Origin of the sequence: Paracoccus wurundjeri, assembly GCF_030678915.1 — a bacterium.
Classification (GTDB): Bacteria; Pseudomonadota; Alphaproteobacteria; order Rhodobacterales; family Rhodobacteraceae; genus Paracoccus; species Paracoccus onubensis_A.
On sequence record NZ_JAUUTZ010000030.1, the window covers coordinates 1 to 53276 of the forward strand.

General features: G+C 59.4%; 54 protein-coding genes and 1 pseudogene. 21 read left to right on the plus strand and 34 right to left on the minus strand.

Annotation, left to right across the window (positions count from 1 at the left end; genetic code table 11):
* Positions 1-359: 359 nt before the first annotated feature.
* The 9 genes and pseudogenes from Q0601_RS21005 to Q0601_RS21040 all read right to left on the minus strand — a co-directional run bounded on the left by Q0601_RS21005 (position 360) and on the right by Q0601_RS21040 (position 9486).
* A complete protein-coding gene (locus Q0601_RS21005; protein WP_305291869.1) occupies positions 360-1079 on the minus strand; it encodes a hypothetical protein in 720 nt (239 codons plus the stop codon).
* 237 nt (positions 1080-1316) lie between these two features.
* Positions 1317-1631 (minus strand): annotated as a pseudogene (locus Q0601_RS21010) (ISL3 family transposase); the annotation flags it as partial.
* A 31-nt stretch (positions 1632-1662) separates the two neighbouring features.
* Entirely contained in the window at positions 1663-1839 is a 177-nt protein-coding gene (locus Q0601_RS24760; protein ID WP_370656159.1) for a helix-turn-helix domain-containing protein, read from the minus strand.
* 134 nt (positions 1840-1973) lie between these two features.
* Positions 1974-3566: a gamma-glutamyltransferase family protein gene (locus Q0601_RS21015; RefSeq protein WP_305291870.1), complete on the minus strand. Its 1593-nt coding sequence runs from the start codon at positions 3564-3566 to the stop codon at positions 1974-1976.
* A 128-nt stretch (positions 3567-3694) separates the two neighbouring features.
* Positions 3695-4111, minus strand: a complete 417-nt coding sequence (locus tag Q0601_RS21020; RefSeq protein WP_305291871.1) for a cupin domain-containing protein — start codon at positions 4109-4111, stop codon at positions 3695-3697.
* An 11-nt stretch (positions 4112-4122) separates the two neighbouring features.
* Positions 4123-5493, minus strand: coding sequence for an NAD-dependent succinate-semialdehyde dehydrogenase (locus Q0601_RS21025; RefSeq protein ID WP_305291872.1), 1371 nt, complete (start codon positions 5491-5493; stop codon positions 4123-4125).
* 23 nt (positions 5494-5516) lie between these two features.
* Positions 5517-6611: an isocitrate/isopropylmalate dehydrogenase family protein gene (locus tag Q0601_RS21030; protein ID WP_305291873.1), complete on the minus strand. Its 1095-nt coding sequence runs from the start codon at positions 6609-6611 to the stop codon at positions 5517-5519.
* Between the two features lie 125 nt (positions 6612-6736).
* A complete protein-coding gene (locus tag Q0601_RS21035) occupies positions 6737-8305 on the minus strand; it encodes an ABC transporter substrate-binding protein (protein ID WP_370656160.1) in 1569 nt (522 codons plus the stop codon).
* Complete coding sequence (locus Q0601_RS21040) at positions 8302-9486, minus strand: C45 family autoproteolytic acyltransferase/hydolase (RefSeq protein ID WP_305291874.1); 1185 nt, start codon at positions 9484-9486, stop codon at positions 8302-8304. Before Q0601_RS21040 ends, Q0601_RS21035 begins: the two co-directional genes overlap by 4 nt.
* Before the next feature lie 413 nt (positions 9487-9899).
* On the opposite strand from Q0601_RS21040, the gene Q0601_RS21045 reads away from it, so the two are divergent.
* Positions 9900-10715, plus strand: a complete 816-nt coding sequence (locus tag Q0601_RS21045) for a polysaccharide deacetylase family protein (RefSeq protein WP_305291875.1) — start codon at positions 9900-9902, stop codon at positions 10713-10715.
* Entirely contained in the window at positions 10712-11485 is a 774-nt protein-coding gene (locus Q0601_RS21050) for a polysaccharide deacetylase family protein (RefSeq protein ID WP_305291876.1), read from the plus strand. The genes Q0601_RS21045 and Q0601_RS21050 overlap by 4 nt, the downstream gene beginning before the upstream one ends.
* Positions 11486-11537: 52 nt before the next feature.
* On the opposite strand, the gene Q0601_RS21055 is transcribed toward Q0601_RS21050, so the two are convergent.
* The 5 genes from Q0601_RS21055 to Q0601_RS21075 are packed head-to-tail and all read right to left on the minus strand — an operon-like array spanning position 11538 to position 17470.
* Complete coding sequence (locus Q0601_RS21055) at positions 11538-13238, minus strand: ABC transporter ATP-binding protein (protein ID WP_305291877.1); 1701 nt, start codon at positions 13236-13238, stop codon at positions 11538-11540.
* Positions 13238-14059, minus strand: coding sequence for an ABC transporter permease (locus Q0601_RS21060; protein WP_305291878.1), 822 nt, complete (start codon positions 14057-14059; stop codon positions 13238-13240). Before Q0601_RS21060 ends, Q0601_RS21055 begins: the two co-directional genes overlap by 1 nt.
* The gene (locus Q0601_RS21065) at positions 14056-15000 is read right to left on the minus strand and encodes an ABC transporter permease (protein WP_305291879.1); all 945 of its coding nucleotides are present in this window, start codon (positions 14998-15000) and stop codon (positions 14056-14058) included. Before Q0601_RS21065 ends, Q0601_RS21060 begins: the two co-directional genes overlap by 4 nt.
* A 40-nt stretch (positions 15001-15040) precedes the next feature.
* Positions 15041-16582, minus strand: coding sequence for an ABC transporter substrate-binding protein (locus tag Q0601_RS21070; protein WP_305291880.1), 1542 nt, complete (start codon positions 16580-16582; stop codon positions 15041-15043).
* A gap of 33 nt (positions 16583-16615) precedes the next feature.
* The gene (locus Q0601_RS21075) at positions 16616-17470 is read right to left on the minus strand and encodes an alpha/beta hydrolase family protein (RefSeq protein WP_305291881.1); all 855 of its coding nucleotides are present in this window, start codon (positions 17468-17470) and stop codon (positions 16616-16618) included.
* A gap of 105 nt (positions 17471-17575) precedes the next feature.
* On the opposite strand from Q0601_RS21075, the gene Q0601_RS21080 reads away from it, so the two are divergent.
* Positions 17576-18190 carry a GntR family transcriptional regulator gene (locus Q0601_RS21080; RefSeq protein ID WP_305291882.1) on the plus strand — a complete coding sequence of 205 codons (615 nt, stop codon included), beginning with the start codon at positions 17576-17578 and terminating at the stop codon, positions 18188-18190.
* A 54-nt stretch (positions 18191-18244) separates the two neighbouring features.
* On the opposite strand, the gene Q0601_RS21085 is transcribed toward Q0601_RS21080, so the two are convergent.
* From Q0601_RS21085 to Q0601_RS21095, 3 genes are all read right to left on the minus strand, one after another.
* Entirely contained in the window at positions 18245-19279 is a 1035-nt protein-coding gene (locus Q0601_RS21085; RefSeq protein WP_305291883.1) for an amidohydrolase family protein, read from the minus strand.
* Positions 19276-20028 carry an SGNH/GDSL hydrolase family protein gene (locus Q0601_RS21090; protein ID WP_305291884.1) on the minus strand — a complete coding sequence of 251 codons (753 nt, stop codon included), beginning with the start codon at positions 20026-20028 and terminating at the stop codon, positions 19276-19278. Before Q0601_RS21090 ends, Q0601_RS21085 begins: the two co-directional genes overlap by 4 nt.
* A gap of 456 nt (positions 20029-20484) precedes the next feature.
* A complete protein-coding gene (locus Q0601_RS21095) occupies positions 20485-20928 on the minus strand; it encodes an Lrp/AsnC family transcriptional regulator (RefSeq protein WP_305291885.1) in 444 nt (147 codons plus the stop codon).
* Positions 20929-21106: 178 nt separating this feature from the next.
* On the opposite strand from Q0601_RS21095, the gene Q0601_RS21100 reads away from it, so the two are divergent.
* The 11 genes from Q0601_RS21100 (at position 21107) to trbF (ending at position 33299) form a co-directional block, all read left to right on the plus strand.
* Positions 21107-22192: an ornithine cyclodeaminase gene (locus tag Q0601_RS21100; protein WP_305291886.1), complete on the plus strand. Its 1086-nt coding sequence runs from the start codon at positions 21107-21109 to the stop codon at positions 22190-22192.
* A 27-nt stretch (positions 22193-22219) separates the two neighbouring features.
* Positions 22220-24838, plus strand: a complete 2619-nt coding sequence (acnA, locus tag Q0601_RS21105; protein ID WP_305291887.1) for an aconitate hydratase AcnA — start codon at positions 22220-22222, stop codon at positions 24836-24838.
* Between the two features lie 31 nt (positions 24839-24869).
* Complete coding sequence (locus Q0601_RS21110) at positions 24870-25757, plus strand: LysR family transcriptional regulator (RefSeq protein ID WP_305291888.1); 888 nt, start codon at positions 24870-24872, stop codon at positions 25755-25757.
* 240 nt (positions 25758-25997) lie between these two features.
* A complete protein-coding gene (trbB, locus tag Q0601_RS21115; RefSeq protein WP_441848436.1) occupies positions 25998-26948 on the plus strand; it encodes a P-type conjugative transfer ATPase TrbB in 951 nt (316 codons plus the stop codon).
* Positions 26945-27277, plus strand: coding sequence for a TrbC/VirB2 family type IV secretion system protein (locus Q0601_RS21120; RefSeq protein ID WP_305291890.1), 333 nt, complete (start codon positions 26945-26947; stop codon positions 27275-27277). Before trbB ends, Q0601_RS21120 begins: the two co-directional genes overlap by 4 nt.
* Positions 27274-27555 carry a VirB3 family type IV secretion system protein gene (locus Q0601_RS21125; RefSeq protein WP_305291921.1) on the plus strand — a complete coding sequence of 94 codons (282 nt, stop codon included), beginning with the start codon at positions 27274-27276 and terminating at the stop codon, positions 27553-27555. Before Q0601_RS21120 ends, Q0601_RS21125 begins: the two co-directional genes overlap by 4 nt.
* Before the next feature lie 10 nt (positions 27556-27565).
* A complete protein-coding gene (trbE, locus tag Q0601_RS21130; protein WP_305291891.1) occupies positions 27566-30136 on the plus strand; it encodes a conjugal transfer protein TrbE in 2571 nt (856 codons plus the stop codon).
* A 20-nt stretch (positions 30137-30156) separates the two neighbouring features.
* Positions 30157-30933 carry a P-type conjugative transfer protein TrbJ gene (gene trbJ, locus Q0601_RS21135; protein WP_305291922.1) on the plus strand — a complete coding sequence of 259 codons (777 nt, stop codon included), beginning with the start codon at positions 30157-30159 and terminating at the stop codon, positions 30931-30933.
* 21 nt (positions 30934-30954) lie between these two features.
* Positions 30955-31242: a putative entry exclusion protein TrbK-alt gene (gene trbK-alt, locus Q0601_RS21140; protein ID WP_305291892.1), complete on the plus strand. Its 288-nt coding sequence runs from the start codon at positions 30955-30957 to the stop codon at positions 31240-31242.
* A gap of 3 nt (positions 31243-31245) precedes the next feature.
* The gene (gene trbL, locus Q0601_RS21145; protein ID WP_305291893.1) at positions 31246-32613 is read left to right on the plus strand and encodes a P-type conjugative transfer protein TrbL; all 1368 of its coding nucleotides are present in this window, start codon (positions 31246-31248) and stop codon (positions 32611-32613) included.
* Positions 32610-33299, plus strand: a complete 690-nt coding sequence (gene trbF, locus Q0601_RS21150) for a conjugal transfer protein TrbF (protein ID WP_305291894.1) — start codon at positions 32610-32612, stop codon at positions 33297-33299. The genes trbL and trbF overlap by 4 nt, the downstream gene beginning before the upstream one ends.
* Positions 33300-33307: 8 nt before the next feature.
* Here the strand turns inward: trbF and Q0601_RS21155 are convergent, their stop codons facing one another.
* Entirely contained in the window at positions 33308-33673 is a 366-nt protein-coding gene (locus Q0601_RS21155) for a cupin domain-containing protein (RefSeq protein WP_305291895.1), read from the minus strand.
* Here Q0601_RS21155 and trbG point away from each other — a divergent pair.
* From trbG to Q0601_RS21170, 3 genes are read left to right on the plus strand one after another with little or no spacing between them, the layout of a single operon-like run.
* Complete coding sequence (gene trbG, locus Q0601_RS21160; protein ID WP_305291896.1) at positions 33662-34687, plus strand: P-type conjugative transfer protein TrbG; 1026 nt, start codon at positions 33662-33664, stop codon at positions 34685-34687. The two genes, Q0601_RS21155 and trbG, sit on opposite strands and share 12 nt — an antisense overlap.
* Positions 34684-35817: a TraB/TrbI/VirB10 family type IV secretion system protein gene (locus Q0601_RS21165; RefSeq protein ID WP_305291897.1), complete on the plus strand. Its 1134-nt coding sequence runs from the start codon at positions 34684-34686 to the stop codon at positions 35815-35817. Before trbG ends, Q0601_RS21165 begins: the two co-directional genes overlap by 4 nt.
* A 1-nt stretch (position 35818) precedes the next feature.
* On the plus strand, positions 35819-36061 hold the full coding sequence (locus Q0601_RS21170) for a DUF2274 domain-containing protein (RefSeq protein ID WP_305291898.1): 243 nt from the start codon (positions 35819-35821) through the stop codon (positions 36059-36061).
* 32 nt (positions 36062-36093) lie between these two features.
* Here the strand turns inward: Q0601_RS21170 and Q0601_RS21175 are convergent, their stop codons facing one another.
* The 14 genes from Q0601_RS21175 to Q0601_RS21240 form a co-directional block, all read right to left on the minus strand.
* On the minus strand, positions 36094-36525 hold the full coding sequence (locus Q0601_RS21175) for a CopG family transcriptional regulator (RefSeq protein ID WP_441848435.1): 432 nt from the start codon (positions 36523-36525) through the stop codon (positions 36094-36096).
* Complete coding sequence (locus tag Q0601_RS21180) at positions 36526-38544, minus strand: conjugal transfer protein TraG (RefSeq protein ID WP_305291899.1); 2019 nt, start codon at positions 38542-38544, stop codon at positions 36526-36528.
* Between the two features lie 272 nt (positions 38545-38816).
* Positions 38817-39254 (minus strand): PIN domain-containing protein, encoded by a 438-nt coding sequence (locus Q0601_RS21185; protein WP_305291900.1) that lies wholly within the window; start codon positions 39252-39254, stop codon positions 38817-38819.
* Positions 39255-39256: 2 nt separating this feature from the next.
* Positions 39257-39508: a type II toxin-antitoxin system Phd/YefM family antitoxin gene (locus Q0601_RS21190; RefSeq protein WP_305291901.1), complete on the minus strand. Its 252-nt coding sequence runs from the start codon at positions 39506-39508 to the stop codon at positions 39257-39259.
* A gap of 106 nt (positions 39509-39614) precedes the next feature.
* A complete protein-coding gene (locus tag Q0601_RS21195; protein WP_305291902.1) occupies positions 39615-41354 on the minus strand; it encodes a relaxase/mobilization nuclease domain-containing protein in 1740 nt (579 codons plus the stop codon).
* A 321-nt stretch (positions 41355-41675) separates the two neighbouring features.
* A complete protein-coding gene (locus Q0601_RS21200; RefSeq protein ID WP_305291903.1) occupies positions 41676-42440 on the minus strand; it encodes a lytic transglycosylase domain-containing protein in 765 nt (254 codons plus the stop codon).
* Between the two features lie 3 nt (positions 42441-42443).
* Positions 42444-42776 (minus strand): DUF736 domain-containing protein, encoded by a 333-nt coding sequence (locus Q0601_RS21205; protein ID WP_305291904.1) that lies wholly within the window; start codon positions 42774-42776, stop codon positions 42444-42446.
* Positions 42777-42809: 33 nt separating this feature from the next.
* On the minus strand, positions 42810-43367 hold the full coding sequence (locus Q0601_RS21210; protein WP_305291905.1) for a S26 family signal peptidase: 558 nt from the start codon (positions 43365-43367) through the stop codon (positions 42810-42812).
* On the minus strand, positions 43364-43897 hold the full coding sequence (locus Q0601_RS21215; protein ID WP_305291906.1) for a DUF2840 domain-containing protein: 534 nt from the start codon (positions 43895-43897) through the stop codon (positions 43364-43366). Before Q0601_RS21215 ends, Q0601_RS21210 begins: the two co-directional genes overlap by 4 nt.
* A 252-nt stretch (positions 43898-44149) precedes the next feature.
* The gene (locus tag Q0601_RS21220) at positions 44150-45007 is read right to left on the minus strand and encodes a replication initiator protein A (RefSeq protein WP_305291908.1); all 858 of its coding nucleotides are present in this window, start codon (positions 45005-45007) and stop codon (positions 44150-44152) included.
* A gap of 8 nt (positions 45008-45015) precedes the next feature.
* The gene (locus tag Q0601_RS21225) at positions 45016-45285 is read right to left on the minus strand and encodes a helix-turn-helix transcriptional regulator (protein WP_305291909.1); all 270 of its coding nucleotides are present in this window, start codon (positions 45283-45285) and stop codon (positions 45016-45018) included.
* 169 nt (positions 45286-45454) lie between these two features.
* Entirely contained in the window at positions 45455-45997 is a 543-nt protein-coding gene (locus tag Q0601_RS21230) for a DUF2285 domain-containing protein (RefSeq protein ID WP_441848437.1), read from the minus strand.
* A 1-nt stretch (position 45998) separates the two neighbouring features.
* Positions 45999-46265 carry a transcriptional regulator domain-containing protein gene (locus tag Q0601_RS21235; RefSeq protein ID WP_305291911.1) on the minus strand — a complete coding sequence of 89 codons (267 nt, stop codon included), beginning with the start codon at positions 46263-46265 and terminating at the stop codon, positions 45999-46001.
* Between the two features lie 144 nt (positions 46266-46409).
* Positions 46410-46673 (minus strand): DNA -binding domain-containing protein, encoded by a 264-nt coding sequence (locus Q0601_RS21240; RefSeq protein ID WP_305291912.1) that lies wholly within the window; start codon positions 46671-46673, stop codon positions 46410-46412.
* 446 nt (positions 46674-47119) lie between these two features.
* Here Q0601_RS21240 and Q0601_RS21245 point away from each other — a divergent pair, with 446 nt between their 5' ends.
* Complete coding sequence (locus Q0601_RS21245) at positions 47120-47377, plus strand: helix-turn-helix domain-containing protein (RefSeq protein WP_305291924.1); 258 nt, start codon at positions 47120-47122, stop codon at positions 47375-47377.
* Positions 47378-48347: 970 nt separating this feature from the next.
* The gene (locus tag Q0601_RS21250) at positions 48348-49124 is read left to right on the plus strand and encodes a Fic family protein (protein WP_305291913.1); all 777 of its coding nucleotides are present in this window, start codon (positions 48348-48350) and stop codon (positions 49122-49124) included.
* Between the two features lie 69 nt (positions 49125-49193).
* On the opposite strand, the gene Q0601_RS21255 is transcribed toward Q0601_RS21250, so the two are convergent.
* Entirely contained in the window at positions 49194-49598 is a 405-nt protein-coding gene (locus Q0601_RS21255) for a single-stranded DNA-binding protein (protein WP_305291914.1), read from the minus strand.
* 1032 nt (positions 49599-50630) lie between these two features.
* Here Q0601_RS21255 and Q0601_RS21260 point away from each other — a divergent pair.
* Both Q0601_RS21260 and Q0601_RS21265 read left to right on the plus strand, forming a co-directional pair.
* Entirely contained in the window at positions 50631-51572 is a 942-nt protein-coding gene (locus Q0601_RS21260) for a DNA-processing protein DprA (protein WP_305291916.1), read from the plus strand.
* Positions 51573-51585: 13 nt separating this feature from the next.
* A complete protein-coding gene (locus Q0601_RS21265) occupies positions 51586-52851 on the plus strand; it encodes a hypothetical protein (RefSeq protein WP_305291917.1) in 1266 nt (421 codons plus the stop codon).
* Positions 52852-53049: 198 nt separating this feature from the next.
* Here Q0601_RS21265 and Q0601_RS21270 read toward each other — a convergent pair.
* On the minus strand, positions 53050-53276 hold a 227-nt coding region (locus Q0601_RS21270; RefSeq protein ID WP_305291918.1), incomplete at its 5' end, for a transposase domain-containing protein.

Sequence of the window (53276 nt, forward strand, 5' to 3'; positions counted from 1 at the left end):
AGGACGACCAGTTCGTCGTCTTGTATTTCGTCGAGGTCCAATTGCTCATGCCCAAAGGTATCACGCTGGATTCACAAGATGAATCCCGTCAACCTTTTGCGCAACAAAGCCCCGCAACACGCGAAATGCACCCCTTTATTACCTGATCTGGGCTGGTCCGAACAAACTCGGACTGAAAGGCGCGGACTACATCCTGCGCCAAGGCGAGAGAGTTAAAAATCGCTGATCTGATCGGCAAGGGCTCAGTGTGTCGGGATTGTACACAAAACGGGCATCTGCCTTTTGTTCGTTCAACGACCGTCCCAGGGCCGTCATACGCAAGCAGCGTCGGGTCTTGGGACGCAGGGAAAAACATTTCATTAAACGGACATCGGGCGCAGCAACTCGTCGGTGTCCAGCTTAAGCGCGCTGCGCCAGAGCGGGGTTTTGAACACATGACGCATTTGTCTACCTGCGCCGTCTTCGCGGGTCTCGATCAGCAATCCCGCCCATTCGAGCGGTCGCAATACGCATGCTGAGAACGCGGCCATCTCTCGCCATCCCGCAGTGCGCCAATCCTGTGGCTCACCGTAGAAGGTTTCGAACAAGGCAGCCTCGGTCGTGCTATGATCAGCCTCCACGTTAATCACGTTCATCCAGACGTCCCAATTTCTGAAGAGGCGGTCGTCGAATCGCGCATAAGCAGCGTGATCGATCCGGAGCACAAAGTATGGGATCAGTTCGGCAAACAAACGGCCAGGGGCTTGCGCCAACTCTGCGCCACGCTTGGTCAGTCGAAACTCACCCTTGAAGTGACGCCCCAGGCGCCGGGAAATCAGCAGGAAATGCAGAACCTCGAGCGGGGGAAACTCATATTCATTAATTACCTTGTTGTAGCGGAACATCTCTTCTGCACTTTTCCCCGGCCAGTTGAAATGCTCGACGGCCCAATGGACGAAGACACGCTTGAAGGCTTTGGCTTTGGTCAGATCGATTGATCCGTGCTTCTGCGCATATTGCAGGGTTAGAAGAGCGCCTCGAAGCAGTGGAGAATGCGCGAGGTCGGGATGGTCATCGGCGAGAGTACGGAATTCGATCATGTCAGGATGCTGACATAGACCGCGCTGCAGTTCCATGATGCCAGCACGGCGTTGTATCTCTGGCTTGCAACTAATGGCCGTTCGACGGGCCATACCGCAACACGCCGGCTTATAGCTGAATAGCAGCTGCAGGTCGAATACACCGGATCTGGTTCAGCTATATTGGCGCTTGCGCCAATATAGGGTCCATACGGCTTGGAGGATAGAGGTCGAAATGGGGGTCAGATGCAACGCTTACGTCAGAAGCTTTGGATCGAGTGTCTTCACCCCAATCGCCTTGCGGATGGCAGGCATGCTCTTCTGAACTGCAGAAAGGAAGGCCGCACTCGCGTTCTCCAGAAAGTGCCAGCGGTCAGCGACCTGAACCGCCTCTGGAAGAGCCCGAGCAACCGCGCTGCCATATCCGCCATTGCGATCTCGGGCGACGCATTCGACGCGGGGATGGGCGCGGAGCCAAGCTTCAACGGTGGCAGGTGTCCGATCGGGCAGAAGGTCGATTACGCAATGCCGCTCGAGATCCCAGATCAGTGTGCCGTACCGCTGCCCTTTGCGCTAAGGCGAACCAACCAGCTTTCCTCACGCCCTACCTGTCTGCAGCTCTTTCAGGGCCGCCCATCACCCAAAGAGGATCGATGTTATAGAGCTTGGCCAGTTCAATACGCACGTCAGCCGGCAATTTACGGATCCCTCGCTCATAACTCTGTTCTCCGCACAAAGAAATCCCGAGAGCATTCGCAAGGGCCTGTTGTGACAGTCCCAACTCCAGCCGAACTGCAAGGAAGCGTCTGGCGATTTCTGGTAATGTGCTTGTACGACAGTTTCTGACCGTGGCTATGATGGCTACCCCGGTCGTTTTTCCCGTTCAAGGGTATCCTGCCGTATCATTGCAAATCGTCAGAATCCCAAAGCCATACCGTCCTTGCGGGTATCGCTTCCCGCCCGCAGAAAGCCGGTATCGCGATCAATAAATATCGCCTGGCTTCCCCCAAGCGGCTCGGAAACAACCATCGGTCTGTGCCCGCGGGCAAGCAGATCCGCGCGAATCCTGTCCGGGATACCTGGTTCGATCTGCAAATCGCCGCCTGTCGCGAAGCTGCGCGGTTCGTCCATGGCTTCCTGCAGGTCCATTCCCCGATCGATAACATTAGAAAGAAACGCTGCATGACCCGCAGCCTGATAATGTCCACCCATCACACCGAACGGCATGACAGCGTGCCCATCCTTGCAAAGCATCCCTGGAATGATCGTGTGCATCGGACGTTTCTTCGGACCGATCGCATTCGGATGCCCTTCTACGAGCCGGAATGAAGAGCCTCGGTTATGAAACAGAACGCCGCTTGCCGGATCCAGCAGCGTCGATCCGAAGCCGCTGAAGATTGAGTTGATCAGGGACACCGCATTTCCGTCGCGATCGACAACGCAGAGGTAAATCGTATCCTTGTGTTCGGGTTCATTCCACAGGCTGGGCGGCAGAGCGCGATCCATGGCGATGCGCGACGCAAGCGTGTCCACGGTGTCATCGGCAAGCAAGCAATCAGCCAGTTGGCCACATTCCGAGAGATCGGCAATCAGCGCATCACGGTGATGATAAGCCAGCTTGGTGGCCTCGGCATGCAAATGAATACGGTCCGCGAGTGCCAACTGCTCTCCCAAGTCGAACCTAGACAGAATCCGCAGGATGAGCAAAGCGGCAAGCCCTTGCCCGTTCGGAGGGCATTCGAGAACATCATAGCCGCCATAGGCAACCGAGATCGGAGATGTCCAATATGCCTGATCCCGGCCATCGTGAAAATCCTCTACCGTTTGCAGCCCCCCAAGGGATCGCAGGTGCGATACCATGCTGGCTGCTGTTGCGCCCTCGTAGAAGCCTGCGGCTCCATGGGTCGCAATTTCCCGAAATCGCGCGGCAATTAACGGTTGCGCATGCCGATCACCCGGCTTGGGTGCCGCTCCCGAGGGCAAAAAGACCTTTGCGGCATGTTGATCCTGCCCAACCAGTGTCGCGCTCAGGGCCCAATCACGGGCTACGCGCGGCGTGACCGGATAACCCTCTTCCGCATAGCGGATGGCGCGGTGGAATAACCGGTCGAGCGGTATCGAACCGTAATCCGCATGCAATCGGCACCACGCCGATATCGCGCCGGGAATTGTGACGGCATGAGGGCTTGTTCGCGGGATCGTGTCGGTAAGCCCGGCAGCTTTGATGGCCTCTACACTCGCGGCAGCAGGGGCACGTCCCGAGCCGTTCAGGGCTATGCCAGGCCCGCCCGAAGGCGCATATAGCACAAAACAATCGCCGCCGATCCCAGTCATCAGGGGATCCACGACACTTTGCACAGCAACGGCAGCAATCGCCGCATCCGCGGCATTCCCACCTGCGGACAGGATCTCCAGTCCGGCAGCAGTGGCAAGGGGGTGAGAAGTGGCTATCATCGCCTCGGAGGCCAAGGTGGCAGGACGGCGAGCGGAAAAGAAATCGAAAGTCATTGAAATCCAGTCAAGTTGGAGCAGGCATAGCCGGAAAAATTGGCGTCAGATCAATAAGAAGGTACCAGGGCGAGAGATGTTCCGGTCATTTGATACTGCTGAACAAACATGGAATTCACTCATGCAAATCAGAGCCGCCTAGCCTTTTCATGCTCTTCGTCGATTGACTGCTCGACCCCCGTGGCAAGCATCGTACGGGATGCCTCGATGTCGGCGTAAGTCCAGAAGATCCGCATAACTTCATCACTTTCGTTCAGGAAGCGATGCGGGACACCTGCCGGTATCCATGTGGTATCGCCCGCTTGCAGGTAATGGCGATCGTCTCCGATCTCGGCAATTGCCCGCCCTTCCAGGATCATCACGCTTTCCTCGCAGTTGTGGAAATGCAAACCAATCCGCGCTCCTGGCTGGAAACTGGTGATTCCGTTGATCATGCTCCGCGCACCGCATTTGCGCGTCACGAGCGGAATGGTCGCGGCCCCGTTCCCGCGATCATTCACGGGCAGTTTGCCGGGGTGGAGGATCGCAGCCTTTGTGTCAGTCATTCCCGTCTCCCTCATCTGGCCGGACCGGTCCAGACTGTCTTGATATTGGTGAATTCGCGGATACCGTAGCCGCCGAGTTCACGCCCATAGCCGGATTTCTTGATACCGCCGAAGGGTAGACGCGCATCCGATGCGACCATACCGTTGATGAAGACGGCGCCTGCGTCGATATCGCGCGACATGCGCCGGGCAAGATCGGAATCGGACGTCCAGACCGATGCACCAAGGCCGAATTCAGTGTCGTTCGCCAGGGTCATCGCTTCCTCCGCGCTGTGGCAGCGGGTGACGGATGCGACGGGACCAAAGACCTCTTCGCGGAAGGATGCGTTGCCCGGCGCCACGTGATCCAGAAGCGTTGGCGCGTAATAGAAACCGCGACCTTCCATCGGCTCTCCGCCCAGGACAAGCTGCGCGCCGCCGGCGACTGTTCGTACCACCTGATCATGCAATTCAGAACAAAGGTCCATCCGTGCCATCGGGCCGATTTGAGTTCTAGGATCCATCGGGTCGCCGACTTCAAGAGCCGCGATTCCTTTGCGGAAAGCCGTAACGAATTCTTCCGCAACAGCTTCATGTACGATAAAACGTTTCGCGTTGACGCAGGATTGGCCGACATTGATGAAGCGCGCTCTGACCGCCATCGTCGCTGCTGTGGCAATATCGGCATCCGGCAAGACTATGAACGGATCCGAGCCGCCAAGTTCGAGTACCTGCTTCTTGAGGTTATACCCAGCTTGAGACGCCACGATCTGGCCGACCTGGGTTGAGCCTGTCATCGTGACCGCCGCAATCCGATCGTCGGCAATGATTCTTTCGACATCTGATGCCGGGATCAGCACTGTCTGCATCAAACCATCGGGGCCGCCGGCCTTTTTTATCATCGCTTCGATGGACAAGGCGCAACGCGGAACATTGGCGGCATGCTTCAGGATCGCGCCGTTTCCGGCGGCGATGGCCGGAGCCGCAAAGCGGAAGAATTGCCAGAACGGATAGTTCCAGGGCATGATGGCAAGGACGACACCCAATGCATCGAACACCACGCGCGAATCAGTCGCATTCGAGACGATCTGTTCATCGACCAGAAAGCGCGGGGCATTTGCCGCATAGAACTCGCAGGCCACAGCACATTTCTCAATCTCGGCCAGTGACTCGGTAATCGGCTTTCCGATCTCTTCCGTAATCAGGTGGGCGAAGTTCTGGCTGTCGGCTCTGAGTTCGTTCGCTACCGACAATAGCAATGACAGACGTTTTTCCATTGGAGCCCGGCGCCAGGCTCGTTGCGCTTCCACAGCGATCCCCAGCATGCGCTCGATCTCGGCATCGTTGTGCTGCCGGAATCTGGCGACGACCTCACCCGTAGCGGGATTGACAGACTCGATCATGCAATCTTCCCTATAATGCTGTGTCAGACGCTTGGCCAAGCTGCAGGATGGTTATCCGTCAGCGAAGCAGCGACGCTTCGGGCAAAACCGTCGGTACCAAGCTTCCCGCCGATATCTCTGGTGCGTGTGGCCGGGTTACTCAATGTACGATCAAGCGCATCCATCAACGAGCGACCTGCCGCCACCAGCTTCGCATTGACCTTGCGCCGGCCGAGCCATTCCAGAAGCATTCCCGTCGACCCGATCAATGAAGCCGGGTTTGCGATCCCTTTTCCCGCGATGTCAGGCGCCGAACCGTGCTGGGCTTGCGCCATTGCATGAACGTCTCCTGCATTGAGCGAAGCTGCGAGACCAAGGCTGCCAGTCAGTTCCGAGGCCAAATCCGACAGGATGTCTCCGAACATGTTCGTGGTGACGATCACGTCGAACCTCTCTGGATGACGAACCAGATGCGCGCAGGCAGCATCGACTAAGAGTTCTTCATATGCGACATCGGGATAGTGCCCCCCGACCTCTCGGCAACATTCCAGAAACAGCCCGTCCGTTATCCTGAGTACGTTTTGTTTATGAACCGCAGTCACCTTCCGGCCACGCCTCGAAGCACCCGAAAATGCGGCCTCGGCGATACGCATGGAAGCGTGCCGGGTGATCCGCCGCATTGCCACGGTCACATCGGCTGTTACCTGAAGCTCTCCGATACCGGAATGCATTGATCGATCCGCATAGAAGCCTTCGGTATTCTCGCGGTAGATGACAAGATCGAAGGCTGCGCCTGTACGTGATGGCAATTCGGGGCGGGTCGCGGCAGGACGGATATTGGCATAAAGATCAAGCCGCTTTCGCAACTCTCCCGAAGGATTGAGTCCTCCTTTATCGCGGGGCGGGTATTCCAGATGCGAAACCGGCCCCAAGATGATACCGTCCACATTCTCGACCGTCTGGAACGCCTGTTCCGGAAATGTCGATCCCTGCGCTTTAAGAGCCGCGAACCCGATCCCGATTTCTGAAAACTCGATGTCCAGCCCGTATCGCGTGTCGAGAGCCTCAAGCACTGTCCGCGCGGCGGCACAGATTTCGGGGCCAATCCCGTCGCCAGGCAGAACTGCGATTTTCGTCACTACTGATCCCTTTCGATATAGGCCGCCTTGCGCAGCTGGGAGATATGTCGGCATTATTCACGGTTTCCCGGGCGGACGGTCGCAATTGTCGATCGTCGTCCCGGCTTGATCATGTCAGACAAGCCTTACTCGGTCTTCGACACGCCCCAGGCACGTGGCGAACCAAGCGCCCAGCTCTTGTATCCGTCGATATTACTTCTCATCGCACCAACGCGAACACCGGAATACAGTGGAATCATCGGGATTTCCTGCTGAAACAGGGTTTCGATCCGGTTGAACAGCTCCTGTCGTTTTGCGGGATCGCTGACAGCGACTGATTGGGTCAGAAGGTCACGCTGCTCGGGGTTGTCCCAGACCTTGCGTGGTTGTTCGGCCTTGTCTCCGCTCATCATGTCGTAGCTGAGCGCTGGGTCGAGACGTGCGGAATAAGTAAAACTCATCATCTGGAAATTGCCAGAATTATAGCGGTCTTGCAGCGTCGGCCAGTCAAGCACCTCGACCTGAACGTTAAAGCCCGCCTCGGCCATCATTGCCTGCGCAAGTACCGCCATATCAAAAAGCTGCGGATATGCTCTGGTCGCGGTAATGGTGAGCGGTTCGCCATTATACCCGGCCTCTTCCGCCAGTTCCGACGCCCTTGCAATGTCTCGCTCATACGGACGGGCCATGACTTCGCTGTAAAACGGACTTCCCACAGGAACGACAGAGCGGCTGGGCTCCCCCTCGCTCGCTGTGACGGCGTCGACGATCGTCGGTACGTCCAGCGACAACTGGATAGCTTCACGAATACGCACGTCACCGATCAACGGATCCGTGGTTTGAAGAAGGAAATTTACGATCCCGAAACTGCGCGCGAGGTCGAGCTTGATAGCGGGATCAGCTTTCAAGTCCTCAATATGTTGCAATTCGATATCCGAGAGCACATCGATATCGCCCGACTGCAGCCCTGCCTTGGCCGCCGAAGCGTCGGGCACCACGACGAAACGAACATGATCCACCAGAGGTGTCTTGTCCCCGACAAGGCCACTCATCTCTTCGCTTCGGGCGGAATAGTCGGGAAATCTGGCCAATTGCACATATTGGCTGTGTTCGTGCTCTTCCAGCATGAATGGGCCGGTTCCAATCGGCTTGATCCAATTACCGTCTTCCCCGACGGATTTCGGAGAATAGATGCCCGTCTGACCACAATCGGTTCGCGACAGACTTGCCAGGAACAGCGAATTGGGCTGATTCAGACGAAAAACCACCGTCATGTCGTCAGGCGTTTCAACCGCTTCAACCTTCAGCCCCTTTGATCCGTCATATTCGGGATAGCAGCGCCAAGTCGTTTCCGGGTCCATATATCGGTCCCAATTCCATGCCACATCAGCGGAAGTGACGGGATCCCCGTTATGAAAGGTCAATCCCGGCCGAAGATGAAAGCTGTATGTCTTCTCATCTTCCGAAACGTCCCAGCTCTCTGCCAGCATGGGGCCGATCGAGGCATCATCGCGATAACCGACAAGCCCTTCTAGAATGTTGGATATGACATAATCGGTATTGGCGTCACGATTGACTCCGGGATCGGTTGACCGAATGTCCGCTGGAATCACGATGCGCAGGGTGCTTTCCTGTGCAGCAGCCATTGCCGGAAGCGCAAGAAGCCCCCCGACGGTCAGACCGCGCATGAATGCGGGCAGCAGGGGGATTTTCATATGGTCTCTCCTGTTGTTATTCTTGCTTTCTTCATTGCGTCCGGGTCCGCATCGTTCAGCCGATATTCCTTGAACGAGCGGTTGAGTGCCGGCAGGATTGCCACCTCCATGATACCCGCTGCCGGCTGCATAACGATCATCGCGACAGTGGCAGACATATTGTTCTCGAGATTCGGACGCGGTGGGCGGCAGACCGACCAAGGCGTATCGAAATTGTCAAACAGAGCGTTTTTTACGTCGGAAACTTCGATGTTTCCGATCTTTGGCTGCAAAAGCTCGCGGACGCGGCGGTCCCTGAACAATGAGTCAGGCGTGTTCCTGGCGCCGATATCGACAAGTTTGGTCAATGCAACGGGGCTACGGAAGTGATTTGCGTGAACTAGCAAGCCATCGACAGGCTCGACGACGAATGTTTCATCTGGAACGCATTCAAGATCGATCGAAACTCCGTGTGCATGACCCAGCATAAGATTGTTCGATGCGGATTTCGGCGTACCGTATACGTGACCGATCGCGAGTGCATAATTTTCCTGATCAAGCGCCCTGCGGCGAACGATAGCCAGAGGAATGCCACGCCGAGTGTAGTCGCGCTCGCATTCAAGATAATTTCCCGTAATCGAGATCCCGGCACTGTTGAAACCTGCCCGGGCCAATCCTCCGGCTTCAACAAAGGTCAGGATATCCGGACCATCATCCCGGCGAACCCTCAGGACAATCGCTGTTTCGGCGCATTCCTTTTTCCAATCCCAGTCCTGCGCATGTATGACGGCACCATCGCGGGTCGCGGAAGATTCAACGATAACGCCAGTGCAGCCATCCGGCTCGATGAAATCGGTCAGCCCGGCCGCGCGACGAGCCGCGATCTTGGTGATCTCGGTGCGTGCATTGAGCAGCATGATGTCCTGAAACCGGCGCCCCGAACCTTCAGAAATTCCCTGCATTTCCTCGATCAGATCGCCATAATCGGCCTTTAATCCGTCAGCGAACTCATCGACGATCTGAGTGACCGTTTCGCCGTCAAGCTTCAGCCGATCCAACTGTGCGGTATAATGGGCAACACCTAAGGCAATACGCTTGGCTGCCTGCTCTCCGTATTGGCGTCCGCGCTCGCGGGGCGTCCCAGAGACATCAATCAATGGGCAATCGGGAATCGTCGGCGTGGATTCATTGAGCGGTGCCATGTTCAGCTGGTCTCCTGGTCCGGGCGCGACTCGAATCGCCTGAATCGAGTGACGCATTTATTGGCGCCAATAATGTTACATATAAATTCACTGCAATCAACATGGGAATACTATCTGATATCAATATACTGACAATTTTCAGCGAATTGTGGCCACATGAATGCAACGGCGGTTGATACGTTGTGGCTTGCTTCAGTACCTCGCAATGCATCGCGAATAGGCTGATCGCCTTGTCATTGGCGAATATTTTAATATCAATATTGTCGCCAATATATCATGAATGTTAAGGAAGTGCAGAATGGTCGGATGAAGATCGGATTGCAGCCGCACAATCCGATTACGAGCCTTCGGACTTCCTGATCATTTATCCTCGTGGCAGTCGTTGAGGCGACGCGACCGAAAAGGCTAAAACTATGAACAATACCAATGAATTCCGCTGGCCGGATGGCGCGCGCACTGTTGTAGCCGTGACCATCCACGTGGATGGCCCTTCCGTCCAGATCGGTCGCGGCGAAAACGGGCTTGGCCGCTCCAGCCGGGGACGCTATGCAATCCGGCGCGGTGTCCCGCGCTATCTGGAAATGATGTCGAGACTTAACATTCCGGCGACGTTCTTCGTCTGTGGTTACGACGTCGAAACCTTTCCCGACCTATACCGTCAGATCGCCACAAAAGGATATGAATTGGCCGCCCATGGATATCATCACGAAAATTGGGATCTGGGCGATACAGAACCGGCACTATTGGAGCAGACCCATCGGATCATCGTGGAAATCACCGGACAAAGTCCGGTTGGCTGGTGCTCCCCTTCCGGGCGAAAAAGTGCATATACGCTACCGGTGCTGCAACGTCTGGGTTACATCTATGATGCCTCTGAAAAGGATCGTGACGAACCCTATTTTTCTGATGACAAGAAAAATTTTGTCATTTTACCCAACAACACCGTCTCACTCGACGATTTTCCGGTCTACGAGTCGGGCCGCGCACTGGCCTCGGAACTTCTTGATATGTGGCGCAGCGAATACCATGCAATCAGTCAAAGCGAGGGATATCTGCAACTGACAATCCATCCGATGGCCGGCGATGGGTCGGGTCCACCAAGCCGCGCCGCCGTGGTCGAGACTTTCCTGACCGAACTTAAGGCAGAGCCTGACGTACATTTTCTGAATATGCGCGATTTGGCCAGGCATTGCCTGAACAATCCGCATCATTGGGCGCAGGCGACATGAGAAAAATCATAGCGCTGACCATCGATGTCCATGGCATCGGCCCGGAGGCCGCCGCAATGTCCGAAGATTCACTTGTCGGTCGCTTCGGACATGGCCGCTATTCCTACAATATCGGGATCGCGAACCTGCTGAACTTCCTTGCCCTCCAGGGTGTTAAAGCGACTTTCTTCTGGCCAGCGGCAGAGATGGTCCGCGTACCGGAGCTCTTTGACCGTTGCGTAGCCGAAGGGCACGAGATCGGTTCCTCCGGTTGGGGTTTCGAAGATCTTTCGGTTCTGACTGAAGTCGAGGAGATGGCCCTACTCAGAAAAGCACATTCGGTGCTTTGCAGTCGCGCCGGCCACCAAATCGTAGGTTTTCGTTCTGCCACAGGCAGCCTTTCACACGCGACTCTGCCAATCCTGAAAAGCCTCGGCTATCGCTACGATTCCAGCTTCATCGATGACGATTCCCCTTACTGTCTTGCCGAGTTTGAAGCATCCGGCATGCTGGAGCTACCAATCGCGGAAGGGTTGGAGGCCGCCAATCATTTTCGTCGGAACGTGCCTCAGGGACGCGCAGAAGGACTCTTCGACGAAACACTCGACGGCCTCCTGACGAGCGGCGATTTTGCATGCATGACTCTGAACACGCGGGGTGATATCGGCGTCGGACGCAAGGCGCGACTTGCAATGGTAGCGCGCGTCCTCAAGCGGGCGAGAAACCATTTTGATGCCTCGATCCTGCCAGCGATGACAGCATTGGATTGCTGGCGGCGCGATACAGCATAGCATATTTTGTGGCTGTATCGCACTGATCCGATCGCGTGATCTAGGCGGAACGTCAAATGGTCTCGGTTGTAGCAAGCGCCGACGATTGAGTGATTTCAGAACCATGACCCGGAATATCGAGCCGCCACTGCAAGCGTACCCCTCCTCCGGGCGCGGCCTCCAACGCCGGCACAACAGAAAGCAGCTTCCGCGTGAACGGATGCTGTGGATTGTCAAATACCGCAGATCTGTCACCCTCCTCGACGATCTTCCCTTTGTCCATAACCACAACCCTGTCAGCGACCTGCTCGACCACGCCGAGATCGTGGCTGATAAACAGGCAAGAGAAGCCATGGCGGTTCTGCAAATCGGCAAACAGATCCAGAATCTGCGCCCGCACCGTGACGTCAAGGGCGGAAACCGCTTCATCCGCGATGACGAAACGCGGACGCCGCACAATGGCACGAGCAATGGCAACGCGTTGCCGCTGCCCCCCCGAAAGCTCATGCGGGAAGCGATCGGCATAATCACGCCCCAGCTGAACCTCTTCCAACACCTCGGCCACGCGTGCCGCCCGGGATACCTTATTCATGTCGCGAACATGCCGTAACGGCTCGCCAACGATCCGGCCAATTGTGTCACGCGGATCGAGAGAGGAGTAGGGATCCTGAAAGATCATTTGGCAATTGAACCGATAATCCCAGTAACTTGTCTGCGCGCGATCGATAGGTTTTCCGTCGAACCCGATCGAACCACCGCTCGGTTTGACAAGCCCGGCCAGAGCCTGCCCCAGCGTTGTTTTTCCCGATCCCGAAGATCCGACCATCGCCACAACTTGCCCGGGGGCAATGTCAAGGCTGATGCCGTGCAATGCCCGATGCGGCGGCTCGCGCCGGAGCAACTTCCTTCGGCCAGGATAGTCAACCACCAGATCCCTTACCGATACAAGCGGTGCCTCGTCCTGCGCGAAACTCCTTTCCGGCCCCCGTTTTGGCATCGCGCCAAGAAGCTTGCGTGTGTAGGGGTGTTGCGGGTTTTCCAGCAGCGTCTTGCAATCTCCCGTTTCCACCACTTCTCCGCGGCACATCACGATGATCCGGTCGCAATAGCGAGCCACCATACTCAGGTCGTGACTGATAAGCATCACGGCTGTTCCCTGTTCGCGCGTCAGCCCGACCATCAATTCCAGAACGTCGCGTTGCACGACAGCGTCCAGCGCCGTAGTCGGCTCGTCCGCAATCAGAAAGGACGGCTTTAGGAGCATAACCGACGCCAGCATGATCCTCTGTCGCATTCCACCCGAGAATTCATGCGGATAACTGGTCAGTGCCCGTTTGGGCTCCTCCAGTCCGACTCTGCGCAACATGTCGAGGATCATTTCCTGCCGTGTCGCGCTTGGAAGACGGCAGTGAAGCGCCAGTGCTTCATCCAACTGCCGCTCCAGCAACATCGACGGATTCAGCGACGTCATCGGTTCCTGGAACACCATCCCCACGCGACTGCCACGAAGCTTGCGCAGTTTTCGTGGGGACATGCCAAGCACATCTTCGCCTTCGAATGCAATCCGACCGGAGGTCGCCTCGATCCCCTCGGGCAAAAGACGGATTACAGAGCGAGCCGCCAGTGTCTTACCCGAACCGCTCTCCCCCACGATGCCTACGATCTCGCCCGAACGGATGGAAAAACTGACGTGTTTGATAACGTCCAGACCAGCGCCCTTAACCGCGATGCACAGGTCCTCGACTTCGAGAAGATTCTCGCCTGAGGTGTTCATTACGTTCGTCCTCGCATTCGTGGATCCAACCGATCACGGAGCGCATCGCCAAGAAGATTGATACCGAGAAGCGTGATCGAAATGCACAATCCCGGAAGCACTGCAAGCCAGACGGCCTGAGCTATAAACGGGCGGGCGGATGCCAGCATGTTGCCCCAGGTCGGTGCCGGAGGCGGCACGCCCAGGCCAAGGAAGCTAAGCGAGCTTTCCGCCAAAAGAACCCAGCCAAACATCGATGTCGCCAGAACGGTCAGCGGCGCGATGCAGTTCGGAAGAACGTGCCGGCACATCGTATATATCTCGGAATTTCCCGTAACGCGCGAGGCTGCGATAAATTCACGTTCCCGTATCGAAAGTACCGTGCCGCGCACAATCCGCGCGACCGAGGGGGAATAGGCAATACCGAGTGCGACAATGATTCCGTATTTGTTGGCGCCCAGCACCGCTAACAAGCCAAGGGCCAAAAGGATCCCCGGAAATGCCAGAAGCGCATCGTTAAACGCCATGACGATCCGGTCAAACCACCCACGGGCATAACCTGACGTGACGCCGATGACCACACCGACGGAAATGGCCAGGGTTACGGTGGTGATCGACACCCATACGCTTGTCGCCGCTCCGGCCATTAGCCGTGATGCAACATCCCTGCCAAACTCGTCCGTGCCGAGCCAATGGCTTGGTCCGGGCGGAGTCAATTTGTCGCTGAAACTGATTCCCAATGGATCATAAGGTGTCCAAAAGGCACCGCACAAAGCGACAAGCAGCAGAAATCCGATAATGGCGCCACCGACCATTGCGTTGATTTGAAAAGGTAATCTCATTCCACTGCCACCCTTGGATCGAACAGCGGATAGCAAAGATCGACAACCAGATTCACGACAACATAGATCGCCGCTATCATCAACATACAGCCTTGGATTACCGGGTAATCACGCCCGAAAATGGCATCAACGAGCAGCCGGCCGATGCCTGGAATGGTAAATACGGTTTCGACCACCGCAATACCGCCCAACAGGTTACCGAGGACAAGGCCGATCAATGTCCAGGTCGGACCAAAAGAATTCTTGAAAGCATGCCGCCAAAGAACCGTGCTCTCGGCCAATCCTTTCGCTCGCGCGTGACTGATATATTCGAGATTTTTCACTTCGAGCGTCGAGGCTCGAGCCATACGCAGAAGCACACCAAGCTCATGCAGGAACATGGTCAAAATTGGCATCACCAGATAGAGGATTCCTCGCCACGGGTCATCTGCAATAGAAACGTAACCCACAACGGGCAGCCATTGCTGTTTCAAGCCAAGAAACAGCAGCAGCAGCAAGCCCAACCAGAAAGTCGGTATGGACATCAACAGAGTGGCAAGTGAGACGAGGCTGACATCCAGCCGTCCGTTTTGCCGCCAAGCCGCAATTGCCCCGGCTGGCACCGCAATAAGACAGGCAAGGAAAACTGCCACGACCACGATCTGAGCCGAAACCAGAAAACGTTTCCAGACCAGCGGCAGGACTTCCTGCCCGGTCGTGATGGATTGCCCCAAATCTCCGGTCAGAAGATGACGGAACCAGACTGCGAACTGTACCGGCAGAGGTTGGTCGAGACCCAGGCGGGCCTGCAATCGCGCAACACTTTCGGCATCGGCGTTGTCACCCAGCATCAAAGCGGCGGGATCGCCCGGAACCATGCGGATGAGGATGAAAACCGTTACGGCCACAATCAACAATGTCGGTATGGCCATCGCGGTACGGGTAATAATGAATCTCAACAACGCGGAGCCTCCATGACAACAATCAAGCTTACCTTGGTCATTATTCGCCCCTGCTCAGGTTCCAAAGCACCATAGGCGATGTCCAGGGATCCATCCCCTTGATTTCGGTCGAATATGCGATCGGCGAAACGTCATTGTGGGTGATGATGATCGGCACGTCATGCAAGATCATCTTGTGCAACTCGTCGAACAACGGTTGCCGTTTGGCCGGATCCAGAGTCGCCAGAGCTTGATCTATCAGTTCCAGAGCATCGGGATTTTCCCAGACCTTCCGCGGCTGGTCGTCCTTGTTCCCGGAAATCTGCTCGAAGCCCGACGCCACGTCGAAGCGCGACGAATAGGTCGTTGCCTGCATCATGTGATCGCCGCTACGGTACTTGTCGAGCTGCGTGGGCCAATCCAGAACCTCGAGTCGAACGTTGAGACCGACAGCCTGCCACATCTGTTGCGCCAGAACGGACATGTTGAAACTTGGCACAGCCGCGCGCTTGTTGCACATCACAACAATCTCTTCACCGTTATAGCCTGCCTCTGCGAGCAGTTCCCGTGCCTTATCAGGGTTGTATTCAAAGCCCTGCTGCTGAACTTCCGTATAGAAGTTCGAGGTATCGTAGACCGGCGAGTTGTTTACCTTACCCAGACCTTCAGTGACCGAAGCTACCAGTTCCTCATAGTTGAGCGAGATCGCCAGTGCCTGACGAATGCGGACATCCTGCAGCACCGGGTCGCGCGTTTGGAGTATGAACGTATTACGGACAGGGGTCCAGGCAAGCCCGACTTCAAGGCCCGGGTTCGCCCGGATTTCCTCAACGTCGCTTTCCTGTATCGTGGCAACATCGAGATCACCTGACTCAAGGGCGATTTTCACGGTCGCGGCATCCGGAATTGCCATGAAGACAATACTGTCGACCATCGGATCCTTTTTGCCGACAAATCCGTCCGATTCGTCAGAGCGCGACTGGTAATCATCAAACTTGTCGAACTGAACAGACTGGCCCCGTTTCCATTCGCCGAACATGAACGGCCCGGTGCCGATCGGCTTGTTCCAGGTTCCATCGGGATTCAACGATGTCTCGTGCAGGATGGCAGTACCACCGCAGTCGGTCCGGGCAAGCGTATCGATGAACATTGCGTCCGGCTTGTCGATGGTGATGGTGAAGGTCTGATCGTCCGGCGTGTCATAGGAGACGATCTTGAGGCCGTTCGTTCCATCCACTTCTTCAAGACAGTACCAGTTCGTTTCAGGATCCAAATAGTAATCAAAGCTCCACTTGACATCGGCTGATGTCATCGTTTCGCCATTATGAAATTTTACCCCTTCCCTTAGCTTGAAGGTGTAGGTCAACCCATCCTCCGAAACCGCGTAAGTTTCTGCCAGCAAAGGTTGAACATTCCCGCCGCGATCGTAGCTTACAAGCCCTTCAGCGACATGTGCCATTACCGTGTCGGAGTTGCCGTCGCGGTTGACGCCGGGCTGCGAACTCCGAAGGTCCTGATTCAGGGCAGCCCGGATGGTATCGGCATATGATGGAACGGCCAATACCGAAGCAAGACAACCGACAAGGAGCAGTTTTGATTGCATGTTGATATTCCTTCCTGTTGGTATATTTTTTTGTCAGGCATCCCGACGTTCGGCCAAGACCCGATCCATGAATTCTTCGACTCGGCCGACAGCACGTCGGCCATCATGCCCCATGTTCGGAATCAAATCGAAGCGAACCTCGATCCCGGACTGTTCGAATGAGCGCCGCAAACTGTCCAGACGCTCAGGCCGCACCTTGCCGGCATGGTTCGCGTCCGGCATCCAGTATTTCCCACCTACCTTGTGAGTGATTTCCCAGGTCTCCAGATCCACCTTGCCGACCAGCATCTGGACTTTGACCTGTTTCATTTTCTCGATATCGATCTCTTTTCCGAAGATCTCAGCGAAGTTACGCGTTCCCACCCACCAGTCCCGTGTCGGATCGAGCAGTGTAACCGAACCCGGAGCGCCGATGCTTACAGCAAATAGCCGATCGGCATGCAGCATCAGGAAGCGATGCGCAAAATGCCCTCCGCCCGAATAGCCGAACAGTGCGAATTTACTGAAATCGCAGCCGTAGCGTTCGGCCACCTCGTCAACCATAGAGAGAAGAACGTGATCGTAGCGGATGTCACCCTCGATCATGTATTTGAAGCCATCGCGATTACCATCGCCTTGTGGCCCGACCGGAAACAGCGGCGCCAGAATCATCACGTTGTGCCACCGTGCGAAAGCCGCAAAATCGTCCCGATAATCGGTAAAGCCACGACCTGTGCCATGCTGCACGACCAGAAGTTCCGGCGGCGCCCCGCCCTCGGAAATACTTGGCGGGACATAGAGGCAATAGGCAAATCGGGTGTCGGACGACAGCGCGCGGATCGGCGTTTTTCCGAGATCATAGACATGAAGTTCCGGTGCCCCGGTCCGGCGGCTGGTGTCGACATTCATGCGGCTCTTCCTTATCAATTTTATTGGCGCCAATTTTATTGCATAAATTTCCGCTTGCGGCAATAGTCAATATAAGAGAAACCGGCTGGTGGAGATTTGGATGGTATGAAACGCAGTAAGCTAAAACGTTCGCTTGTAGATGAAATTGCCGAGGCTATTCAGGTTGGCGAATACCGTGCCGACGAATGGCTAAGACAGGTTGACCTGGAGGAAAAATTCCAGGCAACCCGCTTCGACGTGCGCAGCGCTCTTGAGGCGCTCGTGGTTCGCAAGGTCGTTCAACATGTCCCGAATCGTGGTTACAAGGTCCCGTCAGTTGACCCGGAGATGTCAAAACATCAGCGCGATGTCCGTGTTGTCGTAGAGACCGCAGCCGCTCCGATGATCATCAAACATGTGACGGATTCGGATACCACGCAACTGGACAAATTAGCGGGCGAGTTCGCGCAAGCGGCAAAATCAGGGGATCATGTCGATCAGAGCCGCACCAACAGGGCTTTTCACGAGGCCATGTTCAATCTCACCAAAAACCCCGTAATGGTAGAGATCATCTGGTTAATCCGCGATAGGGGACGGTCGGCTCCCTTTACCATCTGGCGTTCGATGGATACCCTTCAGCAAAGCGTCACCGAGCATCAGAAAATGGTCGAGGCTATTGCCGCGCGAGACGCCGAAGCGCTGGCTCAGCTCATAGAAATTCACATCCGCCGCCCACATTAAACAGATGCACGCATCCAAGACAAGATTGGTTTCAATGGACTGATCAGCGCTCACTCAGCACGGCTCGACTTCTTCCAGACGGTATACGTGGCGGGCAGTTGCATGAAACAACTGGGCGCGCTCGTTTTCCGATGCTCCGGCCGTCAGCCGCTTAAATGCATTCCACAGGCTTCGATAGCTACAGCTTTGCCGGTCCACCGGCCAATTGCTTTCCATCATTGCTCGGTCGGGCCCAAAAGCAGCCAGACAAATATCAACATACGGCCTCCACGCAGCAGCCAATTCCGCACTTTTCGGCGCTTTTGGACGCTGATGAAAATTGAACCCGTAGTACAACATTCCCAGGCCCCCGATTTTCATGACGACATTAGGGCAAGCTGCAAGTGCATTAATACCGGCTCGCCATTGAACCAGCACATCGTCGAGGCGACCCTCATACGGCCCCACCCCAAGCGGGCCACCGCAATGATTGACGACTATCGTCGTGTCGGGAAATGCCCGCGCCAGTTCGGCTACCTGTTGCAACTGCGGATGGTAAACCCAAGCATCGAATATCAGCCCGCGCTTGGCAAGCAATGCAAAACCCCGGCGAAATCCGGGATCAGTGATCAGGTCCGGCTGCCCCCGCTGTCCAAACAGCCCTATGCCGCTACGGTCCCAACGCAGCTTCTGTCGAATTCCCCGTAATCGGCCTTCGGCCGCCTCGATCTGCGCATCCAGCACATCGACAGCAGTATCGAGATGCAAATCTGCATGAGAAACAATACCGGCACAGATTCCGGGTCGCGCACCGCGGATAGCAGAAACAATGGACTCGGTTTCCCCAACGCATCGCATCTCTTGCCGCCCTGACGTCCGGAAGCTATTACCACATTCAATTGCCACGGATGCAACGACATGGTGTCCGGACCCGATCGTTCGTTGAAGTTCCGGCAAGAGGAAATCGCCCTCGGGCTTGCGCCAGAGATGGTGATGAGAATCCACGATCGGCTGGTCCGGATCCAATATCGGTTCGCTATCTTCTGCCTGCCAGGCATCCAGTTCGGCGGGCGTGCGGACTGCATTAGTCGACGGATCATATGCCTTCATTTGTTTCCCTCTGCGTCCGGATGGCAGGGGCTGATCTGTGACCTGCAAGGATCTGTCCCGAAAGCGGAAGAGCCGGTCGCGGGGTCTTGCTGCAGCAGCCTGGCCACGACCGGCACAAGGGCGGCACCGATGGCGCGGCTTGCATCGGCATCAAGATGCACGCCGTCCACATCAGAGGTTCGTGCGACACAGGCGGCATCGAAAAATGCGGCTCCTTCCGCATCGGCAACCGCACGGAAGAGCGGTGCCAGTTCTTGTGCCTGACGGCAACGTTCCAGCCAAAATGGATTGGCCCCGGTTGCGTCGGTTATACGCGCCACCGGCGGGCTGACGACCAGTATCTTCGGAGCCGGCATGTCGTAGATGTTGCGCTGACGGAGTACAATTCGTAGCAATTGCCTCATTCCCTGTGTCGCTCCGCTGGCAGTGCCGCAAATCTGCGGCTTGAGGTCGTTGGTGCCAAGCATGAAAATTACGACATCCAGCGGCACATGACTGGCCAGAATCGGTGGCAGCACGCGCGCGCCATTGCGATCAACGACAGCACCCGGATCGTCATAAGCGGTCGTCCGCCCCGGCAGCCCCTCGGCAATGATCTCGACCTGGTCGCCTAGTCCGCACCCCAGAACGACCGGCCAGCGGTCGCACGCGAGGTGCCGGCATCTGGCCCCCGGGTTTACGCCCCAAGTCAGGCTGTCGCCATAGGTCAGTACCGTCGCACGCTGGCCAGACAAGCTCGGCGCAGTCATGTAAATGCCTTCCGAAACCGCATCCGAGCAGAGTATAAATGACGGATTGCCACCTTTTGGGCAATGTGGCGCCCAGCCCATATCTGCCAATCCATCTATCTCTCCTGCATATAATCACCCATTATGGCGCCAATTTTGTAGCACAATATGACGCTGTATGGATAGATTGACAATGCACTTCTTCTTGTACCGGTGTTCTCAATAATTCGGCGCCCCAACTTACCTTCACTCCCAAAAACACCAACTGATTCGCCAAAATTGGCGCCAACAAGCTGCCAATTTGGCAACCCTGAAAGAGATTATGCGCAATTATTCATATTTAATTATTTAATATCAATATATTAATAAAAATCAGAAGTTGACCCACACATGCCCGCCGGGAATCAAGCCTGAAGGATCTTGCTCATCATATGTCCCGAAAAGATCAGGACCATTCGCATCAGATTCACCTACCCATCAGGTTGAGATATGTGCTTTCGTGCTGTGCGGTGTTGCCAGAAGAAGGCTGGTTTCGCTTCCGACGATTCCGGGTACATGCCGGATCCGGCGCAGCACCTCATCCAAATCCGCCAAGGTCCACGCACCCAGCCGAACGATGATATCCCACCTGCCATTCGTCGTATGGATCTCTGAAATCTCTGGGAATTTTTCCAGCGAGGGGATTACGCGTTCAGCCATGTTGCCATCGACCGCAATCATCATGATGCCGCGAACCGGCAGGTCCAACTCGTCCGAGCGAAGCACCACGGTAAAGCCGAGCACTTCGCCATTCATCTCCAGTCGCTGCATCCGGCCGCGCACAGTCGCGCGTGAAAGCCCAAGCTCAATCGCCAGATCAGACACGCTTCGGCGACCATTATGACGAAGAAGCATGATCAGCTTTCGGTCGATGATATCCATTTCATTTTGCTCATATAGATTTATCGTTTTGATAATATCCAGCTCATTATTTGGCAATATTCATTATTCGAAAGCTGTGCTTTTCATGTTCTGCTGCTGCAATGAAATCGCGGGTTAGCTTGTGCATCGGACGGATCACTCCGCAGGTCGCAACAAGGATCTTCGCGATCAAACATTCATGGATCACCCCGACATGGAGCTCGCGATGCCCGCTCAAGCAGATCTGAACCTCGTTCCATTCGTAAGTGTGGATAACATGATGCAACTGGTGCATTCCATCGGGGTCGAAGATTTCATCCGTCAGCTCGCCGGTTATATCGAAGACGACTTTCGCCGCTGGGGAAAATTCGACAAGGTTCCTCGTGTCGCGTCGCATTCGCGCGAAGGTGTCATAGAGCTGATGCCAACCAGCGACGGTGCGCTCTACGGTTTCAAATACGTGAACGGCCATCCCAGGAATACGAAAATCGGTCGGCAGACCGTCACTGCCTTCGGTATGCTGTCAGATGTAAATACCGGGTATCCGCTGCTTCTCGCCGAGATGACCATCCTCACTGCCTTGCGCACTGCAGCAACCTCCGCCGTTGCTGCCCGGCAGCTTGCCCCGCAGGACGCCCGGTGCATGGCAATCATCGGCAACGGCGCTCAATCGGAATTCCAGGCTCTGGCATTCAGGGCGTTGCTCGGCGTCGACCGGCTGCGCCTCTTCGACATCGATCCACAGGCTACGGCACGATGCCGGTCCAACCTTGAAAGTTTCGGCTTTGATATCGCGGCCTGTGACGCTGCCGAAGACGCTGTACTGGGGGCAAGCATCGTGACCACGGCTACCGCCGACAAGCAATATGCGACGATTCTTACCGATAACATGTTCGGTGCCGGCATCCATATCAACGCAGTAGGCGGCGACTGCCCGGGCAAGACCGAACTGCATTGTGATATCCTTCTACGGTCGGATATCTTCGTCGAATATCCGCCTCAGACCCGGATCGAGGGCGAGATGCAACAATTGCCTGACGATCACCCTGTCACCGAACTCTGGCAAGTCATCTCCGGTCAGGCGCCGGGCCGGACCAGCGCGCAGCAAAACACGATCTTCGATAGCGTCGGATTTGCGATCGAAGATTTCTCTGCCCTGCGCTACTTGCGTGCTTCCCTGCCCATGCATCCGTTCTTTGAAAGGCTCGATCTCCTTGCCGATCCGGACGACCCGCGCGACCTGTTCGGCATGCTTCTACGACATGCGCCGAAAGTTGCCGCGTAACGGAACAAACCACGAGAACATTACTTGATGCCCCTTCTATACAACACATTAAGCTCCGGGCCTGGCACATTGCGTTTCACTAACTTACGCGCGATGCTAGGTAATCGTCTGAATTCCTTACCGCATGTCTTGCGATTTCTGGCGGAGAACCATCTCCGCAATACGCAGGGCGACAATCATGAAGAATTGCTGCACGCACTGGACGAATGGCTGGTCGGCCGATCGGCCGGTACTGAGCTGACATTCGTGCCGAGCCGGCTGTTGATGCACGATACGACCTGTACCCCGGCGCTGGCTGACATTGCAGCGCTAAAAGATGCGCTCGCTGAAGCTGGCGGCGACCCAGGAAGCCTGTTTCCGTCCCTGCCCATCGACGTCTCGGTCGATCATTCCCTTGCCGTTGAAAGCTTTGCCAGTCGCGCTGCATTAAGTCGCAATAAAACGGTCGAATTCGTGCGCAATGCCGAAAGATTTGCATTCATGAAATGGGCCGCCGCCAGCATGCCAAACCTTCGTGTCCACCCACCCGGAACCGGGATCATGCACACGATCAACCTCGAACAACTGACCACTGTCCTGCAATTGACTCCGCACGAGAACATATTCGATGCGATCCCGGACAGCGTGCTGGGCACGGACAGCCATACGCCGATGATCAACGGTATCGGTGTTCTTGGTTGGGGCATCGGCGGGCTGGAAGCGGAAAATGTCATGTTTGGCCAGCCGACAACGCTACCTATTCCCGAAATTGTCGGTGTTCGGCTTATCGGCCATCTGCAACAAGGCGCCCTGTCCACCGATCTCGCGCTTGAAGTCACACATCACCTCAGGAAACTGGGGGTTTCCGGCCCCTTCGTCGAGTTCTTCGGGCCCGGCGTGGCGACACTTTCGGCCGATGATCGTGCCGTTGTCGCGAACATGGCACCGGAATACGGTGCGACGACCGGTTTTTTTCCACCAGACGACCGTGTGATTGACTATCTGGTTCGCACTGGCCGACACACCGCAAAAATCGCAGTGATCAAGCCGGTTTTTCAAGAAATGGGATTGTGGTTCGACCATCGCCAGCATCCTCGTTTCGATCGGGAGATTTCAATCGACCTCACCGAGCTGGTGCCATCGATCGCGGGACCACGCAGACCGCAGGACCGGCGAGCCACCATCGAGGCGCGTTCTGCAGTCGAGGATGCACTTCAACGCCCGCTTGCCGATCCCGTTCCGAACGAAATACCGGACGGCGCCATCGGAATTGCTGCAATTACGAGCTGTACCAATACGTCTGACCCACGATTGCTGATCACCGCCGGCCTTCTTGCACGAAACGCCAACCGTCGAGGGCTACGGCCACCACCCTGGGTCAAAACATCGCTTGCCCCCGGTTCGCCATCGGCACAGAACTTTCTGAAACGCGCCGGCCTGTTAGAAGATCTGGAAGCGCTGGGTTTCGATATTGTTGGCTTCGGTTGCACGACCTGCATCGGGAATTCCGGTCCATTGCTTCCACAGATCCGAAGCGCCTTAAACGCTGGCAAGGCTGTGGTCGCCGTCTTGTCCGGGAACCGGAATTTTCCTGGTCGGGTTCACCCCGCGCTCGATCTTGGCTACCTCGCATCGCCCCCCCTCGTGATCGCCTATGCTCTATACGGCGATGTTCGGCAGGACATACGAACCACCACCCTCGGAACATCCGCAAACGGCACCCCTGTCCAGCTGGCGGATATCTGGCCTGCCGAGGACGAGATCAATGCTGCGATGGCCACCGCGATCAACCCGGCAGACACCAAACGCGCCTTCAACGTTGCGGCACGCAATTCCGAGTGGGCAGCCCTCGACGCACCGGTGAGTGACCGTTTCCCCTGGGATCCCGACTCGCGTTACCTGCGCCGCCCGAAGTTCGCTTCGTTGGATAACGCCTCGCGCCTTGGATCATATGACGCAGCGCCATTGGCGATCCTGGGGGACGATATCTCGACCGATCATATCTCACCGGCCGGTGCCATCGCGCCTGAAAGCGAGGCCGGACGCTGGCTGATCAAACACGGCTCAGAGCCGGATAACCTTAATGTCTACGCCGCCTATCGTGGCAATTGGGAGGTGATGCTCCGCGGCTTGTTCACCAATCGCCTGGCTCAAAACTTTCTCGCACCGGAATTGGCTTCAGGTGAGACACGCGTCGAAGGCGAAACGGAGGCATTGACCCTGCATCGCGCGGCCGAATTCTATCGACAACGAAATATTCCAGCGATTCTGATGGCCGGAGAACGCTATGGTATGGGATCATCCCGGGATTGGGCAGCCAAAGGGGTCGCGTTGCTCGGAGTCCGTGCTGTTATCGCAAGAAGCTTTGAACGGATTCATCGCACCAACCTGATCGGCATGGGCATTGCTCCTATTCGTATCCTCGACGGTTTTGTTCCGGCCAACGCCGGTATCAGGTGTAATGATCGCATCCGGATAGCTCTTAATCCTGAAGAACTCAGCCTCGGTCAGCAGCATGTAATTGAATTGATTACGAACGGCATTCCCCTCCCTATCGCGGTACGCCTCGATATCGAGACCAAGCAGGAGCTTACCACATTACAAGCTGGAGGCATTCTGCCGTCAATCCTGCGCATGTCGTTAGCGCATCAGAAAAACCAGCGGTAGCCGCTGCAGATATTGGAAAGGTGAGCATGCCATGGACTTTCGTCATCTCCGATATGTCACCGCAACGGCACGTAACGGCAGTTTCAGTGCGGCGGCACTCGAACTGAAGGTTCAGCAACCGATCGTCAGCCGACGAGTCCGTGAGCTCGAAGAGGAACTCGGCACCGCCCTCTTCGACCGCTCCACCGCCGGCGCGAAACTAACCCCTGTCGGTGAGAGTTTCTCCGACATGGCAGGGCGTATCCTCGACGATCTGCAGCGGCTGAGTGATCGCACGCGGGCTGCCGTACAGGGTCGGCGGGGTAGTGTTGCGCTGGGCTTCTACAAATCCCTGTCTTCGGGTTCTTTCCGTCTTATCCTGCGGCGGTTCCGCGAAGACCACCCCGATATCGATATTGACCTGCTGGAGGCGCCCTTTGCCGAACTGATGGCTGATATCCAATCCGGCAAAATCGATGTGGCAATCATTCTCGGGGAACCGGATCGGTGCCCGGCGCTGAATACGATGGCAATCGGTACGGAGCATCTGATGGCCGCCCTGCCGGAAGATCATCCGTTGGCCGAACACCCCTTCATCTACTGGTCCGACCTGAAGGGAGAACGGTTTCTGATCTCGCATCAGGATCCGGGCCCGGATATCCGCAACATCCTGATCGCCAAGCTGGCCGCGCCCTCGGATGAACCGGTTATTGTCAGCCTGCATGTCAGTCGCGAAAGCATCCTGAGCCTGGTCGGTACCGGCGAAGGGATCAGCCTGCAGTGTGAATGTGCGAGCGGTTTAACTGATCTTGGAGCGGTGTTCCGACCCCTGCATGATGGCAATGGCGCGACCCGGATCGGTTATCTTGCCTGCTGGCATCCCGACAACAGCAATCCCGCGCTGGAAACATTTCTTGAGGCCCTGCGGCCGGAAACCTGAGTCGCGGTACAGGCGGCTTCGCAGCACTCGCGATCGGGATCCGCACCGCAGACTTCCTGTATTTTTTCTTTCCTCTACGACCGAATTCGATCTCGAGAAAAAACCTGTTGCTCGTGGGCCTTTTCCGGCTTTCTTGCTGTCCCCGATCCAGGGTTGCCTGTTGGAGGCGCCCGCGAACGGAACGGGGACGGCATGGTGGATACTCATCGGAAACCGGAGGTACTGGAGCGCGGAGCGCGGATGCTCCGGACCGCGCTCGGGCCGGCGATCGCCCGGTTTCTGAACGATCCCGTGACCGTCGAGGTGATGCTCAACCCCGACGGGCGGCTCTGGATCGACCGGTTGTCCGAGGGGCTGACCGATACCGGTGAGACGATGTCGCCCGAGGGGGGCGAGCGGGTCATCCGGCTAGTGGCGCATCATGTTGGCACCGAGACCCATGCGGGGGCGCCGCGTGTCTCGGCCGAACTGCCGGAGAGTGGCGAGCGCTTCGAGGGGTTGCTGCCGCCGGTGGTCGCGGCGCCGACCTTCGCGATCCGCAAACCCGCCATCGCGGTCTTCGCGCTCGAGGATTATGTTTCCAAGAATATCATGACGCGGCTGCAGGCCGAGGCACTGCGGCTTGGTGTCGCCACCCATGCCAATATCCTCGTCGCCGGCGGCACTTCCACCGGCAAGACGACACTGACCAATGCGCTGCTCGCCGAGGTCGCCAGAAGCACCGACCGCGTGGTGCTCATCGAGGATACGCGGGAGCTGCAATGTGCCGCGCCCAATCTTGTGGCCATGCGGACAAAGGAGGGCGTCGCCTCTCTCTCCGATCTCGTCCGCTCCGCGCTCCGGCTGCGCCCGGACCGGATTCCGATCGGCGAGGTGCGGGGGCCAGAAGCCCTCGATCTGCTGAAAGCCTGGGGCACCGGCCATCCCGGCGGCATCGGCACCATCCATGCCGGATCGGGCATCGGGGCGCTGCGGCGGATGGAACAGCTGATCCAGGAGGCCGTCATCACCGTGCCGCGCGCCCTGATCGCTGAGACCGTGGATTTGATCGCCGTGCTCTCGGGGCGCGGATCGGCGCGCCGCCTGTCCGAACTCGCCCACGTCGAGGGGCTCGGTCTGGACGGGGACTACCGCATCACCCCCGTCATTCCCGATATCGACACCTTCCATGATACCGGAGATCCCGCATGATCCACCATGCCCTGCGCATCCGCCAGCATATCGCGACCACGGCTTTCCTCACCTATGCCAGCATGTTCATCGCGCCCGCCGCCCATGCCTCGGGCTCATCGATGCCCTGGGAGGCGCCGTTGCAATCGATCCTCGAATCCATTGAGGGGCCGGTCGCCAAGATTATCGCGGTGATGATCATCATCATGACCGGGCTGACCCTGGCCTTCGGCGATACCGGCGGCGGCTTCCGCCGGCTGATCCAGATCGTCTTCGGCATCTCCATCGCCTTCGCGGCCTCGAGCTTCTTCCTCAGCTTCTTCAGTTTCGGCGGCGGGGCCGTGATCTGATGGCGGGTTTTGAAGACCTCGCTACCGTGCCCGGCTTCTCCGTCCCGGTCCATCGCGCGCTCACCGAGCCGATCCTGCTCGGCGGTGCACCACGGAGCATCGCGATCCTGAACGGCACGCTGGCCGGCGCCGTAGGGCTGGGTCTCCAGCTCTGGCTCGCAGGCATTCTGATCTGGGCCTTGGGTCATATCGCCGCCGTCTGGGCGGCAAAGCGCGATCCACTCTTCGTCGAGGTCGCGCGGCGGCATCTGCGCCTGCCTGGCCATCTGGCGGTATGAGGATGCGGGTATGATGAACCTTGCCGAATATCGTCGTCACGCCACGCGGCTTGCCGATTACCTGCCCTGGGCGGCGCTGATCAGCGAGGGTGTGGTGCTGAACAAGGACGGATCGTTCCAGCGCACGGCCCGGTTCCGCGGGCCGGACCTGGAGTCTTCGGTCGCTGCCGAACTGGTGGCGGTGGCCGGCCGCATCAACAATGCCTTCCGCCGCCTCGGCTCCGGCTGGGCGATTTTCGTGGAGGCGCAGCGCAGCGCGGCAGCCAGCTATCCGGACAGCATGTTTCCCGATCCGGCCTCGGCATTGCTCGATGCAGAACGCAAGGCCGGCTTTGAAGAAGACAGCGCGCATTTCACCTCCCGCTACTATCTCACCTTCCTGTGGCTGCCGCCGGCCGAGGATGCGGCGCGGGCCGAGAGCTGGCTCTATGAGGGCCGCGAAAGCGCGGGCGTGAACCCCTGGGAATTGCTGCGCGGCTTTCAGGATCAGACCGACCGGATGCTGGCGCTTCTGGACGGTTTCATGCCGGAATGCCGCTGGCTCGATGATGGCGAGACACTGAGCTATCTGCATTCCACCATTTCCACGAACCGGCAGCGCGCGGGCATGCCGGACGTCCCGATGCATCTCGATGCGCTGCTGGCCGACCAGCCGCTTCTCGGCGGGCTGGAACCGCGGCTGGGCGATCAGCATCTGCGGATGCTGACCCTCACCGGCTTTCCGGGGTCGACCACGCCGGGCATTCTCGACGATCTGAACCGGCTAGCCTTTCCCTATCGCTGGTCGACCCGCGCCATTCTCATGGACAAGACCGATGCGACACGGCTGCTGACACGGATCAGGCGGCAATGGTTCGCCAAGCGCAAATCGATCGCCGCAATCCTCAAGGAGGTGATGACCAATGAGCCATCGGCACTGGTGGACAGCGATGCGGCAAACAAGGCAACTGACGCCGATCTCGCGCTCCAGGAACTTGGGGCCGATACGGCGGGCATGGCATATGTCACCGCCACAGTTACGGTCTGGGATAGTGATCCGCGTGTGGCCGACGAGAAGCTGCGGCTGGTGGAAAAAATCATCCAGGGGCGTGATTTCATCGCCATGGCGGAAAGTGTCAATGCGGCGGATGCCTGGCTCGGTTCACTGCCCGGTCATGCCTATGCCAATATCCGCCAGCCGCCCGTCTCGACACTCAATCTCGCCCATATGATTCCGCTCAGCGCCGTCTGGGCGGGCGACGGGCAGGACGCACATTTGGGTGATGCGCCGCTGCTTCACGGCCGGACCGAGGGCGCGACCCCGTTCCGGTTTTCCCTGCATGTCGGCGATGTCGGCCATACGCTGGTCGTGGGTCCGACCGGCGCCGGCAAATCCGTGCTGCTGGCGCTCATGGCGCTGCAGTTCCGCCGCTACAAAGGAAGTCAGGTCTTCGCCTTCGATTTCGGCGGCTCGATCCGGGCGGCAGCGCTGGCGATGGGTGGCGACTGGCATGATCTCGGCGGCGGGCTGACGGAAAGCGAGGATGTTTCGGTTTCACTGCAGCCGCTGGCCCGCATCCATGAGGCGCATGAACGTGCCTGGGCGGCCGACTGGATCGTGGCCATTCTCGCACGCGAGGGCATCCGGATCACCCCGGAGGTGAAGGAGCATCTCTGGACGGCACTCACCTCGCTGGCCTCGGCACCCGTCAGGGAACGCACCCTCACCGGGCTGGCCGTGCTGCTGCAGGCGAATGATCTGAAACGGGCCTTGCGGCCCTATTGCATCGGCGGGGCTTACGGCCGGCTGCTCGACGCGGAAACCGAACATCTCGGAAGTTCCGATGTCCAAGCCTTCGAGATCGAGGGGCTGATCGGCACCGGCGCGGCGTCGGTAGTACTGTCCTATCTCTTCCACCGCATCGGTGACCGGCTTGATGGCCGCCCGACGCTGCTGATCATCGACGAGGGCTGGCTGGCGCTCGATGACGAGGGCTTCGCGGAGCAGCTCCGCGAATGGCTGAAGACACTGAGGAAGAAGAATGCCTCCGTCATTTTCGCCACGCAGTCATTGAGCGATATCGACCATTCCGCCATCGCGCCCGCGATTATCGAGTCCTGCCCGACCCGGCTGTTGCTGCCGAACGAGCGCGCCATCGAGCCGCAGATCACCGAGATCTATCGCCGTTTCGGCCTCAATGACCGGCAGATCGGGATTCTCGCCCGGGCCACGCCGAAGCAGGACTATTACTGCCAGTCGCGCCGCGGCAACCGGCTATTCGAACTGGGACTCAGCGAAGTCGGCCTCGCCCTCTGCGCCGCCTCCGCCAAATCCGATCAAGCGTTGATTACGGAAATTTTCGCCGAACATGGCCGCGACGGTTTTCTGGCAGCCTGGCTCCAGGCGCGCGGCGTCGACTGGGCGGCGGATCTGATCCCCGATCTGCCCAATCTCGCAGCTGGGACGGAGGAGCCGGAAAGGGACAGCACATCACTGCCTGATGGTGTCGGGGCTCCCGGCGAGGGTGAGACCATTTCGGCGGTGTCCAACGCCGAATTCGCCGGGGAAGAGAACATGACCAAAGAGGAGATCGATCCGTGACGCGCAGCACCAAGATCCCAATGAAAATCCCGATTTTCGGCATCACCAGCGCCACGGCACTGGTCCTTGCGTTGGCGGCGCCACTGGCACTGACGCCGATCCTGACGCCCCCGGCCCATGCCTTCTTCGGCGGGTTTGGTCGCATCGTCTACGACCCGACCAACCATGCCGAGAACCTGCTGACCGCGGCGCGGGCGCTCGAGCAGATCAACAACCAGATCACCTCGCTGCAGAACGAGGCGCAGATGCTGATCAACCAGGCCCGCAATCTCGAAAGTCTGCCCTATAGCGCGCTCCAGCAGCTGCAACAGAATGTGCAGCAGACCCAGCAACTGCTCGGGCAGGCGCAGGGTATTGCCTTCGATGTCCAGAAGATCGATCAGGCATTTGCGCAGGATTACGGGGAACTTTCGCACTCGGCAACGGATCAGCAGCTTCTCACGGATGCGCGCTCGCGCTGGGAGACCAGCATCGGTGGTTTGCAAGACGCCATGCGCATGCAGGCCGGCGCCGTCGGCAATATCGACAGCAACCATACAGAAATGTCCACGCTGGTCGATGAAAGCCAGAATGCGGTGGGTGCGCTTCAGGCCACCCAGGCCGGCAACCAGCTGCTGGCGCTGCAATCGCAGCAGCTCTCCGACCTGGTCGCGGTGATGTCGGCGAATGGCCGGTCGGAAGCGCTTCTCGAGGCCGAGCGCGCCACCGCCGCCGAACAGGGACGCATCCAGCGCGAGCGGTTTCTGACGCCCGGCAGGGGTTATCGCCCGGGCAACGCCCGGATGTTCAGCGAGTGATGATGGGCAAGGGCGCGCGCCATGCATGATCCGTTCTGGCCACGTGTTGTCGCGATCCTGCTGCTGGCCGTGGCCATGACGGTGACCGTGATCCGGTTACAAAAAACCGGGGATCTGCCGGAGCCGCCGGGGCTGGAACAGCTCACATTCCCCACCGATCCGCTGCGCATGGAACAGCGCCGCTGCCAGCAAATGGGCGAATCTGCCGCGAAGGACGAAAAATGCCTGAACGTCTGGGCCGAGACCCGCGACCGGTTTTTGGGAAAGACGCCGGATCCGGAACTCCCAAAAAAGAACGAGGGACAGTGAATCTTGGAGAGTACGGGCGTCATCGATCAATTCCTGGAGGTTTTTACTTCCTATATCGATTCCGGCTTCGGATTGCTGGGTGGCGAAGTGGCGTTCATCGCCAGCACGCTGATCGTCATCGATGTGACGCTGGCCGCGCTCTTCTGGGCCTGGGGCGCCGAGGATGATATTCTGGCGCGGCTGGTCAAAAAAACGCTCTTCGTGGGTGTCTTCGCCTGGCTCATCTCGAACTGGAACACTCTCGCCCGGATCGTGTTCGAGAGTTTTTCCGGTCTCGGCCTGATGGCCTCGGGCACCGGATTCACCAATGCCGACCTGATGCGGCCCGGCCGGGTCGCCCAGACCGGGCTCGATGCCGGACGGCCGCTGCTGGACAGCATTTCCGATCTGATGGGCTGGGTGGCGTTTTTCGAGAACTTCATCCAGATCGCCTGCCTGCTCTTTGCCTGGACGCTGGTGATCCTCGCCTTCTTCATCCTCTCCGTGCAGCTTTTCGTCACCTTGATCGAGTTCAAGCTGACCACCCTCGCGGGATTCGTGCTGATCCCCTTCGGGCTTTTCGGCAAGACCGCCTTCATGGCCGAGCGGGTACTCGGCAATGTCGTCTCCTCCGGCATCAAGGTCATGGTGCTGGCGGTGATCATTGGCATCGGCTCCACGCTCTTCGGTCAATTCACCGAAGGCTTCGGCGGCGCCACCCCGACCATCGATGAGGCCATGGCCATCGTGCTGGCGGCGCTCTCGCTGCTGGGTCTGGGCATTTTCGGGCCCGGCATTGCCACCGGGCTGGTCTCCGGTGGCCCGCAATTGGGGGCGGGTGCTGCCGCCGGCACCGGACTGGCGGTGGGTGGCGCGGCCCTTGCCGCAGGTGGAGCCGCAACGCTTGCGGCCGGCGGTGGTGCGGCCGCGATGTCTGGAGCAACGGCAGCCGCCCGGGGTGGCGCGGCACTTGCCGGCGGCGCCGCCACCGCCTACCGGCTCGGGGCAGGCGGACAATCTGGGATCGGTGGAGCTGCTGCGGGCATGGGCGGCGTCGGGCGTGCTGCCGGAAGCGCGCTTGCCTCTCCGCTCAGGCAGGCCGCCTCCCGTGCCGCAAACAGCATGACGTCGGGCTATGCGCAGGGCGCCAAAAGCAGCGTCGCGGCCACCGGCGGCAGGTCCACCATGGGCACGCTTGGCGGCGGCGAGTCTGACGAGTCTTTCGCAACAAGCAGCTCAACCCCTCCCAGCACTGCCCCCGCCTGGGCGCAGCGCCTCCGCCGTCATCCGGGGCTTGGTCAGGGCGCAAGGGTGACGGCCCACGCCTTGCGCGCGGGTGACAGCCATGGCCCTGGCGCCTCCGTCAATCTTTCCGAAAGCGATCGCCCATGAATATTTTTAAGCGCCCGACCACGCATTACGGCAGGACACCGGAGCCCGAGACGCCCTACCAGAAAGCCGCCCAGGTCTGGGACGAGCGGATCGGCTCGGCCCGGCTACAGGCAAGAAACTGGCGCATCATGGCCTTCGGCTGCCTGATCCTCTCGGGCTGTTTTGCCGCGGCCCTGATCTGGCAATCGGCGCGCGGTACGATTGCTCCCTGGGTGGTGCAGGTTGATGCGCTGGGTGAGGCCCAGGCTGTCGGGCCCGCGGACGCCGATTATCAGCCGACCGATCCCCAGATCGCTTTCCATCTCGGCCGTTTCATCGAACAGACCCGCGGGCTGCCCGCCGATCCGGTGATCCTGCGCCAGAACTGGCTCAGGGCCTATGAGTTCACCACTGATCGCGGCGCGGCCGTGCTCAATGATTACGCCCGTGCCAATGATCCATTTTCCCGTGTCGGCGAGGAACAGATCTCCGTGGAGGTGTCATCCGTGATCCGGGCCTCGCCGGATTCGTTCCGCGTCGCCTGGACCGAGCGCCATTACGGGAATGGCCAGCAATCAGGTACCGAGCGCTGGACCGCGATCCTGACCATCATCATCCAGCCCCCGCGCAGCGCCGAGCGCCTGCGCGCCAATCCGCTCGGCATCCATGTCAACGCCATCAGCTGGTCACGGGAGATGAGCCAATGAGGATCGTTTCAGATCACCACGCCTTGCGGCGCCGTGAAATTCTCATCAGTGACATTGCCGGTGTTCAGGACCTCGGCGGGCTCGAAGATCAGGATCTCCGCTTCCTCATCGGCCGCCGTGCGGTGCTCGACACCCCGTGGAACGACGACAAATTCTCCCGGTCCCATGTCACAGACCCGGTCACGGAACTCCACCCGGAAGCGGCCTTTCCAGACCAGGAACATTTCCTCGCAATCCTCATGGTGATGCCAGGGGAAAACACCCTGAACTTTCACGATCTTCACCTCCTGCCCGTTGAGGCCGGCGATCACCTTCGGGCGCCAATGCTCCGAGAAAAGCGAAAATTTTTCGGCGATATCTCCATGCTGCACCATCTGCTCTTCTCTCCTCGAAAGCTTCTCCGCCAGCCTGTCATATACGGATTGAGCATCGCCTTTGCCACTCTGGTGCTGACCGGCTGCGTCGCGGACAAGCCGCCGCAGTTCCGCTATGACGATCATGTCCCGCCCCTGCCGGACCCGCCGGCGGTGGAAGCCGACAGGGTTCCCGAGCCCTTGCACAGACCACCTGCCTGGACACCGGCAAAGGGCGGCGAGGCGGCGGGCACGCCCACGACCCGTATCAACAATGCCAATGCCGCGGCTCGGGTCGAGCCGCGCCGCGAGGGCTATTACAATGCCATCCAGGTCTATCCCTGGTCGGAAGGCGCGCTCTACCAGATCTATGCCGCGCCCGGGCAGATCACCGATATCGCGTTGGAGCCCGGCGAGACCCTTGCTGGCACGGGCCCGATCGCGGCGGGCGATACCACCCGCTGGATTATTGGCGATACGACAAGCGGTTCCGAGGCAAGTACCCGCACCCATGTCTTGGTGAAGCCGACCCGGCCGGATATCTCGACAAACCTGGTCATCAGCACCGACCGGCGCAGCTACATGATCGAGTTGCGTGCCAGCGAGGAGACCTGGATGCCAGCCGTTTCCTGGGATTATCCGCAATCGCGCGTCATGCGGCGCGCCACAGTCGCGCGACCGACCATCCCGTCGGCTTCGGCTCGAAACTACCGCTACGGGCTGCAGATCCCCGACAGCAGCCCGCCCTGGCGGCCCGTTTCCGTCTTTGATGATGGCCGCCGGGTCTATGTGGTCTTTCCGCCCGGCATCGTGCAGGGCGAGATGCCGCCGATCTTTGTGCTGGGTCCCGAAGGCGAGCCGCAGATCGCCAATACTCGGGTATCCGGCAATGTGCTGATCGTGGACCGGCTGTTTGCGGCGGCCGAGCTGCGTCTCGGCAGTGGCAAACAGCAGGTGGTGCGGATCGTCCGGATTGCGCAGCAGCAGGCGATGGCCGTGAAGAAGAGCGCGTCCCGTGACGGGGGCTCGTCATGAGCGGGACCGACACTGCCGAACGGATGCGGTTGCACCCCGATCCACCGCGCGTCACCCGTCTGTCGCGCAAAATGCTCATCGGTGTCGGGACCATCGCCTGCCTCGGGATCGGTGGGGCACTGATCTATGCGCTTCAGGCGCCTAAGACGGCGCCGGGCGATGAGGAACTCTACTCGACCCAGAATCGGACCACGGCGGATGGGCTTGCCGAATTGCCGTCCGATTATACCGGCCCGGAACTCGGACCCGCGCTGCCCGGCGATCTCGGTGGGCCGATCCTGAAAACTCAGGAGCAGGGAAAACCGGTCGACCTGTCTGCCGTCCCTGTGCCCAGGGTCGATCCCGAGGAAGAGCGCCGCCGCACCGAAGAGGAAGCCGCAAGGCTCAGCGGCGTGTTTTTCGAGGCCGGGGCCGAAACCGGAAATGCGACAGCGAGCGCCGCCCGGCCGGGTCTGACCGGACTTGCCGGGCAACCCGGTTTAACAGATGCTCAAGACGAGCAGCGCACTTTCCTCGACGGTCCGGTGGACCGGCAGGTGGTGGCGCCGGATCGCGTCACGCCACCGGCCTCACCTAATATCCTTCAGGCGGGCTCGGTCATTCCGGCGGCGCTCATCACCGGCATCCGCTCCGATCTGCCCGGCCAGATCATCGCGCAGGTCACCGAGCCCGTCTATGACAGCCCCACCGGCTCGATCCTGCTGATCCCGCAGGGTACGCGGCTTATCGGCGCATATGATGACAGTGTCAGTTTCGGCCAGCGCCGGGTGCTACTGGTCTGGAACCGGCTGATTTTCCCGGATGGTAGCTCCATCGTGCTGGAGCGTCTGGCGGGGGCCGATTCGGGCGGTTATGCCGGGCTCGAGGATGGCGTCGATTATCATTGGTGGGATCTGATGAAGGCCGCCGGTCTCTCGACGCTACTCGCGGCCGGGGCCGAATTCGCAACGGATGACGGGGACAGGCTGACCCGTGCCATCCGCGAAGGCGCGCTCGATACGATCAATGAGACCGGGCAGCAGATCGTCCAGCGGCAGTTACAGGTGAAACCGACATTGACCATCCGGCCGGGATTCCCGGTCAGGATCATTGTGACGAAAGATTTAATCTTGGAAAGCTTTGGAGATTGATATGGAGAAACTGAAGCTCGGTCCGTTGCCCGATGATAAACCAATGAAAGTGACGGTGGAACTGCCCGCCAGCTTATATCGCGATCTCGTTTCATATGGCAAGATTCTTGGTCGTGAGGGCGGGCAGGGCGCGATCCAGCCACAGAAACTCATCGTGCCTATGCTGGAACGCTTTTTCGCGACGGATCGTGGCTTTGCAAGGGCACGGAAAAGCGTCCGCACCGGACATGGTCCCGGCGACTGATGCTTCCTGAGTCACAGCCTGTAGCATCAGAATCACCCCTCCTGTCCAGATTCCTCCGGCACTTCCTGGCGCAGCTTCGGACCACGCATCAGCCGGCGGCCGAGCGCCTCCAGAAACCGGTCATAGCGTTGCCCACCCTGCGCCCGTGCGCTCGCCTGCGCCGCCTCGGGCAGAGGTGGAGTCGAGGTCAGCCAGGATCTGATGAAGATCGCGAAGGCCTCGTTGGCAATGCCGATATCGCGCTCCAGCCGCTGCATGTTGCGGTCGAGCCGGTCGAGCCGCCGGCTCAGGGCAGCCTCCTGGCGTTCGTCGGCATCGGGCGTGAGAAAGGAGGCAATCGCCGCCTCGGCGACCAGCGAGCGGGATTTCGCGCGGCGATCGGCGTAATCGGCCAGCAGCAGCATCAGCTCGGGATCGAGATAGACCGAGAGCCGCTTCTTTTTCTCAGAACGTTCCGGCATCATTCAGAGCTCCATTCCGTCATCCGGGTTCATCGAGATCTGTCGCGCGATCCGGCCCATATCGCGCTTCAGCACCTTGTTGTGAATCTGGTTCTGTCCAGGCCCATCGATATCCGGATCGAACTCGTTCTCCAGAGGCTCCGGCGGCTCCGCCGCGATCTTCTTCCGCGGCTCGAAGCCTGGTTCACGGCGCAGACCGGCATTCTCCGGATCACCGGACGACTTTGTATCGGCCCGCGGAACGTCGGTTGAGGCAGATACGGGATCACCGCCCTGCCCCCGGATATCCGAGGCCGGAACCACGCGCCCGGTCCAGTCATCAGGCCTCGTCTCACCACCCGTTTCCAGTTCTGGAACGGGCAGCAGGCGCTCCCGGAACCGCGCATCCTCGAAATAGCGCGCCTTCTTTGCCCGGACCGGTGGCGTACCCGCGACCATGACGATCTCCTCCTCCGGCGGCAGCTGCATCACCTCACCGGGGGTGAGCAGCGGCCGTGCGGTGTCGGAACGCGAGACCATCAGATGACCGAGCCAGGGCGCCAGCCGGTGGCCCGCATAGTTCCGCATCGCCCGCTTCTCGGTGGCGGTGCCGAGCGAATCCGACACCCGCCTGGCGGTGCGTTCATCATTGGTGGCGAAGCAGACGCGGACATGGCAATTGTCGAGAATCGAATTGTTCGACCCGTAAGCCTTCTCGATCTGGTTCAGGGATTGCGCGATCAGGAACGCCTTGATGCCGTATCCCGCCATGAAGGCCAGTGCGGATTCGAAGAAATCGAGCCGACCGAGTGCCGGGAATTCATCAAGCATCATCAGCACCCGATGGCCGCGATCCTTCGCATGCAGATCCTCGGTCAGCCTGCGGCCGATCTGGTTCAGAACCAGCCGGATCAGCGGTTTGGTGCGCGAGATATCCGAGGGTGGCACCACCAGATAGAGCGTCGCGGGTGTCCCGCCCGCGCCCAGATCGGCAATGCGCCAGTCGCAGCGGCGGGTGACCCGTGCCACCACCGGATCGCGGTAAAGGCCGAGAAAGGACATGGCGGTCGACAGCACGCCGGAGCGTTCATTAACGGCCTTGTTCAGAAGCTCGCGGGCCGCGGAGGCGATGACGGGATGCGGCCCGGCCGCACCCAGATGCGGGGTGCGCATCATCGCGGCGAGCGTCGTCTCGATCGGTCGGCGCGGATCGGAGAGGAAGGCGGCAACCCCGGCCAGCGTCTTGTCCGGCTCGGCATAGAGCACATGCAGGATGGCACCGACCAGCAGGCTGTGGCTGGTCTTCTCCCAGTGATTGTGCCTCTCCAGCGAGCCTTCGGGATCGACCAGGACATCGGCGATGTTCTGGACATCGCGCACCTCCCATTCGCCGCGGCGCACCTCCAGCAGCGGATTATAGGCGGATGACCGGGGATTGGTCGGATCGAACAGCAGCACGCGGCCATGTTGCGCACGGAACCCGGCCGTCAATTGCCAGTTCTCGCCCTTGATATCATGGACGATCGCCGATCCCGGCCAGGTCAGGAGCGTCGGCACCACGAGGCCGACGCCCTTGCCGGAGCGAGTCGGCGCGAAACACAGCACATGTTCCGGGCCGTCATGGCGCAGATAGTCCCTGTCATATCTGCCGAGAACGACCCCGTCGGGGCCGAGTAGCCCGGCCTGCGCGATCTCGGCGGGTTCCGCCCAGCGCGCCGACCCGAAGATATCGACATCCGTTGCCTCCCGTGCCCTACAGACCGACATCAGGATGGCGATAGCAATCGCGAGAAAGCCCCCCGACGCCGCGATGATGCCGCCCTCCACGAAAATCCGCGGTGCATAGGCGTCATAGAAATACCACCACCAGAACAGCGCGGGCGGGTAATAGACCGGCCAGCCCGCCAGTTCAAACCAGGCCGGACCGAGCTGTGGCTGGAAGCCGAGACGCCATCCCACCCATTGCGTCGCCATCCAGGTGGTGGCGAGCACGATCAGGGAGACGATAAGGATCTGACCCCAGAGGATGCGGGTGGCGGACAAGGCGTGATTTGTTCCCTGCTGGTTTCCGATATGATCGAAAAAAGCCCGCTTTCCGCCGGTTGCAACCACAATCCTTCCGGAGATCGCAATGCGGCGAAGGGAGGCGTAAAAATACCGGCAGGCTGCGAGGCGCGGTCTTCACAACCACCCCTGTCACCATCGTGTCGAAACCAGCTTCTGACATTGCCCGGCGATTCGCTGCCGGTCATATCCCGGCCGGGCGACCACAGGAGACCAGTAGGTAACGACGTCTGAGACCGGCACGGTCCTTGCTAGGTCGCGGGCAGTTCCTTCAGCGGATTCATATAAGGGACGCCGAGCGGCGCGAAATGCCGCTCATTGGCGGTCAGCACCGTGAGACCATGCGCGGCCGCCGTCGCGGCGATGGCGATATCCTCGAAACCCGGATCATGCGCGCGCGCCCGGTCGAGGATCGCACCGGCCTCGCGGGCCTCGCTCACGCCGAAGGGCAGGATCCGGCTGGCATGGAAATGCTCCACGGCAGCAAGCCAGCGGCGCAACGCCGCAGCCTTAGTGGTCGCACCGATCCGGACCGCCCGGGCAATGCCCGCCTCGATCTCGGCGATGGTGATGGCCGACAGGTAGAGCCCGTCGCTATGCGCCCGTATCCAGTCCCCGAGGGTGTCCGCCCCGGCATCGCGCCGGGTCGGCGCCGAGGCCGAAATGATGTTGGTGTCGAGCAGATACAAGTTCAGAGACCGGTATCCCGCAACGCCCGCGCGGGTTTGCGGGACCGTTCGGGGATATCGCCGGGCTCCCCGGGAAAGACCCGCAGCAGATCGGCGAAATCCGGCACCCGGGAGATGCGCTGCCATTCCTCGAAGGAGAGCAGTACGGCCTCCCTGCGGCCATGGCGGGTGATCACCGTCGGCTCTCCCGACACCGCCAGATCGACCACGGCCGATAGCGTCGCCTTGGCATCCCTGAGCTGGAGTTCCTTCATGATCATCTCCATTGTGACTACAGATAGTCATATAGGGACATACGTACCTCCCGTCAAGACAACTCCAGGCGCATCGGTTCTCTCTGCAACAGCTTTCCATACCGTTTCACAGCCCCAGCCCGCGCTTGCGGCCAAAAGACCAGTCCACGCCACCATCCCCGCGCGCAACACCGGAGACATGCCGGTCGAGATGCGTCTCGAGCGAGGGCGACCAGGGCACCAGCCGGAATCCCAACCCGTCATCGATCATGGCGAAACGGCCGGAAGCCAGTGCGTATCGCTGACGGTAGGTGCCCGCGACATTCTCTCCGCGGGCGGTACGGGTGAAGGGCTGACGGGTCTCCGCGACCAGTTTCCCGGCAAGCGCATCGACCTCGCGGCTGCGCAGGGTCTCGAGCAGCCGGCGCGCGAAGACGATCCGCCCGCCTTGTCGTTCGGCGAGACCCTCGCCGATCAAATGCCCGACGCGCCGGTCCAGCGCCTCTCGCACCTCGGCACCGAAGCCGGTCCCGGAGAGCGGGACGGGATCCCGGGCAAGGGCCTGCCGGTCGAGCCAGGTTGCCCCCGTCGCGCTGATCTGGGCGGAGAGATCGAGATCGGAGCGGGCCGCCAGCGCGACACGGCGGATGCCACGCGCATCCTCATATGCTCGCAGCTCGACGATCGAGCCAGACGGGCTGTCACCTGCGGCATCGAGATGCGGCAGACTGATGTGATGGGTGCGGCCGTCCACACCATCGATCACGGCATAGGCGGTACCTGTCAGCTCGTCATCATGGCCGCGCTCCACGAGACGGCCGATGACCGGCGTGTCGATGCCTCCCCCATCCAGCACATAACCGGCAGGGCCGCGCGCGATGCCGCGTTCGGTCAGCGCGCGATGCATGCGTTTGATGATATCGCCACGCTCCCCCATCTCACGGAGGGTCGGCTCGGCTTCTTGCAACATCACCCATTGGCCCGGCCCAACCCGGTTCGCCAGTCCCAGGCTTTCCAGCCGCCGCAACCGTCCGATCTTCTGGGGCAGGTAGTCGTCACCGCGACCATCCACCGCCGGCGCCATGTCGATGATCCCGGAGCTGCCGGCATCACGGACGAGCTGGCGGTCGAGTGCAGTCCAGCGCTCCGCCCCGACCTGCCGTTCAAGGCTGCGGCGGATCTCCAGCTCATGCCGCGGCCCCAGTTCCCGGGTGATCAGGTCCTGCGCCCGATCGCGCATCCCCTCCCTGATATAGTCCCGGGAGATGACGAGATCACGACCGTCATCGGCCCGGCCCCGCAGGATGACATGGAGATGCGGATTGCCGGTGTTCCAGTGATCGGTGGCGATCCAATCGAGCTCCGTGCCGAGATCCTTTCCCGCCTGCGCCATCAGCTCGCGCGTAAAGCGTTTCAGATCCGCCATATCGGCGGTATCCTCAGGGGAGACGATGAAGCGGAAATGGTGCCGGTCCCCCCGGCAGCGCTTCGTGAAACCCTTCACATCCGCATCCTCCGTCTCAGGACCGAACATCCGGGCCCTTTCCCCGTCCCGGGTGACGCCGTCGCGGCGCAGATATCCGAGATGCCGCGTGAGCGCAGCGGGCTGGCCGCGATGGCGAACCACCCGCGCCTTGACGGTACAGAGACGCGAACGACCGGTGATCAGCCTGTTGGCGCGGAGGCTGGCGGCACGGCCCCGGCCCATGCGTGAGGCGCCCGGCGAAACCACCCGGCCATTGCGCGAGATGCGCCCGCCCGCCTTCTGCGCGGCGGAGAGCGCCTGCGCCACGAAGGGCCGCGCCCGCTGGCTGCGGCTGGACCGGATACGCCCCGGGCGGATGCGGAACTCATCCTCGTGGCTCATGGCCGGATATCCCGCGAGCTGCGGAATTCCATGAATTCGCAGGAAAAGGGACATGGGCGCGATGTGCAAAAATGCGCCGCGAGGTGCGCAAAATGCCGGGAAACCCGGCAAACACGACCGCCTCTCATGCCCGCGATGTGCGGGCTTTTATCTTGCATTGCTCCCACCACCCTTCCGCTTTTCCCGCCGCTCCCGCATCCTCCGCGACAGCTCCTGAAAAACTGCGATAATTCCCGAAGATCATCGAGCTTCCGCGTATAAGCGAATTCGATATACATGACTGCCCGTCGAAACCGGTTGCGGGACAATCCGGACGCATGGTCATTGTGCAACTCCGGTGCCGGAACGGCGGACGAACAGCCCGCCGGATTGCGGTGCAGCGGTGATTTCGCCACGTGCTGGAATGGCATTCCGGGCACCTTTTGAAGAGCCGCCCGGTTGCACGGAATCCGCAGTCGTATCGGGATCGGACTGCATGACGAAGAGCGATGCCTCGCGCCAATCGGCGGGCGACACCGCAGTGGAACCGCCGCCAGGAAGCGCGTCGCCCCCCAGCAGTGGCGCCAGCCTGGCGACATAGGCGCGGGTCTCGGCCGGCAGTTTCCGCCCCGAGGCCAGGTAGTCGTCATATCGCCCCGGCCCGGCATTATAGGCCGCCAGCATGCCGGTGACGGTGCCGTAGCGGTCGTACATCTCGCGCAGATAGGCCGCGCCGGCGAGGATGTTGTCGCGCGGCGCGAACGGATCACTGCCGAGCCCATGGCGCCGGCGCACCACCGTCCAAGTTTCGGGCATGATCTGCATCAGGCCCATGGCGCCCTTGGGCGAGACCGCCAGCGGATCGCCCCGGCTTTCGACATGGCGAACGGCGCGGATCCAACCCGCCGGAATGCCGAAGCGCTGCGAGGCTTCCGCGATATGGGCCGCGAACGGATCGCGGGTTTCCTGCGCCGCCGGTTGCACGTTCTGCGCCAGCGGACCAGCCGTCGGGATGACAGCGACGGTGAGGCCAAAAAGAAGAGGAGCAGCGATACGACGGCGGCGGTCGCACCGCGAACCGGCACTGAGAATGCAGCAAACCGGCATGATTCAACCCCTGCCCTCGCGCTTCGGTAGCCGGCTCCAGTGCAGCGACCATGCGGAACCACCGTTACGAAACAGATGGGCGCGGATCGGCTGCGGCAGGGCTGGATCGCCGATCAGCAACGACAGAAAGGTTCCGGCACGCTCGCCGGTCTTTTTCCACCCCGCACCAATTTCCGGCCCGTCGGCATCGGTACCGTTGTGGATCCGATAATCCGGTGCGTTCTCCGCATTTGACGCATCGACTGCAATGATGGTGATCTCGCTGTCGAGCGTGAGCGTCCGGATACGGCCGGAAAAGCCGGTTTCCGTGGCGATAAATTCTCCGATCTGTGGCATGAGGTAATCCTTCTTCTGTGGTTGGTAGGAGGTTCAACGGCGCGGTGATGTCGATGCCGCATGCAAATCATGGCGATGCTGACCATGGTCGTCGGTCCAGAGCGGGACCGCGCGACCGATGACGGAACGGGCGGGGAGTGGACCGAAATAGCGGCTGTCGAGACTGTCGCGGACACGCGTATTCAGCAGGAATATCTCATCTGCACCAATCACCCGGCAGCCCTGCCAGACCGGCAGGGCGCGGCCCTGGCTGTCGCGGGACAGTGCCGCTGCGACCTCGATGCCGTTGATCGTAACCGTGCTACCGGATCGGCAGACCTCCTGCTCCGGCAGTGCCGCGATATGCTTCATGAGCGGCACATCGGCACCGGCGTAGCCGCGTGCGGTGATGAACCGTTCCAGTGCATCGGGCGGTTCAACCGCGACCATGTCGCCGACGGTCAGGGTGTCGACGGGTCGCAGGGCATAGATCCCGATGGGCACGCTGGCGGAGGCGTTCCAGATCACCCGCGGGATGATGTCGAGCAATGACAAAGCACCAATGGCGCATAGCGCGAAGCCGGTTGCGGCGAGATAGGCAGCCCGCATCATTGCGTTCCCCCTCCCCACCCGTGCGGAAGATCGAGGCTCACCTTCCGGCGCTTCAGCCAGGCGGCATGCCTGGCCCTGGTATAGGTCCGGAACGGTTCGCCCGCAGCGATCCGGTGATGGAGATGCCGCCAGTGCTCGGGTGAAACCTCGCAGGGGTCGATCCCCAGCGCCTCGATGGCGTCGATCACCTGCAGCACGCGCTCGACCTTCGGCCAGCTGGTGATCCGCAGCAGGAGCTCCGCACCGGGATGGACGAAAGGCAGGATCTGGAATGGTTCGCCGCGACTGACCGCCCGCAGGATGTCGAGCCGCGATACCACGGTGCCGAATTCGTTCCCCGCCCAGCGTATCAGCGCGAATACGCTGCCCGAGGTGAAACCGACGCGTTTACGGCTGCCATCAATCCGATGCTCATGGCAAGACCGCCCGAAACGCAGCCAGTGCTCGACCTTCTTCTTCTCCCAGATCAGCTCCACGAGCGTGATCGGGACGGAGTCGGATCTCCCGGTTTCATGGGCGCGGGTGGTCATTCTCCGCCCCCGTCCATGTTGCTGCCATTCCACGGATCAGGGGTCGAACTGATGCCTGGCCGGGGGTTATCCACCAACCGGCGCGCCTCTACCATGTTAGGATCCCTGGAGTTAGGGAAGTTAGGAGAGGCCGATTTTTCCGTGCATTTCCAGTTTTCTATCTGGCATCGCGGTTCCCGATAGTACGAGGATCGGGTTCCGGATAATACGTGTCGGAAGGTTCCGGATAGTACGGGATGTTCCACAGCTTATTCACATTCCGATCCCACTGCCTGGGGGCATGCGGGGATCCCTGTCATGAGGTTGAAAACACAGCCGCTGCAGCCCGTCGGAACCGGGAATAAGCGACAGGCGATAGCCGGGCAGCGGCTGGCGGGCCACCATGGCCCGGATCTCGAAGGCGAAGCGTTTGAAGGGGGACAGGCTGCCGGATTTCAGGTGCAGATGCCGGAGATCGAAACTCCAGCCCCCGGGCTGCCGGCCGCCGTGACGGCGCACCAGCCGGTAAAGCCAGCGCTCCAGCCCGCCCGTCAGATCGAAATAGGCCCGGTCGATGGTCAGAACCAATGTCTCGTCCATCACCCCGGCATAGAACCAGTCCGGCAGGATCAGCTCGATTCCGAGCGGTCTGCGCCGGTCATCCAGCCGCTCCTTCCATTCGTTGATCCAGGAGAAACGGTGCCGCCACCGCGCCGCCGGCTGGCGGATCGAGGTGGCAACGGTCGTCGCCTGCAACCGGTCGAGTGCGGCTTTCAGGCGGTGATATCCGAGCCCGGAATCGGTCCGCCCGATGAAAGTGAGAATCTCGTAGGGCGTCGCGGCCATCAACCGGGAGGTCCGCAACCCGTTGTCACGGGCCTCGACGATCTGGCTGGCGGCCCAGATCAGGATATCGGCATCCCAGATCGTCGCCATGCCATGTTCGGGCGTTGCCTCGACACGGATGGATACCGCGCCCATGCGGAAATCGATCGGCACCACACGCCGCGACTTGGCCAGGGAGAAGAACGGCCAGGACATCAGGTCGCGCGCATCCCGCGCGGCAATGTCGCCGGCTACCGGCCGGAACAGTTCCAGCTGCCGACCGTCATGAATGCGCTGCGCGGGCATCGCGGAACTCACCGCTCACGCCCGATGGCTTTGCTCAGCAGCAGGTCCGGGCTGCGGGCCATTGCCGCCATCTCAGAGGTGGACTGGCGTGCCGCGCCCTCGATCCAGGCCCGCAGATCGGCAACCGTGTAGACGACGCGGCCGCCGAGCTTGCGGTAGACCGGGCCGGTGCCGTCGCAACGGTGCTTTTCCAGCGTGCGTGGCGACAGGTCGAGAAGCCGCGCGGCCTCAGAGGTGCGCACAAAGCGCGGCCAGGTGGGATCGGAATCTTTCGGCATCTTCGGTCTCCGTCGCAAGACCCGCCAGACAAGCGGGATTGCGGCGACAATGGCGCGAGATTCGCGGCAAGCCGGAGTGACAGAATGACAGGGGTGGTTTTCGTCACCCCCCTTGGCACAGGGGAGCACCGCCAGCGGAACCGGCGCAGTGACGGATATCAGGTCAGGATCAGCGGCGGCGGCGCATATCGCCCCGCAGCAGGGTGAGATATTCGCCGCCGATCATGGCCCGCGCCTCGGCAAGGATGCGGGCGAGCTGCCTGCGCTCGGAGGCGGATTTCCATTCGGCGGCGCTCAGTCCGCTGAAATCCGACCGGAACAGGACGCCGGCGATCTCTCGCCTGGATGCCCCGGATGCGGCCCCGTCCCAGGCCCGCAGCATCCGGATGGCCCGGTGCCGCTCGAAGACCGAGAGCGCCTGTAGCGCGGGAACGGGATGGGCGGGCCTGCCGGTCAGCAGCCGCTGAAACCGACTGATGCTGTTCAGGCGGATCATCAGGTCATCATCGAGCGGAACGACGATCGCCAGCCTGATTGAAGATGAACCTTGAGGAAGCCAGAGTTGATGATCGCCATCCGCACCGGCGATAACGCCGTGCAGGCCGTCGGCGACACGGATCACGGATGTCAGGGGCAGATCTGCCGGATCCGGCAGGGAGGGAGCTTCATAGCCTTCAGGAGCCGCGGTGAGGATCAGGGTGGTGGGCGACAGCTCAGGCCGCCAGAGCGGCCGGACCTCCGGAACCGGAAGGGCGGGATCGACCGGGAAACAGCAGGCCCCAGCGGCGGGCCATCCGGGCTATCTCCTTTCCCCTGCCGTGATCGCCGGTTCCAGCCTGCCCGATATGTCGCTCTATCCTGGAATATTCCACGCGATAGTCGCGATTGCGTCTCAGAAACTGGAACGTCATCCGGGCGCGGTCGAGTGTCTTGAACTGCTCGGCATATCGCGGTGATCTCCAGCCGGTGGAAGTGGGCATGCCTCTGTTCCCCATCAAAATGAAATGCGGATCGGGACCGGACTATACGGAAAGAACGCAATACCGTGTAGATTGTATTGGGGAATATGAAACACGCCGGGGCTGTTGCAACGGCGCCGGTGGTGGCCACTGCCCTTCCCTGCCCTATCGCATATGCGGTTTCAGGAGCTGGCGGTAACCGGCTTCGGTCATCCAGCGCGCCCGGGCGAGATGGCTGTCATGCATGCGTTTGGCCCGATCCGGATCGGCCGCGACGTCCAGACCGAACACGATATGCGCCACCTCGCGCCAGTCGGCCCCCTCCTCCGCCGCGTCCAGCAGCCGCAGATAGGTGACCAGATGTCGCTCGTCATAACCCGTCAGCCGGTCGGACTGCGGTGGGGTTTCCTCGAATGCATCAGCAGCCATGTCGTCTCCCCCTATCCGGGATATGCCCGAGTCGGACAATGCACCGATCCCGTTCGCGGGGAAAGGGCCGTTCAGCGTATCGGCTTCTGGTGCATATCGGCATTCCGGGACGAGTATGAAAACACCTCGCCGCTGGCTGCCGACCCGCAGAATCCCTGGAGAACAGGAGGATAACCGCCGAAGGTCCGTGGTCTGTCGCGGCACAACGGGCCGACGGGATCAACTTCCTACACCGCGGCGAGCCCGTCCGGTTTATCAACGGTCGCGGCAATTTCCTCACGCCTGGCCCTGTCCAGGCCATCCTGTTCCTTCTCGACCCGATCGAGACTGCCGCATGGCAGCCCGTTGCAATGGATGTATCCACGTTCATGGCAACCCCGCTGCAAAACTCATTTGTAGAGAATACTCCGTGGTAAAATACTCGGCAAGTCACCGATCTCTCGTTGATGGAGATTCGGGAGATATTCGCGCGAAACCTGCGGGCCGCGCGGCGGGCCAACGGCCTGTCGCAGGAAGAGCTCGCGCATCGGGCGGATCTCGATCGCACCTATATCAGTTCTCTGGAACGCCATATCTACGGTGCCACGATTGATGTCGTCGATCGCCTTGCGCAGGTCCTGGGCATGGAGGCATCGGATTTACTGCAGCGATCGGCGGAGACACAGGAACCGCCCTCCCCGGACCCCGGCAAAGATCAGGCTTGAAAACCCCGGATCACATAAACCAGGAACCGTGGTGAACATGGACAAGCCCGGCGACTGATGCCGCCGGGCCTCTGGCTTCCATTCAGGCCGGGATGTCGCCACCCTCTTTGAACTGGCGCAGGCGCTCGGGATAAGCCATGTCGCACTGGTCCAGCCCGACGACGAGGTCTAAGCCGATTATTCTCCATGACCTCATGTTCTCGGATATTTTCCGACGCAGGGGAAATATACAGGCTAAGCACAGATTACGTTGCAATCGATACGCAACGATATTCTGATAAGAAGAAATTTAGTTTTGTTATAAACGGTTGTTTGCTCTTCGCGCCCATCGAATCGTTGCACAACCCGCTAAGACAACAATCGTTGCGAATTAGATGCAACGAAATCTTGCTGAGCGGATAAAACCATTATATATCCTACAGATAATCGCTCACAATAGCGGAATTACCGTTGCATGACGCTGTCAGATCAAACTATCCTGGACTACATCGCGGAACATCCCGGCGCGGGCCGGGCGGCCATCCAACGCGCGGCTGGACCGAACAATAACCCCACGACTGTCTGGCGCGCGCTGAGACGGCTTGTGGATGAGGGGCGTCTTGAGGTTTCGGGAAAGGGTCGGGCAACAGGTTACACCATTGCCGGATCCGCCGTCGTGCGCGCGCATCTGCAAACGCCATATAACCGGCGTCCGCTCGTGACCTATCGCAGTGAATTCCTTGATGCATATGTGCCGGGCAAAACCTTCTACCTTTCTGAGGCCGACAGGAAGCGCCTGCTTGAGGCCGGGCGGCCCACAGGCGGTCCGATCCCTGCCGGGACATATGCACGGCGAATCCTGGAGCAGCTGCTCGTTGACCTGGCCTGGGCCTCATCGCGCATGGAGGGCAACACCTATGACATCCTGCAAACCGAGCGTCTGATCCGATTTGGCGAGGAAGTCGCGGGAAAGGATCGCAAAGAGGCGCTGATGATCCTGAACCACAAGGAGGCGATCCAGTATCTCGTCGATCATCTCGATGACATCGCGCTTCGGCGCGCCGATCTGTTCGCCATTCATGCATTGCTGTCCGACGGTCTGCTAGGTGATCCCGGCACGGCCGGGCGCCTGCGCGCGGGCGCTGTCGGCATCTCCCATTCAAGCTACAAGCCGGTGGACGATGCGGTCACCATTGGTGAGGAGTTCGATATCCTGCTTGCAAAGGCGGCGGAGATTGTCGATTCGTTCGAACAGTCATTTTTCCTGCTCGTCCATATCCCGTATCTGCAAGCCTTCATCGACATCAACAAACGGACATCGCGGGTCGCCTCCAACATCCCGCTGCTGAAAGCCGATCTCGCCCCCATGTCTTTCCTGACCATGGATGATGCTGACTACATTGACGGGCTGATCGGCATCTATGAGTTGAACAACGTCGCGCTGCTGCGCGAGGTCTATATCGACAGCTATCTCGCGTCCGCGGAAAAATACCGGGTGCTGCGCGCCGAAGTCGAAACTCCGGAAAAGGCGGCACTGACCTACCGCGAATTCGTGCGCGAAGCCGTCCGGCGCTGCGTTCTGGAATTCAAGGCATTCCGCGCAGATGAGGTAATGTCCATGGCCGTCCGGGCCGGAATCCCTGAGGACGATCGGGAGGCGGTGGTTGCGTATGTCAACGAACAGGTGCGCGGCCTTCACGAAGGGAACGCCATCCGCTACCGGCTGCGCCCGGCCGATCTGGACGACCTCATGCGGGAAGGAACATGAGATCGCAGGATATCCACAAAAAATGTGGATAAAACCCGGCGGCGGATGCCGCCGGGCCTCTGCTTCCATTCAGGCCGGGATATCATCTTCATCGATGAACTGGCCGTCATCATCCGTTTCGGTCTGCTTGGCCCGGCTCAGGAAATCGACCGTCTCGGCGATGATCTCGCAGCCATAATGGTTGATGCCGTCCACATCGGTCCATTTCGTGTAATGGATGCGACCGCGCACCATCAGCTTCATGCCCTTCTCGCAGTATTGCTGGACCGTCTTGCCGAGACCGTTGAAGCAGGTGATGCGATGCCATTCCGTGTCCTGGGTCCGGTAGCCGTTTTCGTCGCGGATAACCCGACCTTCCGCATAGCGGGGGCGCGCGGTGGCCAAGGTGAAACGAGTGATGACGCTGCCGCTCTGCGTGGTGCGGGCTTCCGGGGTCTGACCGATATTGCCGGCGAGGATAACGATGTTCTGCATGTGTCTTCTCCGTTGCTTCATCGAAGGGACCATCCCTTCGATGAGACCCGGCCGAGACCGTCGGGAGGCACCTGCAACCGCCGAGCCATCGGCGGCCTGCCCCCAAAGGCCCGGAGTGGTGCGGACAGGCGCTTGCGCCAACACGGTCCTGAGCTGCGGGGGTTGCCGGTGGAAATCGAACGGGCATAGGGGATCGATCAGGAGGAGGGATTGGGGCATTCGATGGCGGATAAGAGAGATCGCAAAGAACGAGTTGCATACCCGCCAGCGACAGCATAACGGCAAGGCCTAAATCCGCACCTACAGCACTGGCACCCGCTCGCTCACCTTTCTGATCAACCTCGCCCTCTGTCTCAAGACGAGGCGTTCGATCCGAGAACGAACAGCCTGTCTGGACAAAGGATGGCATTATTATTGCTTCTACGACGCAAGGCCAATCCGCCGATATTGCGAGGCGGGTAGGAAACTGATCTCCATGGGCATTCGCAGGGAGAAAAGAACCGGACGGCAGCGTAACCAATATGAATGACTGTGAGATCGGCGTCGATGCGTGATTACCGCATCCGGGGGAACAAACTGGAAGCGAGAACGGTGGTTTCATCGAAGACGGTTGCCCACAATGAGCAGGGCCCCGAAGGTCTGGTGGTACCAGCCGCAGGATTTATTCCGTCCACGAACACCGGCAGCGTCCGCGATGCGGAATGAAGTGAGCTTTCGCCGCACGTGCAGCCTTGGTCGGGGGAAGTCGCGGCAATGCGCAGGAAGCGGACACCGTTCCCAAGGGCGTATTGACGGCGTCCCCCGAAGCGTCCGGGCCCACGCGAACCTCCGGGGCTCTCTCTGTAGTTGCGCTGCAGCGTCATGATAGCTGCCATTGTCTGCTGTAGGACAACCTCTTAAAGCGCCCTGCCAAAGGCCGAATCACATAAGTGCGTGACGACCACTTGCCAGGGGCCTTCCTTCCTCCTCTAGTTACAGGTACCGTTCGAGCATCGGTAATGACGCTGTTCTCAGCAGCAGGAAATCTAGCATATGAACAAAGAGCACATATCATTCTTGGCTCTGTGCGATTTACGTGGGGTTGGTTTCGAGACTCTGAAAAAAATCTCATCAGAACGTATCAAATATTCGTCGTTCTTCGATCTTGAGATAAGGCCGGAGCTTACTAAAAATGATGCGTTGAGGACAAAATTCTCAAAGATATTTGAGCACCTAGACACACCGGCCTCTTGCAGCGGGGCCCTCAATGAGGGACGCCGAAAGCTCGATTACTTTGAGCGTCGAGGGGTATCTCTGGTTTTTCGAACTGACGAACGTTATCCTAAACGCCTTTCTGATCTTAACGATCCGCCTCACTGGATTTTCGTTGAGGGGCATATCGAAGCCCTGCAAAGAAATTCAGTGGCAGCCGTTGGCTCCCGAAAAGTGTCGCCTGACGGAAAATGGCTCGCAACTTATTTCGGCTACTGCTTGAAGGAATTGAGTGTCGTAACCGTAAGCGGCTTAGCAGAGGGAATCGATCAAATTGTTCACCGCGCGAGTATAGCGTCTGGGCTTCCCACCATCGCGGTCCTCGGCACAGGGATCTTGCTGAATTATCCCAAGGGGTCTGAAGGTCTCAGGCAAGAAATCATTGATGGCGGCGGCTGCATCGTAACTGAATACCTGCCTAACGACTCCTTCAGCGCTCGCAATTTTGTCCGGAGGAATAGAATTCAAGCTGCACTCGGGGACGTTGTTTTTCCGATCGAGTGGGGTGTAAAAAGTGGAACAGCACACACAGTTAAATTTGCATCCGATTTAAAGAGACCAATCATGTATGCTCGAACCCCGATGCAGGCAGAGCAGGATTGGATACCTTCCAATCTGCTGCACAACTCCGTCCGCCTAACATTACCTCAAGAACACGCCGCATTTCTGAGCTTTTTCAAGGACGGCTTAATTTCTGAGCCCACCCAGAAATCTCTATTCTAAGTGAAGGCACGACATGCACAACCTCAGAGGCATAATCTTCTCTCTCAGCGACGTTCTTGCGCATAAGGGCTCGATAAATCCCGACCTTTTCTTTGAAACAGTGAAACTTTTGAAATTCCTCTTGTCGAAAGGAATACAACCTGTCCTCGTCTCAAACACCACTTGGACTGTCACTATAAAAGATGAGGGTGAGAAGCCTTTTCAAGAGTATCTATCGCAGTTCGTCGGCTCACAGCTTCCCTACTACCAGGGCGGCAGGGATATCGATTACAAGCAATACGCAACCGCCATGCAAGCCATCTTAGACAAACATGGCTGGACTGCTCCGGAAGTCTTCTATGTTGGGAACACACAAGAAGATGTCCAAGCTGCATCCAATGGCGGCTTTCCACTTCTCAACGCCAAGTGGCATGGTGACAATTCTCCGTATGGTTTTGAGTTTGCCTCTGCGAAAGACGTTGCAAGCTTCGTGGACTGCTGCTGCTTGACACCAAAGGATTGGTTCTGGGGCATTGAGGATGGTGGCTTAAGAATCTACTCGATTGCGCCTTTTGCTGAATATTCAAAGGCTTATCCGGAGGGTGCGATTTACTCGTCTGACGCGAAGCAAGCCGTAAAGCAGGATGCTGGCAACATCCGATTCTGGGGTCTCTTGATGGCTGCACGCATTCATTTGTCTGGCATTGGGACAGAAGTTGATTTTGTCGCACCGTATCCCGGCCATAAGCCGACATCCAATAAAACCAAGCTAATGAATGCCGTCGCCGTCGTTTCGGGCTCTCTTCGTGCAAGATATCTATTCGACTTCATAGATCGGCATACCGACGCTGAAAAATCGCAAACACTCAGAAATAACGGAAAGTTGCCATCCGCAAACAATCAGCTATCGACAATCAAGCTAAACCCGACTCCAACAAGGACGGGGCCAAAGCAGCTTAAGTACAAAAACAAGCCCAACATCAAGGATAAGACCGTTCTAGTGGTGGACGACATCTGCACAGAAGGATACTCTTTAGAGGCATCACGCGCCTTCTTTGAGGCAGCTGGAGCAAACGTAATTCTCTTGTCATGGCTTAAAACGCCGGGTCGGAACGACTATCATGCAATTGACGAGATCACCCCAGCTATCAAGCGACCATTCTCAAAATTTTCTCCTACACGTGTCCATGAAAAAATCTACTCAAATTCAGAAAACGTAATAAACTCAAACGCCGATACAGAAATTGCGGAGGCTTACAAGAAGTACGTTTCTTGGGATTGGCCCGCAGGACTTATCTGAAGACCCAAATTATCAGTTATTATCTGCGCTGCTAACGGCAGGTTTTCCGCCCTTCGTGCCGGCCCGGGCGTCGTGCTGCATTGTATACGAAGGGCAACTTTGGGCTGTGACCCGCCGACTGCGCTCGCAGCATCCGAGGCTGGGCCGACCGTCCGCTTTGGGCTCAAGCTGACCTAGTGTAAGCGCTACGGCGTGCCCCTATGCGTCGAGGCTTGACGGCTGGTTGAAGCGCCATGGCATGAGGTCTTCGATACGGCTTTGCGGGTGACCGTCGAGGATGGCGCGCAGGGTGGTGGCGAGATAGTCGACCGGGTTCACGTCGGACATCTTGCAGGTAGCGACCAGCGAGGCGAGCATAGCCCAGTTTTCGGCGCCGACTTCATTCCCGGCGAAGAGTGCATTCTTTCTTGTCAGGGCAATCGGCC

Coding starts and splice junctions, on each gene's coding strand:
- Q0601_RS21005 (WP_305291869.1), bottom strand. CDS start 1,079: ATGATCGAATTCCGTACTCTCGCCGATGACCATCCCGACCTCGCGCAT.
- Q0601_RS21050 (WP_305291876.1), top strand. CDS start 10,712: ATGAGAAAAATCATAGCGCTGACCATCGATGTCCATGGCATCGGCCCG.
- Q0601_RS21020 (WP_305291871.1), bottom strand. CDS start 4,111: ATGACTGACACAAAGGCTGCGATCCTCCACCCCGGCAAACTGCCCGTG.
- Q0601_RS21080 (WP_305291882.1), top strand. CDS start 17,576: ATGAAACGCAGTAAGCTAAAACGTTCGCTTGTAGATGAAATTGCCGAG.
- Q0601_RS21200 (WP_305291903.1), bottom strand. CDS start 42,440: ATGCCGGTTTGCTGCATTCTCAGTGCCGGTTCGCGGTGCGACCGCCGC.
- Q0601_RS21015 (WP_305291870.1), bottom strand. CDS start 3,566: ATGACTTTCGATTTCTTTTCCGCTCGCCGTCCTGCCACCTTGGCCTCC.
- Q0601_RS21260 (WP_305291916.1), top strand. CDS start 50,631: ATGAACAAAGAGCACATATCATTCTTGGCTCTGTGCGATTTACGTGGG.
- Q0601_RS21075 (WP_305291881.1), bottom strand. CDS start 17,470: ATGAATGTCGACACCAGCCGCCGGACCGGGGCACCGGAACTTCATGTC.
- Q0601_RS21040 (WP_305291874.1), bottom strand. CDS start 9,486: ATGGCACCGCTCAATGAATCCACGCCGACGATTCCCGATTGCCCATTG.
- Q0601_RS21055 (WP_305291877.1), bottom strand. CDS start 13,238: ATGAACACCTCAGGCGAGAATCTTCTCGAAGTCGAGGACCTGTGCATC.
- acnA (WP_305291887.1), top strand. CDS start 22,220: ATGCCCCTTCTATACAACACATTAAGCTCCGGGCCTGGCACATTGCGT.
- Q0601_RS21100 (WP_305291886.1), top strand. CDS start 21,107: ATGGATCACCCCGACATGGAGCTCGCGATGCCCGCTCAAGCAGATCTG.
- Q0601_RS21070 (WP_305291880.1), bottom strand. CDS start 16,582: ATGCAATCAAAACTGCTCCTTGTCGGTTGTCTTGCTTCGGTATTGGCC.
- Q0601_RS21165 (WP_305291897.1), top strand. CDS start 34,684: ATGAGCGGGACCGACACTGCCGAACGGATGCGGTTGCACCCCGATCCA.
- trbE (WP_305291891.1), top strand. CDS start 27,566: ATGATGAACCTTGCCGAATATCGTCGTCACGCCACGCGGCTTGCCGAT.
- Q0601_RS21220 (WP_305291908.1), bottom strand. CDS start 45,007: ATGCCCGCGCAGCGCATTCATGACGGTCGGCAGCTGGAACTGTTCCGG.
- Q0601_RS21175 (WP_441848435.1), bottom strand. CDS start 36,525: ATGATGCCGGAACGTTCTGAGAAAAAGAAGCGGCTCTCGGTCTATCTC.
- Q0601_RS21085 (WP_305291883.1), bottom strand. CDS start 19,279: ATGAAGGCATATGATCCGTCGACTAATGCAGTCCGCACGCCCGCCGAA.
- Q0601_RS21240 (WP_305291912.1), bottom strand. CDS start 46,673: ATGGCTGCTGATGCATTCGAGGAAACCCCACCGCAGTCCGACCGGCTG.
- Q0601_RS21190 (WP_305291901.1), bottom strand. CDS start 39,508: ATGAAGGAACTCCAGCTCAGGGATGCCAAGGCGACGCTATCGGCCGTG.
- Q0601_RS21265 (WP_305291917.1), top strand. CDS start 51,586: ATGCACAACCTCAGAGGCATAATCTTCTCTCTCAGCGACGTTCTTGCG.
- Q0601_RS21210 (WP_305291905.1), bottom strand. CDS start 43,367: ATGATGCGGGCTGCCTATCTCGCCGCAACCGGCTTCGCGCTATGCGCC.
- trbB (WP_441848436.1), top strand. CDS start 25,998: ATGCTCCGGACCGCGCTCGGGCCGGCGATCGCCCGGTTTCTGAACGAT.
- Q0601_RS21215 (WP_305291906.1), bottom strand. CDS start 43,897: ATGACCACCCGCGCCCATGAAACCGGGAGATCCGACTCCGTCCCGATC.
- Q0601_RS21045 (WP_305291875.1), top strand. CDS start 9,900: ATGAACAATACCAATGAATTCCGCTGGCCGGATGGCGCGCGCACTGTT.
- Q0601_RS21025 (WP_305291872.1), bottom strand. CDS start 5,493: ATGATCGAGTCTGTCAATCCCGCTACGGGTGAGGTCGTCGCCAGATTC.
- Q0601_RS21250 (WP_305291913.1), top strand. CDS start 48,348: ATGATCCTGAACCACAAGGAGGCGATCCAGTATCTCGTCGATCATCTC.
- trbF (WP_305291894.1), top strand. CDS start 32,610: ATGAATATTTTTAAGCGCCCGACCACGCATTACGGCAGGACACCGGAG.
- Q0601_RS21170 (WP_305291898.1), top strand. CDS start 35,819: ATGGAGAAACTGAAGCTCGGTCCGTTGCCCGATGATAAACCAATGAAA.
- Q0601_RS21195 (WP_305291902.1), bottom strand. CDS start 41,354: ATGAGCCACGAGGATGAGTTCCGCATCCGCCCGGGGCGTATCCGGTCC.
- trbG (WP_305291896.1), top strand. CDS start 33,662: ATGCTGCACCATCTGCTCTTCTCTCCTCGAAAGCTTCTCCGCCAGCCT.
- Q0601_RS21090 (WP_305291884.1), bottom strand. CDS start 20,028: ATGACTGCGCCGAGCTTGTCTGGCCAGCGTGCGACGGTACTGACCTAT.
- Q0601_RS21120 (WP_305291890.1), top strand. CDS start 26,945: ATGATCCACCATGCCCTGCGCATCCGCCAGCATATCGCGACCACGGCT.
- Q0601_RS21205 (WP_305291904.1), bottom strand. CDS start 42,776: ATGCCACAGATCGGAGAATTTATCGCCACGGAAACCGGCTTTTCCGGC.
- Q0601_RS21255 (WP_305291914.1), bottom strand. CDS start 49,598: ATGCAGAACATCGTTATCCTCGCCGGCAATATCGGTCAGACCCCGGAA.
- trbJ (WP_305291922.1), top strand. CDS start 30,157: ATGAAAATCCCGATTTTCGGCATCACCAGCGCCACGGCACTGGTCCTT.
- Q0601_RS21235 (WP_305291911.1), bottom strand. CDS start 46,265: ATGCCCACTTCCACCGGCTGGAGATCACCGCGATATGCCGAGCAGTTC.
- Q0601_RS21225 (WP_305291909.1), bottom strand. CDS start 45,285: ATGCCGAAAGATTCCGATCCCACCTGGCCGCGCTTTGTGCGCACCTCT.
- Q0601_RS21060 (WP_305291878.1), bottom strand. CDS start 14,059: ATGAGATTACCTTTTCAAATCAACGCAATGGTCGGTGGCGCCATTATC.
- Q0601_RS21035 (WP_370656160.1), bottom strand. CDS start 8,305: ATGAAAATCCCCCTGCTGCCCGCATTCATGCGCGGTCTGACCGTCGGG.
- Q0601_RS21245 (WP_305291924.1), top strand. CDS start 47,120: ATGGAGATTCGGGAGATATTCGCGCGAAACCTGCGGGCCGCGCGGCGG.
- Q0601_RS21110 (WP_305291888.1), top strand. CDS start 24,870: ATGGACTTTCGTCATCTCCGATATGTCACCGCAACGGCACGTAACGGC.
- trbK-alt (WP_305291892.1), top strand. CDS start 30,955: ATGCATGATCCGTTCTGGCCACGTGTTGTCGCGATCCTGCTGCTGGCC.
- Q0601_RS21155 (WP_305291895.1), bottom strand. CDS start 33,673: ATGGTGCAGCATGGAGATATCGCCGAAAAATTTTCGCTTTTCTCGGAG.
- Q0601_RS21095 (WP_305291885.1), bottom strand. CDS start 20,928: ATGGATATCATCGACCGAAAGCTGATCATGCTTCTTCGTCATAATGGT.